The sequence below is a fragment of the Pedobacter sp. 05T44 genome, assembly GCF_056395985.1.
The window spans coordinates 115,343-172,415 of record NZ_JBFTKO010000006.1 but is presented as its reverse complement, the minus strand read 5'-3'; the positions used below and the strand labels follow the sequence as shown (position 1 = coordinate 172,415).

The window sequence follows — 57,073 nt, the reverse complement described above, 5'->3', positions numbered from 1 at the left end:
GAACAAGTTGCGTTAGCGCCTCCAATAAGTCCGGAGCAGATGAAATAAGTTTCGCGTTAGCAGCATCCTCATATGTTCCATCCAGTTCGTTAGAAACCAATGTTGCTACCCATTTCATTCCGCCATTAGCAAATACATCAGACTTTACAAAGTATCCGATTTCCCATGGCCCAGGTGTTCCTTTAAAATCCTTCATTATTTCGATCCCTCCCCTATTTCTAAAACCTTTGCCTCCATTGTTCCGCTTTCAATCATCTTAGTAGTAAGACGATTCATTGAACCACCAGCCTCGATATAATTACGAACTGCTTCCATGTTCTCGTCTGTAAATGACGGGATCAAACTAACCACCGGATAAGTTTTTGCTTCACCGGGGGTGTATGATTTTTTCATTTCAATAGTTAAGTTGAAAGGGAAACCGATGATAGATCCGGCACGCTCCATAACAAGATCAAATGATTTGGTTATGCTAGGAATGCTTACTTCTTTAGCTTTTGTCGACCATGACCAGTAACCAAGCACGCCTGTCATTTTAAGAAGTACAAAACGCAATGTCAAGGTGCGTTCCCACTTAAGTGCTTTTACGCGCTTATCGGCAGCAGGAACATTATCAATATACTTTCCTGTGGAACTATCGAATATGGTAAATAACTCTCCGTCACCATATCCGTAACGTTTGCCTTTATCCCAACTTTCAAACTGTTCATTGCATACCTCATTGATATTATTGGACACGAAAGCTACCTGCAATGAATTTGGTTTTTCACCAAATAAGGCTGTAAACTGATTTGCAAAATTTCCAGTTGGTCTGAAATAATCAATTGCTTTTGGGTATTCAACACCTTTTGCAGATGTTGCTTTAATGCCCGTTTTAATTTTACCGATTTCCGGCAGCGTGCTTGCATTATTCTGTGCCTTAGCTACCTTGATACGTCCTGAACTCATAGTGTTTATTTTTATTTAGTGATTAACAATTGTTGAATTATCCATTACCGACTGAGCCGCCTCATGATTGCCTGCCCATATCGAGGCTAACACTACTATCGCTGTGATTACCAATGCTAGAACTGCAAGTAATACAAGGATGTCTTTCGAAGCCAACTCCAACATCCGATTAACTGCTTCATGACGCTCATCATCCTGGCTTTTACGAATCATGGCTTTCCAGTTCATCATTACCTGATCTTGTTCGGTTAGATCATTGTAGGCGCTTATTACTCTTTTAGTTTGCATGACTTACCTCCTTTTCGTTTAATTTGAATACTTCGGTTTTGGTATTGGCTAATGATTGTTTTACTTGATATAATCTGTTCCAGCAATCGTCAACCGGCATTCCAGATAGAATTAAATCGTTGAACTCAGCATCTAACCTGTCTATCTCATGAAGAGAAGCAGCCATTTGTATAGCTAATGATTTGTAGTTATGCATTGGTGGCCTCCATTCTTGATTTAATCCCGATCTGCATATCATCCAACACGCTCCCTATTTGGTTAAACGAAGCAGTTTCTAACCACTTGTTATACTCATCCATGATCCTGCTTCTTTGAGCAACCGACCTTGCTGACTTCATTCTTGTCATTATTGATTTGTAGGTCATGATCTTGCCCTCCTGCTTATCCTGAAATAATCTTCTTCAATAAATTCCTCAATGGCTTTTCGCTTAAAGGTTAATTTACCTGTGCGTTTGCTGGATCCTAAATCGTCCTTATGAAGTAATACCCAATTCTCGCTAACATTCAGCATCTCACAAACCTGTTTGGTGCTTAAATAAGGTGTGGTGGTAGATTTAAGATCTTTGATGGTGGTGGTCACTGCCTGTTCCAATGAGTCCAGCTTATTAATTAACTTCTCTAATACCTGAGTATCAATCAGGGTCATGCCTGGAGCTACTTGTATAAGTCCTTCCATTACGCTGCCCTCCTTTTAGATTCAACATACGCCTGACTTTCGTCATTAAGGAACTTAAGATTTGATAAGATGAACCGATTGAAATAAAGCGCTAACACTTTATCTGTGTTCTGCTCAAAGAACTCTGCAGATGTTAGGGGGTTGTAAATCTCTGAACCATCAATATCAGCGGTGTTCAACTCATAATCCTCTACATAGGAAATGATATCTACTAATTCAACACCAACAGGTATACAATTTGGAATTATAAAGCTGATGATGAATCCTGTTTGCTCCGTAGTGAACGGATTGGCAATTTTTTTTAATAGCTTTGACATTAGTTAATTATTTAAAGTGGTTAGCTAATGGGCCCTTATTTATAACTGGGGAGTTTGATTTAGGGCCCTACTTTTATTTTATGCTGTCCTTTTTACGATTATGAACTTTGGTTCAGATTTCGTGTCAAGTGAAAACTCTGCGGTTGGCTCGGAGATTTTTACATCCCTACTTGCTATTGATGCTAATGAGCTTTTAAACTTCTTTGGAGATTTGAACTTCTCACCTACCGGAGTTTTAAGGAGTTCCTTAACCCAGGAGAACTTATCCTCAGGAGGAGCTACGATTCTAATATGTTCTTTTTGCATATCTATTAATTTATTATCCCTTTTTTCATTCCGAAGTAAACGATCTGCTTACTGTCTTGTAGTCCCGTTTTCTGTCTGATGCTTTTCAGATGAGACAGCACGGTGTAATAGCTTATGTTCAGATCCCACGCAATATTCTTATCAATCATTACTGATCTTTCAACGATTTCGATTTCTCTTTTGGTAAGGATACCAACTTCAAAATCTAAGCTCGGTATACCGTAATTGTTTGCTAGTAGGTTCATGGTAGTAGTTATTTGCTATATGCTGTTTTAATTGTTATGTTTATCTTTGTTGAGTTGAACAATACAAATGTACTGAATAAATAGAGTATACAAAATATTTCACTGTATTTTTTCAGTGTTATTTTGTAACTACCTGACAATCAATAATAAAATTTTAAGATGAGTAGTGAAATTCCGGATTTTAATGACAGATGCACATTAGTTCTGCTTCAGAAGAAGAAGGGAAAAAGCAGCAAAGAAACAAAAAAGATCAAAACTCTTATTTTCCAGTACCCTAACCATGAGATCCACGAAGACAGGGTTATTGGGTTTTTAATTAGAGAAGGATTTTTAGAAGTGAACGGACTCATGCCAAATTTGGAAGATGAGAATGGATATCCTGTACAGAATCCAGATAGCAGCCCTTATCTAGAGACTACAAAAATTGGCGAAACAGCACTTATTAATGGATACTTCCCTTCCGATTACGCTGCTAGGGTATATGATGTTAAGGCTAAGCGGTTACAAACGATGTTAGCGATCGGTGGAGTTTTATTAGGTGTCGTTGGATGGGTAATAGGATATTTAAGTAACAAATGTTAGACAATAAAACACTGAATAAATATAGCAAAAATGGAGTATCCAATAAGAAATAGGCTAAAAGAATATCTTAAGTCCATAAATATTAGTGAAGGTGCGTTTGAAACAAAATGCGGTCTTTCCTCTGGATACGTAAGCGGAATAAAAAGCGGAGTCGGATCATCAACAATTGGAAAGATTCAAAGCGCTTTTCCGGATCTTAATACATCCTGGCTTTTAACTGGACAAGGAGATAAACTAAATAGTAAAACCACATCTAATAACGCTAAACCTTTACACGAAGTGCAATACCCAATAGAACCAGGAGAATCTCCATTTATAGACATGGGCAACGGTCAGTACACTATGCTTGTACCGTTAGTTGATGAATACGCTTATGGTAGCTTCCCAGCTGGATTTAAGGACCCGGAATATGTAGAAGATCTGAAAAAAATATCAATAACTGTTGACAAACAGCACAGAGGAAAATACTTTGCGTTCGAAATAATTGGGGATAGTATGGAAAACTACGAAAGTAAAGAATCAGCAAAGAAATCAATAGCAGAAGGATCTATTGTTGTTGGCCGAGAAATACAACGGTCTCACTGGAAAAGTAGATTACATTATCATAATTGGGCCGCATTTGTAGTAATACATAAAGAATATGGTATAGTATGCAAAACTATATTGAATCAAGATGTAGAAGACGGTGTTATTCATTTAGGCTCTTTTAATTCAGATAAAACTAAACATAAAGACTTTGCGTGGAGCCTCGACGATATACAGGCAATATTTAATGTAGTAAGAATTATAAACGAACCATGAAAAAACTATTAACGCTAATATTAATTACAACATACAGCTTTGCCTTTGCTCAGAAAATTGACACGATACCATTTAAGGGCGCATATAAGATAATAATAGAAAATAATGATACAGCCGGACAAAATTTTAAAGCAGTTGGCCAAGGTTTGGTTGATCAAGATTTAGGAATAGGATCAAAAGACTCGGAGTTTGGTCAAATAATAAGCGCTCCGTTTAAAACTAAAGACATATATTATATTGGCAAAGGGCATTCAGTAATAATCGCAAAAATTAAAGACAAGCTGATCACGTTATACTCTCAATATAACCCGAACGAAACCACTAAGATAGTTTCGTTTAGTGAGAGCCAAAGCACCTATTCGCCAGTAAAATACACCAAGGGAATTTCCAGGGAGCAAATTATTTTTGAGGTTATGAATAAGTTTGCAAAATCATTACCTCATACAAAACTAACTTACTCAGAGTAATGTCAACCAAAGCTGAATTACATAATCAAGTACAGGCAGCTAAGCGAGATAAACTTTCTCGTGTAATATCAGCGGCTATGCATATAATACATGAAAGTCACTTGTCCGGTTCTAATCTATGGCCTGAGCATGGTTTTCAAATTGGCTACCACGGTTCAGAATTTCTACATGACATCGCTTATCTCAACGCTAAATACTGGAATTACCCACCTAAAGAGGAAGAAGATAAACTATTAATAATTAATATGCAGTCCCTGGACGCGAAACGACTTAAAAGTCAAGGCGCTGCTATAGATATGATTATGGAAGAGGCAACTTATGACGATGTCCTTTTTAATATATTGATATATAAAAATGATGCATTAAATGATAGGTATTTTTTAGGAGGGTATCTAATCCCTAATTCGCATTCACTTCAACTAAGATTCAAATTCACAATAAACCCGATAGACTCATCACCTATCCCACAAAATATAAGATAATGAAAGTAGCAATGGCTGTAGATAAGGCCCAATCAAAGAAACTTACTGAATTCAGAAGCAAACACATCGCAGATAGTCAAATGGCAGCAGCAAAGTTACTTGGTATATCTCAAGGTACACTTTCAAGAATGGAGGCCGGAATCATCCCAGTTAACAATACTGTTGTTAATAAGATGGTCAAAGATTTTGGATTGAGTAAAGAATGGTGGTTCCATTCATCCGGCAACATGAAAGCTGATAAGAAGTCGAACAATATGCATGATATAGCTGCCTTTCGAGAAGAAGTTGCTGCACTGCAAACTGAAGTGTTAATGCTAAACAGTACAGTGTCTCATTTCATAAAAATAATAGAAAAACAAGGAAAGGATATTGAGGACCTAAAGAACAAATTACACCATAAATAGTCTACTTCATTTACACCAAAAAACAACCACTCCACATAACCATTTGACTAACAAATACTTAACAACAACCTAATTACTCCCTTCGGGTCCACGGAATAACCTCTAATTTATTGATTAACAAATAGTTAAACAGAAATTAGAGGTTTTTTCTTTTTCAAAAAAAATAATAGATCATTTGATATCAAGCAGTTAAAGTGTTCGATTATCTAAACTACTTCCTTCCATAAAACCGTAATTAGCTAATTATTAACAGTAAACTACTTTGAAAAGTCCTTTCCTTCTTTACCACTACATCGACCAAAAATCAAAGGGATGTTTATTCAAATAACTGGCTGAAACGATGTATTTAAATTAGGCGCTAATCTTTGAACTGAATTTTACTTATTTTTGCTTATGAAAATATCTGATGCTACATCTTCTATTGACCCGGCAAATAGTACTGCTTTATCAGACACAATCCAAAATAGTCCAAATACTTTTCATATACTGGACCTGAGCATAACCGGGAATCCGATTTTTTCATTGGAATATAGCAGGAAGAAATTTTACACCGCCACTTTATTACAAGGGAACTATCGGCTTGAATTTGAAGATAAGAACATTGATGTTTCGGGCAACTCTTTACTATTCACCACCACAAAAATTCCTTTTGGGATACATTCGGCCGGTTTAGGGTACTCCGGCATCAGTTGCGTGTTTAAAGAGGAGTTTATTACTAAAGTTAACAGTGGTTATCGTCTACTTGAATTTCCGATCTATAAACCAGGCAGGCAGAACATCTATTCCCTTACAGAGGAACAGACGAAACACTTTATTGAGGTCTACAATAAAATGTTTGATGAATCACAAACCGATAGCCCTTTTAAAGAGAATCTGCTACGCACCTATTTACTTGAAATTATTTTTAATGCACAAAAACTCGCTCCGTTTAGCTCCTTCGTAAAAACAAATAATACCACCGAGGTTATCGCCTGTTCCTTTATAAGATTGTTAGAATCGCAGTTTCCCATAGAATCCCCTCAGGATACGATCAAATTTAAAACTGCAAAGGATTTCGCAGACAGTCTATCACTCCATCCCAATTATTTGAACCGCCAGGTAAAATTGTCCAAAGGAAGAACCGTAAGTGAGATCATCGCAGCAAGACTTGTTCAAGAGGCTAAGATCTTATTAAAATTAACCAACTGGAACATTGCGGAGATTTCTTCTGCACTCGGTTTCGAAGAGCCGTCACATTTCAATTTATTCTTTAAAAAGCATGCCCGCAGTTCTCCCACAGGATACAGAAAATTACATAAGGAATAGCTGCTCCTCGAAGTTTGCGCAAGAAAGTTTGATTTTAGTAAGGATCGGTTTTATTTACGCTAACATTGGCCATGTCATCCTCTCTACATTTGCATTGAAATTAAACAACTTGCAAAATGAAAAAGTTAGCATTAGTAACCGGAGCCAATAAAGGAATAGGTTTTGAAACAGCGAAACAACTAGCAGCTCATAATATTAAAGTTTTATTAGGGGCAAGAAATGAAATCGAAGGCAAAAAAGCGGAAGCGGCCTTAAGGGAAGCATCTTTAGATGTTATCTTTGTTAAACTTGACATCAGTAATCCGGCTGATATTGATAACGTTAGAAAATATATTGAAAGCGAATATGGTGTCTTGGACATTCTAATCAACAATGCAGCCGTATTTTTAGACGGCGTGTGGTTCGGAAATAACACGGAAACTGTACCCGTACAAACCCTGCGGGATACTTTTGATATTAATTATTTCGGTACCGTAGAGCTGACTCAGGCATTATTGCCCGCAATAAAAAAAAGCAAAGCGGGGCGTATTGTAAACATCAGCAGTTTGTCCGGTTCCTTTGGTGTTCATTTGGATAAAGAACATTGGTTATACGCTTTAAAACCTTATGCTTATAGTGCGTCAAAAACGGCCTTGAACCAGTTCACAGTTTTTCTGGCTAATGCCCTTGACGCTTCCAAGATTAAAGTAAATGCAGTTAGTCCAGGTTGGGTGCAAACATCCATCGGTTCAGATCAGGYACCCTTAACTCCGGAAGAAGGTGCTAAGTCTGGCGTTGCCATGGCATTAATTGATGAGAATGGTCCAACAGGAACTTTTTCACAATCAGACGAATTTTTACCCTGGTAAATAGAAGGTAAGGTAAAACAGAATTGCATAATCACCCGGGACCAAGACCAAGGGGAACTATAAAAGCTGGGATACTTTACCATCCAGATTTTCCTGTATAGCATCCGTGCGAATTATAAGGTGAGGTGTTTAAAGTTGATTCTTCAAAGAAGCGTTACTTGTACAGGTGAAATTAAGCAATATTAAACTTGTCTTAAAATCACATCACGCAAACGCTCTTCGTTTTCATCACCCCACTCCCCTAATGCTGCAATCACTGGGATTAATGTCCTACCAAATTCGGTAAGGCTGTATTCTACCTTTGGCGGTACAACAGGAAAAATTTTTCTAGTCACCAGTTCGTGCTCTTCTAACTCTTTCAACTGAATATTCAAGACCCTACGTGAAGCATCTGGGATTTTGCGTTGCAATTCGCTTGGGCGTTTATGACCCTCATTGATAAACCATAGCAAACGGATTTTCCATTTTCCGAAAAGTACTTCACCGATAAGATCAAGTCCACAATTCAAATTCGGTATTATCTTTCTTTGGTACATTTTATAAAGTTACACCTATGTTCCATTTTGTGCAATAGGGGAAAAATTTATCCCTATCCGAATCGTAATTCCGTAATTGTGTAAACTGTTTTTACTCCCCAATTTTGTCCCGTAAACAATTCTTAAATATGGAACAATTTAATTTCAACAATGAGTTATTGGGCAAGATTTCCCTGGTAACGGGAGGGACAAAAGGAGCCGGAAGGGCAATTGCAGAAAGGCTCTTGCAAGCCGGCGCAACGGTTATCATTACCGCAAGGAACGCACCCGAAAAAGAGAACAGCAACCTACATTTCATTCCTTCCGATTTAAGTAAGGCAGAAGGAGTCCGAAAAGTAACCAGCGAAGTGCTGTCGACTTATGGAAGACTAGATATTTTGGTGAACAACCTTGGTTCTTCGCAAACACCGGCCGGGGGCTTTGCCTCCTTAACCGATGAAGATTGGGAATCCACCCTACAGGCAAACTTGCTTGCGCCTGTTCGACTAGACAGGGGATTTTTACCGCAGATGATTGCACAAAAAAGTGGTGTTATTATCCACATTGCTTCAATCCAGGGCAAATTGCCTTTATATGACTCCACTTTACCTTATGCCGCTGCAAAAGCGGGACTGATCAACTATAGTAAAAGCCTATCAAATGAAGTAACGCCAAAAGGTGTACGCGTACTGACTGTTTCTCCAGGATGGATAAAAACCACTGCAGTAAAAGGTTTTTTGGAAAGGATCGCCCAAGGATCAAATATTTCCATTGAGGAGGCCCAGAAAAGCGTAATGGATGCCTTGGGTGGCATACCCTTCGGCAGACCTGCAGAGCCGGAGGAAGTAGCTGAACTGGTCGGTTTTATAGTTTCGCCAAGAGCTAGTTATCTGACAGGAACTGAATTTGTTATCGACGGAGGCACCTTACCAACAATTTAATCATCTTTAAAAATTAAAAAAAAAATGAACTTACCGAAAGTAATAACTAATCTAGTACAAGCGCAGAACAGTTTTGATAGCGTTGCTTATGCGAAATGTTTTTCAGAAACAGCACTAGTTTTTGATGAGGGCAGAACGCACAGTGGAAGAAAAGAAATAGAGCATTGGATAGCGGAGGCCAACGAGCGTTACGAAGCCACCATGAAGGCCGTTAGTTTCGAAGAGAAAGAAACTGAAAGTATTTTAAAAGCAGAAATTTCAGGAAATTTTCCAGGTAGCCCTATTTTAATGAGCTATCACCTGAAAATAGTCGATGAACTTATACAGTCATTGAAGATTATAGGATAAGTGGGAATGCCTAATTTTAGCCAAAAAAGTTCGATTGTCTCCCCCCTCAAGTCCACCGATTAAAACATAAAAGGCTACTGTAATGGTAGCCTTTTATGTTTTATCTCTAATTCAATGGAATATTAAGTTTAGTGCTTACGATCTTGACCTCACTATCATTCATTGCATAGAGATATAGTTTATAACTTGACGGATTCTCGGGAATGGTTAAGGTCATACTACTTCCCTCTCCCAGTTCTATCACATTAACAGGATTACCATAGGAATCAGTTTTCACAAGATTCCATTTAAACCTCAGGTTTGCCTCAGGCTTGGGTAAACTCCACTCGTTTGAATTAAAGACCAAAGCCCGGTATGTTACAGGCATATTCGCAAAAATGGTTACCGAAGGCAACAATACCTTTATCATTGGCATCTTTGAAGGTAATTTTGAACCGGTCCATTGATTTGACAGCTCATAAAATTCAAACTTATTCTTTCCGGAGTAATCTTTAAGACCATCAAATGTGACGAATTGATTAGTCATTTCATCTTGCCAGTTGGCTATAAACACACCTGCTTTAGTACTCTTGTTCTTTAAATAACCTGAAGTATTTACCCTGCTAAAGAAATACGGTTCTTTAAAATTCTTTATTTCAGTCATAGCAACAGAATCAGAGTACTTATCTGCAACCAAACCAAAATAGTCGATATCAGGAATCCTGCTATGAAGCATGGCGATATTCTTACCCAGATTATTGTTTGCATACAGATCTACGGTAACTGGTCTGCTCGGATCTATTTTCTTAATCTCCTTTACTAACTTATGCAACCATGAAATATATGCTTCCCGCGGGAAAAACAGATCTGGCATATAGTAATCATGTTCCAGTTTACGCAGAGGCGTATTTGCAATATTCCATAAAATGATGTCTTTTCTACCCTTTAATTCTGCTACAGTATTTAACACTTTATCCGCATAACTATCTAAAGCTTTTCTGTCGGCAATAAAGTCACTATTATCCGGCAGCCAATAACTGTAGGCTACTTTAAGTCCATTATCTTCAGCAACATTTAATACATTTCGGTCATATACACTTGGCCCAAAATACTTGATCGTATTGAAGCCTACTTTTTTCATTTCCAAAATATCAGCTACAATTTCTTTCTTCTTTAAAGCATGGTAATTGGTAGACCATATCTGACCTTTTGCATAATTAACCCCTCTTATCTCTGATAAAACCTGAGTGTTTTTTGTAGAACTTTCTGTGTTGTTTACAGCAGTTTCAATACCATTTGGATAATTTATCCAGCTTCGCTTTTTGTTGTATTTTTTTAATGCCAAACCTACTTTGGTAAAATCTTCAATTTTCCAATTCAGAGGCTTGCCAATAGCTGTGTCTATCGTGTTTCTATCTAAGCTACTATTGAAGAATACAGCTGCTTTAATTTCCGGGAATTTACGTCTAATGCTTTTAAACGCATTTTGAAACCACTGATCTTGCTTACCCTCAGCTGGCAACGATCCCATTTCCGCAAGCATAACAGGTAAATCAGTTTTGAATAAAGGATTTTTGTGGAATGGCTGATAAAGCTGTTCCATACTGTACCAACTATTGCTACCATTTCTAGTACCGTAATTTAAATTAGTAACACCTATCCAATCCACATATGGCCTTCCAGGAAAATATCCCGACACCGCATCAGACTTCCAGGGATTCCAAACCCATATCGCGTTATAGGCACCATTTTTATTAAAATAGTCGTGAACGTATTTCCAGCCATCTTTAAACTCTTCTGCACTATTCCCTCCTTTAGCAGACCACGGATATTGTGGATTGTCTGCCTCGTGGGCAAACCGAATAAAAACAGGGCGTTTAAGCGATTTTATTTGCTTAGAAAAAGCATTTAAATAATCATCGTAATCACCCTTTAGGATACGTGAGAACACCTTTTCTTCTCTCTGCCCTTCCTCAAAACTTTTTACTTTATCAAATAAACTTTGCCATGGTTCCCAACTAATCATCGGTATAGCGTTTGATTTGTAAATTGAATCTATCAGTGAGTTGGGCAGCATAGATTCAGCATGATCTCCCCATGGAATGTAAAGAGAAACTATACCAAAATGTAATTTACTCTGAATTTCGTATTGCTTAACAAGCTTTAAAGAAGTTAACCCGTTGCTTTTTTCGGGGGCAAATATCCCTGAAATAAATATGTCTTTATTATAATTATAAGGCAGTGGTTTTACCTCGTTGCCAGAGCGCGTATTTACAAAATAGATCGCCCCACAAACAATAAGTGTGGTAATCATTAATGCAGTACTCCTAACTCCACTATATATTTTTCTCCTGAGTTTCCAGAAGCGCGCTTTAAATTCCGAAACATAACTCATTGTTGAGTTTAGTACTGGTACTTTCCTCTTTAACTTCCTGAACTGGCTTTGTCTGCTTGCAACAATTGTAAACGACAATATAATGCAATTAAGTCCTGCAAACCCTGCCATAATCAAATTGTAAGGGTTCCAGTCTTTATATAATCCAAATATTATTGAAAAGAGAGAGATTGCTATTACTGCTATATTGGGAATATTTAAACTCCAGTTATTTTCATCCCTACCATCTTTCGGCGTTGGGTTATAAGGAACTTTTTTGCGTAAAATCGTGTAGAATAATCCAATAATAAATATCCACCATGTCCCTATCATTAACAACCCCCCAACTACATGGAATCCGCGCTCTTCTTCTTCCATTACCCATCGTTGTACAAAATGCCTTATCAGGATTATTGACATCACCAGCGGGAAGCTAATTGTTATGAAATTAAAGAAAACGATATTTATAGGACTGGTATTAAAAACCAAAGAAAATATTGGTATCAAAAAATTAATAAGAAAAATGACACCCGATAGGTAATGCATTGGTATAATACCATAATGCAGCTTTTGCTGCCAGGTAAAATTCTTGAATAACTGGGGATAGGAAGTAACCAATAGTTCAAAAACACCTCTCGACCACTTTAATTGCTGACTATAATATGCAGATAAAGTACTTGGCACCAAGCCCCTTGCCAATACCGCAGGAACGTAAACTGATTTCCAACCCTTTGCATGTAACTGCATCGCAGTGTGCATGTCTTCTGCCAATCCGGCCGCGTGCCCACCGATAGAATCCAATGCAGAACGTCGAAAAGTGCAGTTTGCTCCAATAGCAAGCACAGTTCCATATTTATTCATGGTCATCATTATCGGGCCATAGAATTGAAATGTCTGCTGTGCCGCTCCCTTGGCTATTAAACTCTGGTCATAATTTTTATAAGATTGTACAATTTGCACAAATCCAACCTCAGGATTATTAAAATGGCTTACTATTGGGTCCAGAAAATCCGGAAAAGGAACATGATCGGGATCCAATACCACGCAAAGTTCTGCTGATGACTGCCTTAATGCATTATTGATGTTCCCGGCCTTTGCATTGATTTTCTTTATTCTGGTAACATGAACTACACCGAGTTCCTCACATATTTTTCTTAGATAAGGATCATCGGCCTCATCGCATAAAAAGGTGTTATGGGGATATTTAATTGCTTTAATAGCGATTAATGTTTCATTAATCATTTCATAAGGCTCTCCGGCACAGAAAGTCGTAAATATATCAACGGTATATATCTTTTCCGCTTTAGGTGTATCCGGTACAGTTATATAAAAGTAATGTATCCATTCGTGCACTATTTTAAGGCACATGAAAATTAGTGTGGCCATCAACATCCAGTATAATGGAATACTTTCGGCATCAGTTAAAAACAGCTCCCTAAGAAACAAAGCCATGCAAAGCATGCCAATGACAATCATTAAGCGTAAAGTGAAAGTCTGTTTTCTCGTTGGATTAATTACTGGCTCTACTATCTTCATCTGTTTTTAATACGTAGAATGGTGTATTACATGTTGCCACATAACCTTTATCGTCATAAACTGTTGCAAATATTCTATACGGTCCCTCTTTAATTGGAGTATTAAAGATAACCTTCAAATCCTGAGTGTGCTCAATAAGCCCCTTAATAAGTAAAGGTTTTTTAGTGTTGTTTACATTGTTGATTTTATACCAATCTTCAGGATAAATTTCCCAAACAATTCTTTTAACATTGACATCACCGTTTAACATCAATACTTCTGCGGTATTTTTCTCATTTGGCTTTAGAAATATATCATCTTTTGCCCCTTTGCTGTTCAGGAGCATATAGTTTAATTTTGGTGCTGTGGTGGTCAATGGCTTGCCTTTCCAGATAGCTTCGGCAGCATCTACTACTTCCGTTTTGTTTCCTGCATCATCAAAAATACTAAACCAGGTATGTGTGGTTTCTTGTTTCTGTCCCCAGTAAAAAATAAATGAGCCCAGCAATCTTCCGTCATTTACAGGCATTTTCTCTTTATATCTGGAATAATATTGCTCAGCTTTTTTTGTACTTGTTTGCTCTATCTTAGCACCCCAGGCTGTTTCCGCAGTCCCGTCCCATGGGCCATCAATGCCCCATTCAGTTAACAGATAAGGTCCCTTCCAAAACCAGGAAAAGTCTTTTAACTCTTGACTTAAAGATTCTATTCTGCCAAAAATATTGAATGATATAATATCTACATTGGTTCGCATCTTAAGATTAAAGATCGTTTTACGCTGAAAGTTTATCATAGTAGTTGTAACCGGATGATCTGGATCATCACTATGGATCATATCAACGATATCATTAAATGCCCCGTAAAATTTATTATAAGAGGGCTTATGTGGAAAAACAAGCTCATTACCTACACACCACATTAGTACAGAAGGATTGTCTTTCACCCTGTTAACTAACTTTTTTATCGCTTTAAATTGGCTGGCGACCTTTGCATCGTCATTATAAAAGTACATGTGTTTGCTTTCAGGTATTGGTAAGCCAATGATGACAGCAATGTTTGCCTCGTTTGCCTTTTTCAGTATAGAGTCGATGTGGGTGGTATCCCATGTCTTGATGGTATTTCCCCCAAGTTCAGACAATAGGTCTAAATGTTCAGAACCGGCGGCGCCTTTAATAGCAAAGGGTTTCCCGTTTCTAAATAATTTAAAATCACCGTCCTTCTGCTCAATAAAAACTTTACCAGATCGTTTTGACCGGCTGTCTGAGCAAGCATACAGCGTACTTAAAAAGAGAAAAAAAAATAAATATTTTCTTAAAGTTAAGAGCATCCCAAGTTTATAATACGCTAAATATAACAAATCCCTGCAAACACTTAAAACTTAATTATTTTAAAGTAAAACTTTGTTTCAGTTCTGAACTGAATTTCTTTAATGAGTTTTTACTTATGCTCCAATCAGGAGCTTTTATATGGCCCCAGGCTTTCGGATTGTCGTATAAATTAAAGTAACATGCACCAAAAATCTGCTTGTCGTTTTGAATGGTTTTCGCAGCATCTATTAACCATCTATCCTGATATTTCTCCGACCCCTTTACACCGAACTCAGTTATAAATATTGGTTTATTGAAGAACCTCATTCTATAGCTTTTACGTTGAAATATGTTGCTAAAAGCCTCCTGCATATTTTCATCAGTAATGTTTTTATCCGGTAAACCATATATAGCAATACTGATATAATCAACCACATCGTTGCCAGGGTACCAATCTGCCGAGCCTCTGTCTCCAGCTGGTCCCCAAACTCTTTGAATATTTTTAGGTTTCTCTTTTAAGAAATTCATAAAATACCTGAATGAATTTATGTATACCACGGGATCCTGGCTCTGCCAGGTATAACGATGAATAGGAATTTCCATTTCATGTGCCCAGCGCAGGTATACGGTTTGTTTAACATTGGCAATTACGCTGTAAAGTTTAGAAATCTCTTTATCATATTTTCCGTTTAACGTACTTTGCAGTACATTTGGATCAGGAAGATTACTGGTACTTTTCCAAGGTTCCATCGTTAAAATAACATCATGCTTTCTCGTAATAATCTCATTAAATTTCTTTAGAAATTCCCCTCGTTGTATTTCACCCCAATCAACAAATATATGCTCTACACCTATTTCCGGCTCATCTATTAGTTTCTTCATAGGGTCAAATACACCCAAGACTAAATTCTTTCTGATTTGATTGTTAACAAATGGCTCCTTAAAGTTTTCACTCGAATAAATGGTGTTTTTATATAAGTTTCTTTCTACTTCAATCTTTTTAAGAATGGAATCTGTTTTTTGAACATTCCCCATCCCATCTGCAGACAATATAAATACGGGTTTATCCATAAATCGGAGTCTATGAAGCTTAAATCTTAATTTATCTAAATCAGTTAAATTCGAAGGATATATGTTTGATAATTTTTCTCCACCACTGCCTAGTACAATGCTAATTAAATCAACATTATTCTTTCCTGGCCAGAATTCTGAATCACCTGGATATCCTGTAGGAGCCCAAACAATTTTAACCTTAGGGGCAAGTTTTTTTAAATGAACCGAAAAGTAGTTAAATGCATCTATATAAGTTGATGGGGATTGATACTGCCAGGGATATTGTTTTACAGGCACTTCCATTTCCGGGTTCCACCGTACAAAAACAGATCCTTTACTCAGGTTCGCTACATTCGCTAATGCTTTGATCTCTTTATCATAGCTGCCTTTCAGAACCTCATCAAGAACAGAAATACTTTCAGCATTAAAACTTGGCCAGGTCTCAATAGTAATCAGAACGTTCTTATTTTCTACTATTGCATTTTGCAAAGCTTTCCTATTAGAACTTAATGCAAAAGATTTCCATTTAATCGATACGTGTTTAATATTGTTTATCACATCAGACGGAACATCTTTCTTTTCATCATATACACCAACTAATTTCTCATACGACCTATCTCTAAATTCATTAACAACCATTGTTTTGAGCACCGGTTTGAAATACAGAAAACTACCAAAAAGCACAAGTAAAATTAATATAACAAAATAGTAGAGGCGTTTTTTATGTTTCATTTTATTTAACTGTAATAGTCCCGTTGTAGTCAGAAGGTGTAAATATAATTCTTTGTAACGATTATACTTCTCAACTCTTCTACCTGAATATATTTTAATTGATATTTAGTATATTAGTTTATCAAACTTCTCAAAATGACCTACAAAAAAACCATCACATTATCTGTATTGTTAAGTACAGTCGTTATGCTAAGCGCATTTATGCCGCAGGCCGACGAAAAGCCTACAAAMCTGAAGGTTCTTCCTAAAGACATCAGTCATGATCAGCTTAAAGAAGTTATGGATGGCTTTAAAACAGCCTTAGGAGTAAAATGTAACTTCTGCCATGCAGCAAGAAAAGACGATCCTAAAAAACTAGATTTTGCCAGCGATGAAAAACCGGAAAAAGAAACTGCCAGAGATATGATGCGTATGACAATGAAGATTAATAAAAAATATTTTCACCCGATTGGCAGTAAAGACAAAGATGGAAAAGCTCTTTTAGCAATTTCCTGCATTACCTGCCACAATGGGAAGGAACATCCGGAAACAAAATAGAATGAATTAATTGTTGATTTTAGAAAGGTTTAAATTTCCTTTACGGCAATAACCTCAACCCAACCAATGTTTCCATTAGGCAACTCTACTTTAATCCAGTTGTTGTCGTTTTGCTTAATGGTAACTTTGGTTCCTTCATGAATCACAAAAAGTGTCTTTGACTTGTCATCAGGGCCACTCTTTACATTCACGGTGCCATTAAATACAATAGCCTGACTGCTACTATTAAGGTAACTGTTTTGTGTGCTTACTATAAAAATGGATAACAGTCCCAGAGCAAGTAGAATTATACCAGCGTAGAAAGCTGGTTTCTTAATTGAGATCGAAATGGCAAAAAGGTAAACAATCAATAAAGCAAAACCCAGCAGTAAAAACGCAACTGCGAACCCGGATAATGCTTGTGCAGAAAAAAACAGAAAGAAAGATTTCCACCACTTCGTCAGAAAAAATTCTGGTACTGATTCTATTTTATCGGCAATCTTTAAGTTAGCAAGCTGAAGATTTAAGCTAATTTCCTGATCTCCTGGCGTAACTTTGTATGCCTTTTCGTAATAAAGAATAGCAGGTGCCATCTCTCCCATTTTATAGTAGGCGTTACCCAGGTTAAAATATACCTCAGCTGATTTATACCCATCATTTAACACTTCCTGATAAGATTGTGCAGCCTCTTTATATTGTGCTTTCGCATACTGACTGTTACCCTTCGCAAACAGCGCCTCCGGATTCCCTTTGGCACACAAAAACAAAGGCGATATCACCAGCAGTATAAAACTGTAAAAAAAGTGGTTCAAGCGATTATGCATTGTCTTCTATATCGTTAATAATAGTTTTCGCCTTATCAAATACTTCTTGCTCAGATATACCAGAAATAGGTGCATATCTCGCCATTTCACAAAGGTCTAGCGTATCTGTTAATTGATCGATTATGGATTCATTAACAGTCCTTAACTTAAGCTGTTCCCCAATATTCTCTTTATTTAAATCCGCGGCAGAGATATTTAATTTATCGCTTAAATAACCATACAATCCTCTGTATACGTTCTCATAAAAAGCTTTTTTATCTCCGCTGATCAATTGCTTCTGGGCACTGGCCAGATGTTTAGCTGCAATTTTGTTGGCATTTCTACCCTTTACCTTTATAACATCTCTGTTGTTTTCTCTATACCATTTTCTATATCCAAATGCCGCTAAAAATAGAACAGGACCTGTACAAAGGAGCATATAATATAAAGCTGAACCATAAAAGCCTTCGCCATCTTTTGTTAAACCAGGGTTTCCTGTTTTAATATAAGCAATATCCTTTGCCAGCGTTTTAACATCCTGCTGTCCACCTGTTGCATAAGCGGTAACATTTGAACCTGGGTCGCCTTTTGCCACCTTTACGGGAAATGATCCGGATGTGAGGCTCACATATCTTCCCGTTGCTGGATTAAAATAAGAGAACTTTAACGGTTCAATTGTATAATTGCCTTCATGCCTTGGGATAAGTAAATAGCTATACTCCCTACTGCCGGAAACACCGGTCATGGTCTCTTTAATATCATCGTTTACCTTTGGATCATACTTTTCTATATCCGCCGGAAGGGTTAATTCCGGAGCCTTTAACAACTTTAAATTACCTGATCCGGTAATTTTAAGGGTATAGTTTAATGCTTCATTGGCTTTAACTGATGATTTATCTAAGTTAGCCCCAATAGAAAAGTTTCCAACGGCCCCATTAAAACCCTCTGGTTTGCCTGCTTCCGGCAAAGGTTTCACATTAATGGTAATTGGTGTACTTTTAATCTTGTATTTTGTATCCTTATAAGAACCTCCAAAAAACTGTTCAATAGGATCATTTGAAGGTGCAGCTTGCCTTACCACAAAAGTCATCGCCAAAGGATCGAGCGTGAGCTTGCCAAAACGCTCCGGAAAAAGAATAATCTGTTTCAGGGTTGCAACATGGTATTTTTCACCATTATAAGTTTCGATCTCCCACTGTACATTTTGGCTGTTATTTTTGATCTCCTGACTCCAGAAACCATTAAAATCCGGCAATTTATCAAGCGCATTGTCTACCAGATCAATATTGGTATATAATTTATAGGAAACTGAAAACTGCTCCCCGATATAAACATTGGTTTTATTTGCAACCGCTCTAAGGAATAACCGCTTTGAAATGTCTATACTATTTCCTTCCGCAACCTTATCTCCCTGAGGTACCGCATTTCGCTGATTCCCTTGAGGTACAGCCTTACCCTTTACTACTTTTATTTTAACAGAGTTTGACTTAACCTGTTTTCCATTCACAACAACAAGTGCCGGTCCTATAATATATTCACCTTCTTTAACCCCAACAAGATCATAACTAATAGACATGCTGGCTGTTGTGTTTCCATTAATAGATGAATAACTTGAGGATTGATTTGGCCCCCCAACGACCTGAAAGCCATTAAGGGCTGGTGGATTAAACGATTCTATATTGCCATTTACAGAAAAACTAATTTCAAATGCCTCTCCTGTACCCACCACACTTTTACTTACCGATGCAGTAACTTTTACATCCTGGGCACCAGATTTTATTCCATTGGCAAACAAGGCGCTTGTCCACAGCAGTAATACCGACAATATATAGTGTTTCATTTTCATTTTAGCGCAAAAATACTCAGTCTACCAGTCTTTAACAATACGGCCTTTTACACCTTTTGCTTTTTTATTTTTAAGCTTATCCTGAGTGTTCTTTTCCTCATTCTTTAAGGCTTCAAGCATTCTTTCAGCATCTTCTTTCGACAATTTATCAGGTTGCGGCTGTTGTCCGTCTTTCTGATCTTTTTTATCCTGATCCTGCTTGTCTTTATCCTTGTTCTGCTGATCCTTATTTTGCTGATCCTTATTATCCTTATTTTGATCTTTGTTCTGGTCTTTCTTATCCTGATCTTTCTTATCCTGATCCTTTTTATTTTTATCCTTGTTTTTATCCTTATTCTGTTGTTGCTGCTGTTGTTTCAGCTTTTCCTGCGCATAAGCCAGGTTATACCTAGTCTCATCATCTTTAGGATTATTGATCAATGATTTTTTATAAGCTTCGATGCTTTCTTCCAGCTTTTTCGACTCTAGTAATGAATTGCCCAGATTGTGATATGCTTTGGCCTTAACCGCTTTATTCTCAGATGATGATGCAATATCTGTAAACTTCTGAGCAGCATTATCAAATTTCTTCTGCTTATACAAAGCATCACCAAGATTAAAGTTTCCCTCCACAGAAGCCTTCGATTTATCTACCGATTCCCTGTAACTCGCCTCGGCCTCAGCATATTTCTTTTCCTGATACAGCTGATTCCCTTTATGGATATACTTCTTCTCTTTCTGAGCAAAAAGCAAAGTGCCTTGTAATAATATAAATATGATGATGATAAACTGCTTCATTATTTTCTTACTTCAAACAAATTCAACTCACTTAATTTCAGGTTCTTTTTACTTGAGATAAAGAATTCTATAACCAATAGTATTAAAGCAAACCCAAGAAAAAACTGGAACCTGTCTTCATAATTCTTAAATACTTTACTGTCAAATGTCTTTTGCTCCATTTTGCTGATCTGATTCATCACAATTCCCAATCCACTATTGGCATTCGAGGCCCTAACATAAACTCCGTTACCAGCTTCAGAGATCTCCTTACACATTTGCTCATTTAGCTTGGTGATAACCGTTTGCCCCTTTTCATCTTTTCTAAAGCCTGTTGGATTGCCATTCTGATAAATTGGAACCGGAGCTCCTTCTGCAGAACCGAGGCCAATAACATGTATTGCAACATTTTTTTCGGTTGCTCTTTTTGCAGAGGCAATAGCATCATCCTCAAAATTCTCTCCATCAGTCATCAGTACCATTGCTTTACTTGTTCCATTTACAAAATCAAAAGATTTCATACCCATATCAATTGCAGCACCAATTGCAGTTCCTTGTGTCGGAACGATATCTGTACTAATGTTATTCAGGAACAATTTAGCAGCAGAATAATCAGTTGTTATGGGCAACTGAACATAAGCCTCTCCTGCAAAAATGATAATCCCTATCCTATCGTTATGAAGGTTATCAATCAATTGTGATATTGCCCTTTTTGCATTTTCAAGTCTGTTCGGAGAAAGATCTCCTGCAAGCATACTATTGGAAACATCAAGCAGGATCATTAAATCAGCGCCGCTCTTTTTACCCTCTTCCACCTTAGTTCCAATTTGAGGATTGGCAGCACCAATAACTAATGATGCAAAAGCAACGGTAAAAAAGATAAACTTTAATCCCGGTCTGGTAAAAGAAACCTCTGGGATCATTTTCCTTACTGTAGCTTTATCGCCAAGACTGGCCAGCGCCTTTCTTTTCCACCGGCGCACCAGAAAAAAAATCAGGATAAACAATGGAATGGCAGCTAGCCCCCATAAAAGCGCTATGTGTTCAAAACGTAACATATATTAAGTTAAAGCTCCTTTAAACAATGTATTTCTTAATCCAAATTCAACCAGCAAAAGAGCCAGCGCAATCAATGCAAAAGGCAAAAAACGCTCTGTTTTCTTATGATACTGTGTAACAGCGATCTTTGCTTTTTCTAATTGATCAATTTGCTGATAAATCTCTTTTAGCTTATCGTTATTTGTAGCACGGAAGTACTTACCTCCGGTAATTTTTGCGATACTGGAAAGCGTTCCTTCATCAATGGTAACAGGAACTTGCTGATACTGTATACCAAAAGGTGTTTTTACAGGATAAGGTGCATATCCTTTAGTACCCACCCCAACTGTATAAACACGCACGTTCATTTGCTTGGCAATTTCGGCAGCAGTTACCGGAKGTATTGAACCACCCGTATTAGAGCCATCCGTAAGCAAAATAACCACCTTACTTTTTGCCTCGCTATCTTTTAAGCGATTAACAGCTGTTGCAAGGCCCATTCCTATCGCCGTACCATCTTCAATCATTCCATTATTAATTCCTTTAAATAAGTTAATTAATACATCATGATCAATGGTAAGCGGGCACTGCGTAAAACTTTCGCCGCTAAATACCACAAGACCTATCCGGTCATCGGGCCTGTCTTTTATAAAGTCTATAGCAATATTTTTTCCTGCCTCCAGCCTGTTTGGCTTTAAATCTTCAGAAAGCATACTTCCGGAAATATCAGTAGCAATAACAATATCTATTCCTTCTGTTGTTGTATTTTGCCAACTTAATGCACTCTGGGGTCTGGCCAGGCCAATAATTATTGCAATAAGGGCTAATGATTTCAATGCAATGCTATAATGCCGTAAAACACCATAGCCGCTTTTCTTTACACCCATAAAGGCCTTAACAGACGATATGCGCATTGTACCCTGAAGCTTCTTATTGCGCCAGATGTACCAGGCAATCATTAAAGGTACCAGCAGTAGTAACCAGAAAAACCCTGGATTAGCAAATTCGATTCCACTAAACAGTTTCATTTTGCGCTTTATTATCGGGTAATTGATTAATCTCTTTAGTGTTGGTCACAAAACTGATTGCATTCTCGATACTTTGCTCGTTTTCTGCGTTTAAAGGCATCCCTTTAGCAAACTTCACAAGATCGGCCAGCATTAATATCTGACGTAATTTACTCCTGTTTTGATCCGTAATTTCCATATGTCTTAAACCTGCAAAAATCTCTTCAGAGGTTTGCTCAAGTGCCTTAACATGATAGCGTTTTTCAAGATACTCTCTCAATATATCAGTAAGTTCAATATGGTATTGTTTAACCTCATCCTGCTGCCATAATTTTTTATCTCTTAAAACGGCTAGCTTATTTAATGCGGTTACATCTGCAGGTACCAATGGCTTAACCTCCACCTTAACCGGTTTGTTCTTCCTTTTCTGCCATAGGTAATAGATCACCCCTGCAATCAGTAAAATTATCACGAACGACAATAATACCCACTGCCAATGGTCCCTTAGCCAATCTAAAAAGGAATATTTTACTGCAAGGGGCTGCTTTATGTCATAAATGGCCTTTGTAGTATCAACAGCAACAGCAGTAACCTGTAAGGGCAAAGGATCGGTTTTAAAACTTTGCGTGTTTACCTGGAACAAGAAAGCCGGAACGGCCTGCAATCCGGCATCAAAAGAAGTGATTGTATATTGGCGACTAATTGTAGCCACTTTAGGATTATTCTTATCTGCTATAGTATCGGTTTTGCCAACCTCTACAATCTGTATTTTAGAAGAAATGGTATCTGCCAATGCAGGAAAACTGATTTTCTCATTTACCGGCAATCGGGCACTTAAGCGCAAAATTGTCTGGTCTCCCAAAACAATGGTCGACTTATCTAGTTTAGCCTCTACCTTTATATCCTGAGCATTACTTTTATAAGTAAAGCAAGCCAGGCATAGCATTAAACACCAGCTAAAATTAAAATATTGCTTCATATCCCCTACCTTCTGGCTTCGCGTTTTTTAAATAATGTCATTAATGGTTTAATATATGACTGATGGGTTCCAATTTTTGTAAAATCTACTCCTGATCTCTTAAAAAGATCTTCTAGTTTCCCATTTCTCTCCATTGCTGCAACTTTATAAGCCTGTCTAACACGTTTATCCCCAGTATTTACCCACTCGTACTCACCGGTTTCTTCATCCCTAACAGGGATAAGTMCCAGGTTAGGAAATTCTTCCTCATGCAAGTCATATAACCTAAGTGCGATAAGATCGTGTTTTCTGTTGGCTATTTTAAGTTCATTCTCAAAAGAATTACTCATAAAATCAGAGATCAGAAAGGAAGTGCATCTTTTGTTAATAGCGCTGGTAAAGTATCTTAAAGCTTCAGCTACATTTGTACCCCTGTTCTGAGGTTTAAAATCTATCAGTTCCCTGATGATCATCAAAATATGACTTCTTCCCTTTTTAGGAGGGATGAACTTTTCTACCTTATCGCTAAAAAACAATACACCTACCTTATCATTGTTCTGTATAGCAGAAAATGCCAGCACGGCACATACCTCGGTAGCAAGTTCTTGTTTTTGCTGGGTCTGCGTTCCGAAATTCTTAGACCCGCTAACATCAACAAGTAACATCACTGTCATCTCCCTTTCTTCGTCAAACACCTTTACATAAGGGTGATTAAAACGGGCAGTAACATTCCAGTCGATGGTACGAATCTCGTCACCCATCTGGTATTCCCTGACTTCACTAAAGGCCATACCCCGGCCTTTAAATGCCGATTGATATTCTCCCGAGAAGATCTGATTACTTAACCCACGGGTTTTAATTTCAATCTTTCTTACTTTTTTTAAGAGATCTTTGGTATCCATAAGCTATGGTACTTCTACTGCATTCAATATTCCTGTAATGATGGTTTCTGTATTAATATCTTCCGCCTCAGCCTCATAGGTCAAACCTATTCTATGTCTTAAAACATCATGGCAAACAGCTCTTACATCTTCTGGAATCACATATCCTCTTCTTTTTATAAAAGCATAGGCTTTTGAAGCCAAGGCAAGATTTATGCTTGCGCGTGGTGAGGCTCCAAAACTGATCAGGTTTTTATAATCTGCCAGTTTATATTGATCCGGGTAACGGGTAGCAAAAACGATATCGATAATATATTGCTCAATTTTTTCATCCATATATACTTCCCTTACAACCTTCCTTGCTCTGATGATATCATCAGGATGTAGGATAGCTTTTGGTTTTGGCATTCCCTGAGGGGCAATATTTGCTCTCATGATCAGCTTTTCATCTTCCTTTTTAGGATAGCCGATCACTACTTTAAGCATAAACCTATCAACCTGTGCCTCTGGCAATGGATAAGTTCCTTCTTGTTCTATTGGGTTCTGGGTTGCTAAAACCAGGAAAGGTTTAGGTAATTCAAAAGTAGTGTCTCCAATAGTCACCTGGCGCTCTTGCATAGCCTCTAATAAAGCACTCTGCACTTTTGCCGGTGCCCTGTTGATCTCATCTGCAAGGATGAAATTAGAGAACAAAGGACCTTTTCTAACAATAAATTCTTCTTTTTTCTGATTATAGATCATAGTACCTACCAAATCGGCCGGTAAAAGATCTGGTGTAAACTGGATTCTGCTGAAGCCTGCATCAATAGTTTTAGATAAGGTATTGATTGCAAGTGTTTTTGCAAGTCCGGGTACGCCCTCTAACAAAATATGTCCGTCTGCAAGCAGACCGATCATTAAGCGCTCTACCATATATCTTTGGCCAACAATCACTTTATCCATCTCCATAAAAAGCAGATCGATAAATGCGCTTTCCTTTTGTATCATTTCGTTCAGCGCACGGATATCAGTGCCATACGCCAAGCTGTCAGTGGTATTATTTACTTCTTCCATTTAGACCATTTATTTTCGCTGCGAAAATTAGACAAACCTTAACCCTTTCGCAAGCCCTTAAAACCTGTTTATTGTTAAAATATGTTAAAACTCACATTTAACGTTGTTAATTTTAGTTCATAGGCACTGTAGCGTTTCAGTATCTTATCCCGTTTCTATTGTGCACGCTAGTTAGATTTCGGGGATAGATCTTAGGACCTATCTCCGATTCTTTTTTATATTTACCGAAAAATATATCATATGCTAGCTCATCACGTATTATTCTGGCTTAAAGCCGACACTACCGAAGAACAAAAAGTTGCCTTCAGAAAAAGCCTGGAAACCCTTAAGGGTGTAGAATCTGTAAAAACATTACATATCGGTACACCTGCACCTATTGAACGCGCAGTTGTTGATACTACTTATACCTTTTCACTTAGCATCTTCTTTGAGGATCTTGCCGGACACGATGTTTATCAGGTACACCACTTACATACCGCTTTTTTAGATGAATTCCGTAGTCTTTTTGAAAAAGTAATCATATACGACGCACAATAATTCAAAGCGCATTTGTTATGCTGAATTATTAATCGTTCGTCATTCTGAATTTATTTCAGAATCCAACTCATGGTATTAACAGACCTGCTTAAACGAGATTCTGAAATAAATTCAGAATGACGAGTGTATTATCTCACTTCAACACCAATCATGTTGCTGTTTCTTCCCCCTAAAAAAGGCTCTGTCCTTAAAGAAAAGATCATTTTATATTTCCCTGCCTGAACCGGCGCTTTTATCACTCCCTCTATTTCTACAGACGCTCCTGCCCCAATCTGAATATGCTCCAAATTCGTTACAACAGGTTTAAACTCACTTAGCGTATCATCCTTTTTAAACCCGTATTCCAGGTAACATTTCCAGGTTTCCCCCTTATTGCCCAATGAAATGGGCTCATTGTAAGGATTAGTTATCTTCAATTTCAAAGTCTTAGCCTCTCCGCTCTTCCAATCTCCCGGAGCTACAACCGGATTCACAGATACCTTCTGATACATTCTTACCTTATCTATCCATGCTCCATAAAACACGCCTTTACTTGTGTTAATAGTATCTTGTTTGGCCTGATCACCATGACTATCAGGTATTACAAAATAAACCTTCTTGTTCCTAAGGCTATCTTCTAAAGGCCATATATCGTACTGGTTTTTCCTGTAATATCTTGAATCATAGCTAAAACCCTTTGTGCTGCGGTTATAATAATTATATCTCGATGGAGTTTGAAACGAGTTGTAAAATATTACCGGATAATCACCGGCCTTTTCATGGATTTGTTTAGCCCACTTCTCCGTTCCAAAATAATACGCAACAACATTTACCTTCATTAAAGCATCTATCGGGATGATCAATATCAGCCGCACCAAAACAATTAATGCAATATTAACGATAGCGAGTTTCTCAAACCATTTAGGCACAGGCTTTCTGGCCATATCAATATAAGCCAGAATAAACAGGCATAACATGGCAGGTAATGTCCAGTGGGCCTCTACTCTTCCCTTTAGGGTGCTAAACAAAAAGAATATAAATATTCCGTAAAAATTAAATTTAACTGCCCTAAGAAAGGTATCTGAGGATTTCAAACCCACTACCGATTTATATAAAAACCAACCAACAAGCGGGCCGGCAAGTGCAAGCTGTGCAAGGAAGTATTCTGAAGTAAAATTAAACTTATAAATAGCCGCAGATCGATCTATCACATGGTAATAAAATGACGGGTAATTATTATGAACCTGCCACAGTATATGCGGCAGATAAGCAACTATAGATATGACTACAATAAGCCAGAAAGATGGCCTTTTTAATAATTTAAGATTAGACAATATGGTAAAAAACAAAACCAATATGCCATGGTACTTACTGAAAAGTAAGCAGGCAATAACCAGGGCCAATAGCAAAGCCCATTTAATCTTATTCTCAGCTTCGTAACGTTGATACACATAAAAGAACAATACCGTAAAAAAGAAGAGAGGAGAATCTGGTGTGGTGATAAACCCATATACATGGAACAGTACTATTGCTGAAAACAGCAGAATAAAGAGCTTTATATTTTGGACATAACGACCTACAATTTGCCACAGCAAATAAACAGAGAGCGTGCTTGTTATAACCGTTAATATCCTCAATCCAAGGGTAGAAGGCAATAATGAATCGCCTATTTTAATAAACAGGGCAACCATTGGCGGATGATCAAAATACCCCCAGTCTAAAAATCTCGAATAAACCCAGTAATAAGCCTCATCAGCATGAACCTCTACAAAACCAGCCTGAATGATATTAAATACAGTCCATATTCCCAGAAATATAAACAATATCTGTTCAGAACTTTTTTTTGTTTGCAGCATTAGCAGTAGGGTTTATCCAGTAAATGTGTAAAGATAGTTTGCAAAAAAGTTCCACAATGAAACCAATACTATTGCACAGGCTTTGGCAACATAAAAATTCCATTTCAACTTATCATTCAGCAAATAAATAATCATATTACTAATCGCCAATCCTACCAACGAAATCACAAAGAACTTACCAAACTGAATAATGCTGGCGGGATTATGATTATCAAAAGTCCAGTATCTGTTAAGTGTGTAGTTAGACCCTGTTGCTACTATAAAACCCAATGAATTGGATATATACTTATGAATCTTTAATTTTTCTTTACAGAGATAAGTAATACCAAAATCAACAATAAGACCTGAGAAACCTACCAACCCGAATTTTAAAAACTTGAAAAAGAAAGCACTATTAAATTCAATGGCCGCTATTGGTGTCATGTTGTTACTTTTTGCAGAAACAAACATAATAATCTGTAATGGAAAAGCCTGTAATAAATGGTTAATTAAGGTTAAATTTATCATTATTGATCTTTACAACGTTCGATGTAAAGACAATTCCTACTATTAAAATACCAATAAGAATAGCTAATGCAACTTGTAAAGTCGAGTACAGTTTGCTACCTGAAACCATAAACGCTGAATCTTTAATTAGTTCCTCACCAACCTGGGTTTGTATCCTCATTAATTCAGATAATTTTTGAATCGTGCCTTTTGACGAAGCTCTTCCCTCTTGTGCATAAAGTTTCCTGGCACTGGAAATATCTCTTTTATCAGCAAAGGCCATGATTTGATCTTCAATCTTCCCTGTACTTTCAAGACCATCTTTTAAAACAATCAGCTTTTCCTTTTCCTGTTTAACCAGAAAAGTTTTCTCATACTTTTTAATTAAAGAATCTATTGCCCTGTTGTACGATGCAAGCTGGGCTTTAAAAACAGCGGGATTAAAAGATTGCTCATAAGCTGTATTCAAAAAATCCTCGATCATCGATTTCTTTGCATAAGCATTCTCAGCAACGTAAAATAAGTCTGTAGCTGGAATAAGGCGATCGTTATACATCGAAACAAATGACTCATTCATGCTTTTAACACTCTTATCTTCCAGAAACCTGATCAGTATTGTGCACGCCATTATACAGAATAACAGCACTGCAATTTTCATTTTTTGTTTAATAGAGTAAGCAAATCTCATATCAGTAAGTTCAGGTTAGCATCTAAAATTGTTCTTCAGCAGGAGAAGAGAATAGGTTTTGTGCAAAATTTACTAAAAATAATTCTTTTTTCGCTCTTGTTACCCCAGTATAAAGCCATCTTAGGAAATCCATATCGATCATCTCTTCCGTTAAATAACCTTGATCCACAAATACAGCATCCCATTGCCCGCCCTGGGCCTTATGGCAGGTTACCGCGTAAGCGAATTTAATTTGTAGTGCATTATAATATGGATCTTCTTTAATTTTATTTAAACGATCTCTTTTGTTGCTTATATGATCATAATCCAGATTAAGCCCTTCAAAAAGCTTATTGCTTTGCTCATAAGAAAGGTTTGGTGTTTCTGCAGTCAGCGTATCCAATATAACTTTGCAGGTAACCTCCCCTGCTTCCGGGAAATCAAGAAATTCTAGCTGAACTTCGCAAAACCGAAAACCATAGCGCTCTTCAATACCCCTTACCCTGCGTATCCTGGCCATGTCTCCATTTGCGATAAAAGCAGCCGACTCATTCTCCGGCAGCCAGAAATAGTTATTCCGAACTACCATGATCTGATCGCCCCCTGTCAGCTCTTCTTCACGGTACAATAGTCTGGCTCTGATCTGCTGATTATAAACATTCGCAGACTTATTAGATCTGCAAACTACAAGTGAATTCTCTATACCGAACTTGTTATAGGCGTATTCCAATCCTTCAACTAGTTTTACGCCCGTCATTCTAAAAATATCTTTATAGTTTTTAGTGATGAACTTTGGCAGCTCAACCTTTTCTGTCTCACTGTCATCATTAATCAGTTTTCTAAGCATAGTAGCATTGGCCAATATCCCCGATTTCTTTTCCTGACGCACCACCTCTTTTAGCTCCACAGCCGTTACCCTCATCCCAAAATTTGAAGCAATGTATTCTTTATTTAATGCCGGACTATCCAGACTTCCAACCGGTGGCAACTGGGCAGTATCGCCCACAAAAACAACTGCACAATTTTTTCCGTTATACACAAACTCCATCAGGTCTTTTAAAAACGACGAACCCGTTTGCGTATTCCACTCGTCGGCAATCATAGATGCCTCATCAATGATAAATAAAGTATGCTCTGCCAGGTTTGGGGCCAACTGGAATGACATATCAGTAGCTACTGCAGTTTTTTTTCTATAGATCTTTTTATGAATGGTTAATGCTTTTCTGCCGGTATAGTTGCTCATTACTTTTGCAKCCCTTCCCGTAGGAGCCAACAAAACAGCGCGTAAAGTAAACTTAGGTAAAGCCTTTACCAGCGCGGCTACCGAGGTAGTTTTACCTGTACCTGCATACCCCCTTAGTATGAAACACTGACCATCTAATTGATGTGACAAAAAAGAAGCCATTTCACTGCAAAAAGTAAACTGTTCTGCAGTAGGAGTAAATTGATAAGACTGGGCTATTAGGGTCGCTTTATCCATTTAACAAATATGCAATGGTGATGTTATAGAAAAAAGGATTAATTTTGTTCATATGAACAGCAAAAATAGCATATTATTAGTTGATCCGGAGTTTGACCCGAATACAGCGGCAGACTGCAACCTGTTAATAAAAATTACTGCCGATAGTTTTTCGTATGCCATTATAGACAAGAGCAACAATCAGTTAAAGGCAGTTTACGACCAGCAGGAATGTCAGAATGTAAGCAAAGCGCTTTCCGAAAAACTAAGGACAGACAGCTATTTAAGTTTGCCATTTAAAGAAATTAAGGCTTCGGTACATACCGAAAATTCAATAGCCATACCCAATGACTTGTTCAATGAGCAGAATTTAAACGACTTCGCAAAATTCTTTGCAGAAGAACAATCTAATAACCTTTACACCCAGCCTTTTGCCAATTTTGGTTTCACATCCATCTTTACACTAAATAAGTTCATAGAAGAAACCTTAAATGTTTCGCTGTCAAACTGCAAACTATTTGATCATGCAGCACCTGTTTTATCGCTTTCCAAAGACAATGAAAAGCTTAGCCTGGTACTTGATTTTACTGTGGGCTCATTTAATGTAATATATACCGATGGCGGTAAACTGATATTCCAAAATTATTTTCAAATCGAGAACGCTGAGGAATTTAACTACTACCTGCTTTTCATTATCAATCAGCTTAATATAGACACCTCAAAAACTGACATCTACCTTAGTGGAATCATCAACGACGGAGATAGTCAATACAAATGCATTGAAAAGTACTTCAAAACCATCAATTTCATCCCGACAACCGGTAATGAAGTTGACAAAAAAATTTTAGATGACATGCCTGCTCATTATTACAGTAGTCTATTAGCCCTTGATCAATGCGGATAATTGGTGGAAAATTAAAGGGTATTCGCTTTAATGCACCCGAAAGCTTGCCGGTAAGGCCAACAACAGATATGGCCAAAGAGGCTCTTTTCAATATCCTTTACAACACTTATGACTTTGATAGCTGTACCGTTCTTGATCTATTTTGTGGAACAGGAAACATCAGCTTTGAATTTGCATCAAGAGGCATTAAACAGGTAACAGCGGTTGATAAACACTCTGGCTGTATTTATTGGGTAAAATCTGTTATCGAAAAATATCAGTTAAATGAAATTGATGTGCAAAAAGCCGATGTATTTAAGTTTCTGCAAAGTCACACCAAATCCTATCAGATCATTTTTGCTGATCCACCTTATGATTTGTCAACCATTCCATTAATTCCGGAGCTGGTAATGAAAAATAACCTGTTAACAGATAATGGTTTGCTTATAGTAGAACACCCATCACTATTAAAATTAAACAATCAGCCCGGTTATACCGAAACCAGAAGATATGGCAACTCTTCATTTAGTTTTTTTGAAAAGCCCTCCAATTAGTATATTTAACCATGAAGATTGCACTATTTCCTGGCTCATTTGACCCGATTACCATAGCTCACGTAGATATTTTAAAGCGCGCGTTACCTTTATTTGATAAAATTGTAGTGGGTATTGGCTTAAACAGTTCCAAACAAGGATTCCTGTCGGCCGATAAACGCGAAGAAATTGTAAGAAAGGTTTTTGAACAGGAGCCAAAAGTGGAAGTTGAACTATACGAAGGGCTTACAGTTGATTTCTGCAGACTGATCAATGCCMAATACATGGTTAGAGGGGTGCGTTCGGTTTCTGATTTTGAATACGAGAAAGCAATTGCGCAGATCAATCAGACGATGATGCCTGAAGTAGAAACCATAATTATTCTGAGCAAACCAGAATATTCGGCTATAAGTTCAACCATTGTGCGCGATATTCTGCGCAACAACGGTGATGTAAGTAAGTTTTTACCGCCACAAGCTATACCTTTTTTATAGCATGTAAAACTGGTTTTACTACAATATTATCTTCTAAAAGGCCCCCAACTTCCATTACCTGAACAATTGAAGGATAGGTATTCTTTAATACCTGATTAAGTTCCAGTTTGCTTAGCCAGCTTGCTTTGGTTATTCCTTCTTCTTTTTGAGGAATCAGTTTAGGCTCTCCCTTTACTGTCATGCTGTACCAGTTGGTTTTCTTAAGCACCAATTTACTCCCAAGCGTATAAACATGATAAGTTTTACATAGCTTTTCATCGTTGGTAAAAATCTTTACTCCACACTCCTCTTCAACCTCACGAAGGGCGGCTTCCTTCATTTTCTCATCTTTTTCTACCTTACCTTTGGGCAAATCCCACTTCTTATTTCTAAAAATAAAGAGGTAATTGCCTTTCACATTTTTCACTAAACCACCAGCAGCTTTTATAAGTTCACAGCTTTTTTTAATCTTTTTAAATAATTGTTTAGGATCCGGATCAAGTAGTATATAGTCTTTTCCAGATACCTTTTCTAAATTCTTATAGAAGAGTTCAAAATCAAAATCCTGCTTATCAAGCTGTTGAACTTTCTTTATTTGTTTAGGCATCAAGTCCGCAATAAACAAAGTATTATCGTTAATATAAATTCTGTAATTCTTCATCAGAAGGTAGTCGTTTTCGTTATCATTTAGTTCTCCGCAGCAATACTATTAAAGCATTCTTTTTAATCCGGTTGTTACCGGAATAAAATCGAGGTTTAAAAATACAGAATTATAACATACTGCTCTTACATTTATAGAAAAAACAAAAAATAAATCTCAGATACTACTGATTCACAGCCGATCACAGAAAAGACTTTCAGCATTGATTTTTATTACGGATATTTGCCAGTTCTAGATTGAATTAAACAAGAGTTTTCAGCATTTTTCTAATAAGCGATAAATAAAAAGTTTATTACGCTTACAAGCAAAACGCCAGAAATTCCGTAATTTTGAGACATGTATAATAAAAGTGATATTGAATTAAAAGTAGCTGAATTTTTATTACAAATAAAAGCAATAAAATTACAACCTAACAACCCGTTTACCTGGGCTTCAGGTTGGAAATCTCCTATTTACTGTGACAATAGGATCACACTTTCCCATCCTTCTGTTAGAACTTATATCAGACAAAAGCTTACGCAATTAATACAGGAAGAATATGGTTCTGTAGATTTAATAGCTGGTGTTGCCACTGCTGGTATACCTCAAGGTGCATTGGTTGCTCAAGAGCTCGGTTTGCCTTTCGCTTATGTTAGATCGAAAGCAAAAGAGCATGGAACCGGAAGTTTAATTGAAGGAGAAATAGTTGAAGGACAACGTGTTGTTGTTATAGAAGATTTAATTTCAACAGGAAAAAGCAGTCTTCAGGCTGTTGATGCTTTAAGAAATGCAGGCCTTTCTGTAGCAGGATTAGTTGCAATCTTTACCTATGGTTTTGATCAGGCCGAAGAAAACTTCAAAGAAGCAAAATGTCGTTTCTCGACCCTTTCTAACTACAATACACTAATAGAATATGCTGCTGAGCACAGCTTCATTGCACAAAATGATGTTGATTTGCTTACTAAATGGCGTAGAAACCCAGCCGACTGGGGAAAAGAATTAGAACAATTAACTTAAAATTATAATGACAGTTATTGAAAGCTCCGTAGAGTTAAACCTACCGGTTGAAAAGGTATATTCATTTTTGGCTGATATGAACAACCATCAGCAATTAATGCCAGAAAACATTTACAACTGGTCTTCTACAACAGATGAAGCTAGCTTCACCATCCAGAACATGGCTAAACTAGCAATCAAGATATCTGATCGCGTAGAAAACAAGGAACTAACTGCTATACCAACAGAAAAACCTCCTTTTGATGTTGAATTAAAATGGACAGTGGCTGACAACGGTAACGGCGGAACTATTGCAAAACATATTATCTCTGCAGATCTTAATATGATGATGAAAATGCTGGCTGTGAAACCTTTGCAAAATCTTGCTGATCATCAAACTCAAAGATTAACAGAAATATTAAAATAATACATACCTGCACTTGTTGTGAGTAGTATACCCTTAATAATCGTCCGAAAGCTGGCCATATGGCCAGCTTTTTTTGCTTCTACCCATCCGTGTCGCCCGATATAATTTCAAAATTATGACACACAATAGTTAAATACTATACTATCTATTCCTTAACTTTATTCTAACAAAATAAAACTTATGAATAGCAAAGCCTCACTAGCCCTTGAGCTTGGTCGTGCAGTAATTGAAATGCGAAGCCGTTCGCGCCAGTTTATTCAGGCCAGAATTAAAGAAAACCAGCTAAATATTACTTACGAAATGCTCGAAGTACTAATGTGTTTATGGGAAAAGGATGGCATAAATCAACAGGAAATAGCTGATCGCATTATCAAAGAAAAAGCCAGCATGACTTATTTATTGGACAACCTGGTTAAGCGCGATCTGGTTAATAGAATGCCCGATGGAAACGATAGGCGAAACAACCTCATCCACTTAACAAAACAAGGAAAAGATCTTCAAGAAAAACTACTTCCATGGGCAATGGAGATGTATACAGCTGCATCAATAGACCTTACAGAGGAAGATATTATTGCATCTACCCTATTAATTAAGCAACTAACTAAAAACATTCAATAAATTTATTCATCATGAAAACGATACTGATACCCGTTGATTTTTCAGAACCTTCTAACAATGCAGTCAATTATGCCGTAGGCCTTAGTAACAATCAGAATCTTAGCCAGATTATCCTTTTTGCAAATTTTTACATCACGTTATTCGAGCAGATCTATCCATCTGCAGATTTTGTGCAGCTTAATGAGGATGATATCCTTAAACAAAAGGATTTACTACAAGGAAAGCTTGAAAAATTAAGGTCTCAGATACAAAAAAAACTAAACCAAGATATTTCCATTAAAGTTGCTTTAACGGAAGCACCTTTATTACGTGGTATAATTGAAATAATAGAACAGGAAAATCCTGACGCATTGTTTTTAGGTAGCAATAATCATGATGGCGAAATAAGCAATATTGGAAATAGCATGATTGAAATAGCTAAAGTAAGCCCTATACCAGTATTCATCGTTCCACCAAAGGCAACATATGAACCTGTAAAAAATGCGCTTGTTGCCTGCGATTTCAAAACACTAAATCATGTAAGTTTATTACAGCGACTACATAGTATTAAACATTGGCCTCATCCAAAACTCACCTTACTGAATGTTGATCCCGCTAATAAACATTTACTTCCTGAACATCCTGAGTTGGAAATAAAAGGGATGCTAAGCGAAATTCTACAAGGTTATGATTACGAGTTACAATATTCAACTGATAAAGACATATTAAATGGAGTGCTTACTTTTGCCGATCAGCATAAGCAACAAATGATCATTGCATTGCCAGGAGTCCATAGTTTCCTATACAGTTTAACCCACAATAGCATTACAGAGGGCTTATCTACTGATGCAAATAAGCCCGTATTGATTTTAAAATAGTGAAGTTCTTCACAGGATTGGTGGTTCTTCACATATTATTCACACCTCCTTCACACAAAACCCACAAACAGGTACCTTTTTGTGTAGAATGTATGCAGAATGTGTGAACTATGTGAGGATTTGGCATAAGCACAGGTATACTCAATTAAGCAGAATAGCCTTACAATAACTGCATTAATGCCTCTCTAGAAAACCCTTTTAACTCAGCAGTACGCTCATCACGGATTTTCTGAACCCATTTAGCATCAGCAAGTAATGGCCTGCCCACAGCAACTAAATCAAAATCTCCCCTATCCATTCTTCTTAGCAATTCTTCTAATGAACTTGGCTCAGAGCTTTCGCCTTTAAATGCCGCAAGGAATTCGCCTGATAAACCAACAGACCCCACGGTAATGGTTGCTTTTCCGGTAATTTTTTTAGCCCAGCCTGCAAAGTTAAGATCAGAATCTTCAAATTCAGGCTCCCAGAAACGGCGCTGTGAACAGTGAAAAATATCTACTCCGGCATCAACTAACGGTTGCAGCCATTGTTCCATCTCCTGTGGTGTTTTAGCCATTTGTAAAGTATAATCAGATGGTTTCCATTGTGATAACCTCAGGATTATCGTAAAATCTTCACCTACTTGTCTTCTCACTTCTTTTACTACTTCTACAGCAAATTTAGTACGTTCGTTCAGTGTTTTACCGCCATAACTATCGGTACGGTTATTAGTACCTTCCCAGAAAAACTGATCAATTAAATAACCATGAGCACCATGAAGCTCGACACAATCAAAACCTAATCTTTTAGCATCTGCCGCAGCACTGCCATAGGCTTTAATGGCCGCTTCAATATCATCCTGAGTCATGGCTACACCGTTCGAAAATCCAGGTCTGTTTAGATCAGATGGCCCTTCAAAAGGTGCCGAAGGAACCCATCCTGAATGATGGTTATCCATTATGCCCATATGCCATATTTGCGGCCCCATGCTTCCACCAGAATGGTGAACACTATTGACAACTTCTTTCCATCCTGCTAAAGCTGCATCGCCATAAAAATGTGGAATATTGGCATCATTTGATGATGAAACGCGATCAATAACCGTTCCTTCTGAAAGGATTAGGCCTACTTCTCCGGCTGCCCTTCTTGAATAGTATGCGGCAACATCGGCCGTTGGTACTCCTGCTGGCGAAAATGAACGTGTCATCGGTGCCATCACGATTCTGTTTTTTATATTTAATGATTTCAAACTAAATGGTCTGAACAAAGTTTCTGTACTCATATAATTGTATTTTAATAAATGCTATATTGCTGATTTAATGATATTGCTTAGTGCAGCAAAGGCTTCCTCATTACGCTTGTAATAAGTCCATTGCCCAAGCCTGGTTGATTCCAGCAGTCCTGATTTTTGGAGTATAGATAGGTATTCTGAAACGGTAGACTGGGTTAAACCTGCCTTTTGTTGTATTTGCCCCACACAAACCCCTACCTCATCAAACGCGGCATGCTCTTGCGGCGGAAAGTGTTTTTCCGGCTCTTTCAGCCACTGCAAAATCTGCAGTCGTGTTTTATTTGATAGTGCTTTAAAAATCTCTAACTGATCCATAGCACAAAGATATATCGACTTTTCCCGATATTCCTATTAACTAAAAAAGAATGACATTATGCTGATAACTTCATTTGTTTCATTACAAAGAAGAAACCTATCGAAGCAAGGGTTAATGCAGCTACCGTACCCCACCATAAAGTTTCGAATCCAAATTGGGCAGCAACTCTTGTACCTACCAGAGGAGAAAATATATGAGCTACAGAAAAGGATAGAGCATTAATACCCATGTATGCACCTCTCTTTTTTAATGACGATCTTTGAAGCGTAACCGTTGCCATAAAGGGCATAGCCAGGATCTCTGCCAGGCATATTATAAACATAGAAAGGTAAAGTACCGGAATACCCTTAGCAAGATTCAAAACCAGGAATGATAAGGCACACAATACAGTACCCGCTACAATTACAGTTCGGGCAGTAAATCTCTTTTCGGCAATATGAACTACCAGCATCTCTAGTGAAAACACAACTAGTCCGCTAAAGGCAAGTATTATTCCTATCTCTGCCTCTGTCATTTTGTAAACATTTCTGTAATACAAAGGGAGTGTACTTAACAACTGTAAAAAGCAAATGGCAAAAATGCAGGAAAGTACACTGAAAAGCATAAACGGTACATCCTTATAGGGCGACAAATTGGCTTGGTTTCCCTCTTCTTCTACCACTTCGTCTTTCTTCTTCTCGTTGCCTTTACGATTGCGGAAATAGATGAAAAAAAGTGTGGCCGACAAAAGGGCTGCTATTGCATTGCCATAAAATAAAAACGCGTAAGATATGGCAGCTAAAAAACCACCTAAGGCAGGGCCAATTGAAAACCCAAGGTTCATAGCCATCCTGTTTAGTGAAAATGACCTGATGATATTATCTGGTTTTGAATAGTAAGCAATAGACACAGAGTTGGCAGGTCTGAATGTTTCAGAAACAAGGCTTAAAGTGAAAACACCTGCAGCAAGCTTAACCACAGTATCTAACTGTGGTAGCAGGAAAAACATAGGCACAGTTAAAATTAAGCTAACCAGCTGAACTTTAAAATGTCCGGCTTTATCGGTAAGCCAGCCACCTAAAAAGTTTCCGGAAACAGCTCCCAGCCCAAAGCAACTTAACACCATACCGGTATCTTCTAAAGAGAAATGAAGGTGATTGATCATGTAAACTCCTAAAAAAGGAATAACCATTGCCCCACTCCTGTTTATAAGCATAACAAGGGCAAGCATCCATGCCGGGGTAGATAATCCGCGGTAAGCATCTAAGTATAATCGTATAAATTCCTTCATTTAATAGCGGGCAAGCGCTTGTTTTAATATATCGTTCATCGTTTCAATCGGTAAATCCTCATTAGGATCTATCAACATTATTTTCATTCTGGCCCTCTTTTCAATAATCAGATCAGGATGATCTATATGCTTGCTTTCTACAATACCTATATAAGGTTTAAGGTATTTTTTATGAATCCATAAATAACAAAACATTTTTCCTTTATAGTAAAAAAATGGCAGTTTATATTTCCATTCAGGGGTAATATTTTCATCAAAGGCCAATAGATAATCTTTTAACGCAAGTAAACAACCCCTTACAGGCTCTTCTTTTTGCAAATAAAAATTGTCAAGTGGAGTAAGCATTTTAGAAAAAGGTAGATATTACAAAGGACGTAAAATTAAATCAGAAATCTTATGTTCAGACATTTTTTCATCATAAACCACTATTTATCAGACAATTATGCAGTTTTAAATAAAAAGAACCGACAAAATTTCCGATTAATAACTAAAAACCAAGATGGCATTTGCTTTGTTTAATTGCTGACATGAACTTCAACAACTTTACTATAAAAGCCCAGGAAGCAATTCAACAGGCTTCTGAAATAGCCCAGGGCAATCAGCAACAGGCTATTGAAACAGCACACCTATTAAAGGGTTTGCTCACTGTTGATGAAAACGTAGTTTCGTACGTTTTAAAAAAATTAAATGTAAATCTTAATGTTCTTGGTCAGCAGCTAGATGCTCAGATCGAGAAATTTCCTAAAGTTAGTGGTAGTAATCCGTATTTAACATCAGGAACCAACTCTGCTTTGCAAAAAGCACAATCATACCTTAAAGAATTTAAAGACGAATTTGTTTCTGTAGAACATCTTTTGTTAGGCATTCTATCTGTTAACGACAATACTTCAAAACTTTTAAAAGATCAGGGTGTAAATGAAAAAGACCTTAAAAAAGCAATCATTTCTTTAAGGGGCGACAATCATGTTACCGATCAGAATGCCGAAGCAACATATAATGCACTTAATAAATATGCACGTAACCTTAATGAATATGCTGAATCAGGCAAGCTGGATCCGGTTATTGGTAGAGATGAAGAGATCCGGAGGGTAATCCAGATCCTTTCCAGACGTACCAAGAACAATCCGATATTGATTGGTGAGCCAGGTGTAGGTAAAACCGCTATTGCTGAGGGTATCGCTTTCAGGATTATTAAAGGCGATGTGCCAACAAACCTGAAAACAAAAACCGTTTACTCGCTTGATATGGGCGCATTAATTGCCGGAGCGAAGTATAAAGGTGAATTCGAGGAACGCTTAAAAGCAGTAGTTAAAGAGGTAACACACAGTGATGGCGATATCATTCTATTCATAGATGAGATCCATACCCTGGTTGGTGCAGGTGGTGGCGAAGGTGCTATGGATGCAGCAAACATCCTTAAGCCTGCGCTTGCCCGTGGGGAGTTACGTGCAATTGGTGCAACTACGTTAGACGAATATCAAAAATATCTAGAAAAGGATAAGGCACTTGAGCGCCGTTTCCAAAAGGTAATGGTTGATGAGCCCGATACCCAGGATGCAATTTCTATTCTTCGTGGATTAAAGGAAAGGTATGAAACCCACCACAAGGTAAGGATTAAAGATGAGGCCATTATTGCGGCAGTAGAATTATCACAACGTTATATTTCTGATCGGTTTTTACCAGATAAAGCCATCGACTTAATGGACGAAGCTGCCTCCAAATTACGTTTGGAAATGGATAGTGTACCAGAGGAGGTTGATGAGTTGAACAGAAAGATCATGCAGCTAGAAATAGAGCGTGAGGCGATTAAAAGAGAGAATGACAGTAAAAAAGTTAAAACTCTAGGTGAAGAAATTGCCAATATGTCGGCCGAACGTGACGAGATAAAAGCAAAATGGCAAGGCGAGAAAGATCTGGTCGACAATATTAACAATGAACTGGAACAGATAGAGAATTATAAACTGGAAGCAGATCAGGCAGAGCGTGCAGGCGATTATGGCAAAGTAGCTGAAATCCGTTACGGTAAAATAAAAGAATCGCAGGATAACGTTGAAAAGTTAAAATCTCAATTGGAAAGTATGCAAAGCGAAAGCAGAATGCTCAAAGAAGAGGTAACTGCCGATGATATTGCAGGCGTTGTGGGTAGGTGGACTGGCATTCCGGTTACTAAATTAATTTCAAGTGAGCGAGATAAGTTACTGAATCTTGAAAACGAGCTGCATAAACGTGTTGCAGGACAAGACGAGGCTATTGAGGCTATATCTGATGCGATTCGTCGTTCAAGAGCCGGTTTACAAGATAAACGCAAACCAATTGGATCGTTCATATTCCTTGGAACAACCGGTGTTGGTAAAACGGAACTAGCCAAAGCGTTGGCAGAGTTTCTGTTTAACGATGAAAATGCCATGACCAGGATAGATATGAGTGAATATCAGGAGCGCCATGCAGTTTCACGCTTAATTGGAGCGCCGCCGGGATATGTAGGATATGATGAAGGCGGTCAGCTAACTGAAGCTGTACGTAGAAAACCATATTCGGTAGTGTTGTTGGATGAGATTGAAAAAGCGCATCCTGACGTGTTTAATATACTACTGCAAGTATTGGATGATGGAAGGCTAACTGATAATAAAGGCCGTGTAGTGAACTTTAAAAACACCATTATTATTATGACTTCCAACATTGGATCTCATTTAATACAGGATAACTTTAAAAATCTTAATGATGAGAACCGTGATGAGGTGATTGCTAAAACTAAAAGCGAGTTGTTTGAGTTACTAAAACAAACAATAAGGCCAGAGTTTTTGAACCGTATAGATGAGCTGATCATGTTCACACCGCTCAACCGGAATGAACTTAGAGACATTGTTACCTTACAGTTTAAACGTGTACAAGATACGCTTGCTGAAATGGGAATCGAGATAGAGGCAACGCCTGAGGCATTGGATTGGCTTTCGGAATTAGGATATGATCCTCAGTTTGGTGCACGTCCGTTAAAACGAGTAATTCAGAAACGTATATTAAATGAATTGTCAAAAGAGATTCTTGCTGGAAAGATTGATAAAGACAGTAAAATTAAACTGGATATGTTTGACCACAAGTTTGTTTTTTTAAACAACAAATAAAAGTTTAGCAAGAAAACGAATTGTTATTAAGGCGATCGTTTTTAAAAAAAGAGAGTGAGATTAAAATAATAATCTCACTCTTTTTCTTTTATAACCGCTCAACTTTATTATTTTTCTTAAAAAAGTTAAACAATTCATTTATCCCTCATGAATTTTGTCTAACATTTATGTTATTTTCCTAAATAAAATAAAAAAACAACAGAACATTCCCGTCTAACTATTGTTATACAAGCAACAACTCTTGTGTAATTATGAAAATTGCTTATATATCTTCCTATCCACCCCGTGAATGTGGTATTGCCACTTTCAACAACAATCTACTTAAAGCGATCGGCTCCAATAAAAAAACAGTATCGGAAGACAGTTTCGTGGTAGCGATGAATGATTCAGATTCTTTAGATGAATATGAATACCCTAAAGAGGTTAAATATGTAATAAGACAAGAAAACCAGAAAGATTATATCCGTGCCGCTGATTACATAAACACCAGTATTGCTGACGTTTGTATTTTAGAGCATGAATATGGCATTTATGGCGGAGAAAGTGGAGTTTATATTCTGCCACTCATCGCAAGGCTTCAAAAACCACTTATCACTATTTTCCACACCATATTAAAAGACCCTAATTATATGCAGCTTACTGTTTTGCGCGAGATCGCAAAACACTCTTCCAGAATTATAGTAATGAGCCATAGAGCTGTAGGCTTTTTAACCAGCATTTACGGAATTCCTTTTGATAAAATTCAATTAATTGAGCATGGTGTTCCTGATTTGGAACCTAAAGATGTTAATCCTGTAAAAAACACCCTGGCATTTAAAAACAAAAAGGTCCTATTCACTTTCGGCTTGATCAGCAGAAATAAAGGTTTGGAAACGGTTATTGAAGCACTACCAAAAATAGTAGCTAAAAATCCGGATGTGATGTATGTTATTTTAGGGACAACCCATCCTGGCGTGATACGTAACTCTGGAGAAGAATATCGTGATGGGCTAAAAAAACTGGCGAGAAAGCTTAATGTTGAAGACAACCTTACCTTCATTAACAAATTTGTATCAGAAGAAGAGCTGTTCGACTATCTGACGGCCTGCGACATGTACATTACGCCCTATTTAAATGAAGCACAAATTACCAGCGGAACACTTTCATATGCTGTTGGAGCAGGTACAGCTGTACTATCAACTCCTTACTGGCATGCACAGGAATTACTTGCTGATCATCGTGGCAGATTATTCGACTTTAAAGATACCGATGGCCTTGCAGAAATTGTAAATGAATTATTTGAAAGTGATGAAAAACTCAATCAGTTAAGGGCTAATGCATATGAATACGGCTTACATCTACGCTGGCCTACGACGGGGGAAGTTTTTGTTGATGTGCTGACAGAAGCCATTTCTAAATTCCTTTCAGAGAAAGAAACTGGTAACAAACCTATTATAGACCCAGACATGATGCCTGCTTTTAGCCTGGCACATATACAACGTTTAACGGATGATACCGGAATTGTGCAGCATGCCAAATATGGAATACCAAATCTTAAGGAAGGGTATTGTTTAGACGATAACTCAAGGGCTTTAATATTAACTATCCTGGCCTATCAGCAAAACAAGAGTAAGGCTGCTTTAGATTTATTGCCTATTTATTTGAGCTACATTCAATACATGCAATGTGATGATGGAAACTTCAGAAATTTTTTAAGTTTCAAAAGAGAATATCTGGATGAGGTTGGTACGGAAGATTCGTTTGGGCGAACAATTTGGTCCTTAGGATATTTAATTAACAATGCACCTAACAATTCCTACCGTGAATTTGCGAAAGAATTATTCCTGAAATCTATTCCTCATTTTAAGAATCTGACGCATTTAAGAGGAATTGCCAACACGATGATTGGCTTAACTCATTTTATAAATGCCCATCCTTATGATGAGCACATTAAAAGTCAGTTAGATCAGCTTGCGGAACCTTTGAAAGCTGCCTACCGTGCCAATAAGGAAGGTCACTGGAATTGGTTTGAGAACAAATTAACCTACGATAATGCCATACTTCCACTTGCCTTGATGTATCATTACGAGATCAGCAAAGATCCTGAATCAAGGGAAATTGCTTTTGAAAGCTTGGAATATCTGACTCAAAAAACGCTGATAAAAGGTTATTTAAATCCGGTTGGGAACGATGGCTGGCTTTATAAGGATGGCGGAGAAATGGCCATATATGATCAGCAGGCCATCGAAACTATGGGAATGGTAATGGTATATTTTAAAGCGTACGAGATTACCCGAGACTTAACCTATATTAAACAGATGTACTTAAGTTACCAGTGGTTTTTAGGAGAAAACTCCTTACATATTCCATTGTATGATTATGAAACCAAGGGTTGTGCAGATGGGTTACAAACTTATGGGGTAAACAGGAATCAAGGTGCAGAAAGTACGTTAGCGTATTGGATTTCGCATCTTATTGTTCTTAAGGCTTTGGAATCGGAATACGAATTTATTCAAAGTAGCGACCTTACTGCAGCTCAAAAACAAACTTTTTAAGTTATGAGGATAGCGGTTCTGGCACCCGTAGCCTGGAGGACTCCGMCCAGGCACTACGGGCCATGGGAACAAATGGCATCTAATTTAACTGAAGGATTGGTAAAATCCGGCATAGAAGTAACCTTGTTTGCTACTGCCGACTCAATTACTGCCGCTAAGTTAGATGCTGTAATTAACGAAGGATATGAGGAAGATAAAACCTTAGATGCTAAGGTTACCGAGTGCCTGCATATCAGTAACCTTATGGAAAAGGCCGATCAGTTTGATCTTATTCATAATCATTTTGATTTTTTGCCCCTTACCTATTCAGGGCTCATAAAAATACCTTTAATTACGACTATTCATGGCTTCTCTTCGGAGAAGATCTTGTCTGTATATCAAAAGTACAATGCTTCTGGTCACTATGTTTCTATAAGCAACGCCAACAGGCATGCTTCTTTAAAATACCTGGCTACCGTATACAATGGCATTCAAACTGATAATTTTGATTTCAATGCCAATCCAGATGATTACTTATTGTTTTTCGKACGAATCCATTCTGACAAAGGACTCTTTGAAGCTATACAAATTGCAATAAAAACAAAGCGCAGGTTAATTATTGCAGGCATTATACAAGACCAGAATTATTACAAGGAAAAAGTTGAACCTTTTTTAAGCGATGATATTAAATTTATTGGCTCGGCCGGTCCGGAAAAAAGAAATAATTTGTTGCGGAAAGCATATGCACTTCTGCATCCAATTAGCTTTGAAGAACCTTTTGGTTTAAGTGTTGCAGAGGCAATGCTTTGTGGAACGCCAGTTATTGCTTTTCATAGAGGGGCAATGCCTGAATTGATAAAAGATCGGGAAACAGGGTTTTTGGTGAAAAATGTTGATGAAGCAATTGAAGCTGTTTCAGAATTATCCATCATTGATCGCTCAAAATGCCATAAATGGGCGTTCGAAAACTTTTCTCAGGAAAAGATGGTGGCCGATTACATCAGCCTTTACCATCAGATTTTATAGCTCTTTACTATTATTTAGAGCCCTTAAGTTTTTCGAGTAATATATCTATTTTGACGCCTGCAAATGAAGAACAATAGTCGGACAAACCATAAGGAATGATCAGCTCTCCATTATGGATGATAGAACCGCACGAATAAAGTACATTGGGCACATAGCCCTCGCGCTCATCATTATTAGGAATTACCAACGGTTCTTTCAGTCTTCCAATTTCTATAGATGGATCGTCTAAATCGAAAAGACTTGCCCCTAAGCAATACCTCCGCATCGGACCAACACCATGTGTAATGACTAACCACCCTGCCTCAGTCTCAATTGGGGAGCCGCAATTCCCTATCTGTATAAATTCCCAGGAGAATTTAGGTTCCTGAAGCTTAACCGGGTTATCCCAAACGGTGAGTCTGTCAGAATACATTAAATAGTTATTGCAACCATCAATACGCGACATCATGGCATATTTACCATTGATCTTTCTTGGAAACAAGGCAAGGTTTTTATTCTGTGCACCTATTCCGTGCAACGGGCTGATTTTAAAATCGTAAAAATCTGTAGTTTGCAGCAGCTTAGGCATAATCATAGCCCCATCAAATGCAGTATAGGTTGCGTAATATATTACTGTGCCATCGTCCTTAACAAAGCGAACAAACCTTGCATCTTCTATGCCTTTACGTTCAAATTCAGAAATCGGGAAAATTACACGATCAGAAATATCAGTATCTCTTGAAAAACTAATCTCATGATAGGTATCAGACAGCCAAAGCACCTTATCATATTCCAGTTTTTTTAAGTCGGTTTCCTGCAGGCTTTTAGAATCCAGAATAATCCTGCGCAGTGTAGCATAATCAAACTTATCCTCTAGTTTTAAACCTACCTCATCCAACACTTCAAGATCTATTTTGGAATCGGCTGCTTTTTTAAGAAAAAGCTTTTTATTATAGATGGCATTTTTTACCACTTCTGCCTCATCAATATAGTTTCCTGCCGGAATCACAGTAATGTCGTGATTGCGATCAATGAGTGCTCGTCTAAATACCACAGAGGAAATATGTCCCTCCCCTACAGCCCTAAAACTAATAATCACTCTTTTTTCACCTTCTACCAAATCAGACTGATCAGGATCTTCAATTACTGATGGATTAAAAAAAGCTGCAGACTCTATAGAATATTCATGAGTAAAATAGGAACCAATGAGTAGCTTGTGGTATTTATCAAGTTCCTCGTAATCGAAGCCAGCGCTCTCGATACAGTCTTTTACCTTTTTACAATGCCTGTTTAGAATTTTGGTAATACTTCTATGTCTCTTAGAATACTCCTGAAGCAAGGGTGATATAATATCAAAAACTTCAGTTTCAGTAAGCTCCATTACCTTTTTGATAACTTCTATTGCTCGTTCATCACCATTAAAAAAGAATCGTGCAATTACACGTTTTGGATCCGGGTATACTTTTATAGGCTTTCGTTCTATTAATAATCTCATAGTGTTATAACACTTTAGTAGGTACAATGATTTTATGAATATAATTTTTTTTAACGAAAGCGCCATTATGGTTTGGCACATTTAAAAAAAACTGATGCAAATTCTGCCAGAATGCCCTTATAATTACTGACAATTATACAATAATAGTMAAATTGACTATATATTTACATGTTAATTAAATKACAATTAATAGTTAATTGTCACCCTAAAATAATATTGAAATCCATCATTAATTTTATTTCACTATCAATTAGCGAGTTACAAAAAAATACGATTCCAGCAAAATAAGGCATATTATGTTTGGCACACCTGTTGACTATATAACGTAAATGGTCAGAATATAAAAACTAGCGAATGACCAGATTATAAATTAAAAAATAAGAAAATGAAAAAATTATTATTATCATTAGTTGCAGTTTCTGCATTAGCATTTACTACTCAAGCACAAACTGAAAAAGGAAAAATTATTGTTGGTGGTAACGTAGCATTTGACACAAAGAAATCTGATGCAGATGGTGCTAAATCAAATACAAGTTTTGCGATTGTGCCAAGCGTAGGTTACTTTGTAAGCGATAACATTGCAATTGGTACTGGCGTTGGTTATAGCTACGACAAACAAGTTAGTGAGTTCGAAAAACAAGCTTTTGTAGTTAGTCCTTTTGGTCGTTACTATGCTAACTTATCTGAGTCATTCAAATTCTTCGGTCAGTTATCTGTACCAATGGAATTCGGAACTGCTAAAGCTGTAGATGCAGCTGGTAAAGTAGGTGAGAAAGTTGGTTCTACTACAGAAATTGGTGTTGCATTATCGCCAGGTTTTGCTTTCTTTCCAACTAAAAAAATCGGTATCGAGTTTGCAGTTAACGGATTAAGCTACAACAACTATCGTGTTGAAAACGGTGACGGCGATAAAGTAAAAGGAGCTGGTTCTGATTCATTCAGCTTTGGAGCTAACTTTTTCCAACCTAAATTAGGTATCCAATTCCACTTTTAATAGACTTTACATTTGGTTAGATAAAGAGCCCTTCGCATTAGCGAGGGCTTTTTTTATGACCAGTTTTTTTATTAAAACTCGTAATGGTTTACTATTTTTGGAAAACTAGCTTAACAAAATGAAAAAAACTATATTATTTGCAATCGGGTTCGGATTTATTTTATCCGCACACGCACAGAATAGTGCGTTAAAACCCGTAAAAGAAAATGCGGCAACTTCGGTTAAAAACCAAGGTCAGTCTGGCACCTGCTGGAATTACTCTACAACTTCCCTGATTGAATCTGAAGGGTTACGCAAAGGTTTAGGGGAACTGGATCTATCAGAAATGTTTACTGCACGTAATGTGTACATAGAAAAAGCTAAGAATTACATTCTCCGCCAGGGAAAAGCGCAGTTTGGAGAGGGTGGTCTTGGGCATGATTTAGTACGCTCCATATCTCTTTATGGTGCAATGCCTCAGGAAGCTTTCCAGGGTGTTAGCGGCGAAATACCTGATCACACCGGCTTGGAAACTGCACTAAAAACATATCTTGACGGCGTACTTAAAAAACGTCCGCTAGATAATGACTGGCTAAAGGGTTATGAGCAAATTCTGGATCAGAAAATTGGGGTTCCACCAGCTAATTTTGACTACAAAGGCAAAAGCTACACTGCACAAACCTTTGCTAAAGAGGTGCTAAAATTTGACGCTAACGATTATATAAACATCACTTCTTTTACTCACCATCCTTACTATACCCAATTTATTCTGGAAGCACCAGACAATTTTGCAAACGGGTCATTTTACAACCTTCCACTGGCAGAAATGGTAACCATGACAACTACTGCAGTAAAAAATGGATATACCATTATGTGGGATGCCGATGTGAGCAGCAGAAACTTTCAACAGAAAAAAGGATATGCTATGTTATTCGCTGATACAGTGGATGCGAAACAAGCTGATTTAAACCCTGATATGAAAGAAATAGCATATACACCGGAACTGCGTCAGCAATTATACGAGAACTTAACCACTCAGGATGATCACCTGATGCATTTAATTGGTCTTGAGCAATCAGCAAACGGGAAACTGTTCTTTAAGGTAAAAAACTCATGGGGAGATGTTGGGCCTTTTAAAGGTTACATAGAAGTATCTGAACCTTATTTTGCGATTAATACAGTAAGTCTTGTAGTACCTAAAGCGGCGCTTTCAAAGGAATTAAAGAACAAACTAGGTATAAAATAAATTCAATTCATTAAATAAAAAGGGGGCTGATGCCCAGTCATGGTCGGAAGATTTTTCTTCCGACTTTTTTGCGTAAAAGAGTTTGTTTTATTTTCGTAAACACTTGACAATCAGTTGTTTATTCTTGTTTTTGTGGATTTAAATTAGTATCTTAATTGCTGATAATCAATAAGATATGGCAAAATTTAAAGATCATGCTATCAGTGCAAAACATCTATTAGGGTACATTCCTGAGGCGCTGATATCAAATTTATCCCTCACTACCAAGATCGATCATTACGCGAAGGTTCTTCATGGTAATAAGCTATTCTATCTTCTGTTGTATGGTATCTTGGATAATGAAAAACTAAGTTAACGAACTTTAGACGATACCTTCAATGATTCTGTATTCAAAGTACTTTTTAATCTGGATGAGGATGAACGGGTACGCAGAAGCTCCATTTCAGAGCGACTTTCTAAAATAGATCCAGATTATTTTAAGCAGATCTATGAATGCATTTACGATCAGTTCTCCAGTTTGTACTCCCTAACCGAAAGAGAGAAATATAACCTTATCCGTGTTGATAGCTCAATGGTTAGTGAAACGGTTGGTAAGTTAACCGAAGGGCTTGATAACAAAAGTGGTAAGAAAGCAGTGAAATATAGTATTGCCTTTGATGGAGTATTACCATGTCAATCCAATGTATTTACCTCCAAAGGCTATGCCAGTGAAGATCTTGCATTGCCTGAAGCAGTAATGGCTCATGTGAAGAAAGAAACAGATCATCAAAACATTTATGTGATGGATAGAGGTTTGCAATCAATCAGAAACATGAAAACATTTAGTTCCAATGCAATAACATTCATTTGCAGGACCAAAGAAAATAAGAAATTCGTTGAACTCGAGTCGCTTATACAGGAGAATAAAGACTTGGATCTAGGCGAATCCAATCTATTAAAGGACTCTAAAGTTCAATTGTATACTGGTGTAGCGGTAAATAACAAAAAGGGGAATAAACATTTCAGAGAAGAACTAGTAGATAGTCCCTTTCGTCTTATTATTGTGGAAAGCAAGTTGGATGGCAAGAAATATTGGTTTTTGAGCAATGATTTTGATCTGTCTGCAAAGGAAATGGCTCAAGCATATAGGAGACGCTGGGATATAGAGGTATTTTTTAGGTTTCTAAAACAGGAACTCAATATGAGCCACCTTGTGTCTTTGAATAAGAACGGAATACAGGTAATGTTGTACATGACATTAATGGCAGCCATGTTGGTGCTGATATATAAAAAAGCAAATAAATTGACTTACAAAACAGCAAAAAGACGGTTCTCCATGGAAGTAAGGGACTTAGCTATTGCCCTAATCGTTGTGCAATGCGGAGGAGACCCAGGCCTGTTTTTTAAAACATAAAAAATGGCCGGAATTTCTTCCGACCATGACTGGGCTAGCAGCTACTTTTTATTTTATTTCTTCTGTTCCACTTCCCTATCCATCTCCAGTACATTAACCTGGTCAGATTGAGAAAAGTCGCCAATCAAATATTTATTAAAGTGATCGGCCAGCTTCCAGAAAGCATATTCTGTTAAATCACCAAATGCATGGCGTTGTCCCGGTACAATAACAAATTCAAATCTTTTACCTGCTTTCATTAAAGCATTAGCTACTCTAATGGTATTTGCCGGATGTACGTTATTATCAACGTCGCCCGTCATCAACATTAAATGACCTTTCAGGTTTTTAGCAAGATCAGGATTTTTATCAATGCTATATTTAAATGTAGTATCGCCTTTTGCTGAAACAATTTCTTTTACACCATGATGCTTTTCACTCCACCATCTGTTATAAATACTGTTATCATGGTTTCCTGCATTTGATACTGCAGCTTTAAAGAAATCAGGATAAACAAGCATTGCGGCTGTAGACATAAAACCGCCACCCGAGTGGCCGGTAATACCAACTTTAGTGGCATCGATAAATGAGTACCTATCTGCCAGTTGTTCTACAGCAGCCTTCTTGTCAGCCAAGCCATAGTCGCGTAAGTTTCCATAACCATAGGTATGATACCATTTAGATCTTGCAGGGTTTCCTCCTCTATTCCCTACTGTAATTACCACATATCCAAACTGAGCCAAGCGATCAGTTCTATCCATGCTTTTACTAAAGGACTTGTTTACAGCCTCGGTTTGAGGACCGGGATATACATATTCTATGATCGGATACTTTTTGGTCGGGTCAAAATCAAAAGGTTTATACATTACCCCGTAAATATCCGTAACGCCATCATCAGCTTTTACTTTAAAAGGTTCCGGAAATTTATAACCGGTAGCCATTAATAAAGAAAGATCAGCAGTTTCAAGATCCATTACTTTTTTACCGGTGTTATCCATCAATACAGATCTAGGAACCGTATTAACTTTAGAGAAGTTATTTACAAAAAACTTATTCTCATCGTTCATATTTACTGCATGATCAAAATCTCCCGGATTTAGAAGCTTCATTCCAGACCCATCAAAATTAATGCGGTATAAATGCAGGTAGTAAGGATCTTCCTTAGCCTCTCGCCCATTTGCAGTAAAATACAACACCCTATTTTTTTCGTCGATGTTCACTATGCTTTCACAATGGAAGGCACCTTTTGTAATTTGGTTCTTTAACTTACCATTACTATCAAACAGATAAAAATGAGCCCATCCGTCTCTTTCAGACCAATGGATAATTTCTTTTCCATCGTTTACCAAACCCGGACGGTTGATTTCTACATAAGTGTTAAAACGTTCATCAATTACCGGAGTTACTACATCCGTATTGATATCAACGGTACATACATCAACTCGTTTTAAATCCCTGCTGGTACGCGAAAGATAGATCTTGCTGTTATTACCCAGCCATATAGAAGGTCTGAACTCATTATCACGATCTTTGTTTAAAGGAGGCGCCCCCCAGACAGACACACTCTGATCTTTGAAAGCAGCGATATTTAGCTTCTTAAAGGTTTTGCTGGCAAAATTGAATAAAAGGAGTTCATCAATTGGTGCATCAGGCTCACCTGGCATTTGGTATTTGTATGTTTCTAAGGTAGGCCTGCCGGCAGTAATATTGTTTACTACCCAAAGGTCTTTTACCTTACGGGAATCTGTTCTGTCGAGCACAAAATATTTTGCATTTGGCGACCATAACACGTAAGCTCTGCGTCTTTTCTTATTGTTTTTCTCTTGTTCTTCATTATTTTCGCCATCACCATCGCTGCCATATGAATAAAACTTAACTCCATCCTTTGTTAGCTGGTGCTCTACAATGGTGCTGTCCTCTTCATTTTTCACAGCCTTTTTATAGTTTTCCTTATCCATCCAGTACAAGTTGTAATTTCTACTAAAGATAATTGCCGAGGAATCAGGTGCAACCGAACCCCAAGACGGCTTTGCTTTAGGCTTGGTATAATTTGGGACTTCGGTAAGTTTTGCACTTGCAATATCATAATTAAAATAAAAAATCTTTTTCTGCATTGAATCTGCATCTTTCTTATCCTTACGATCCTTTTTCAATTCATCAATAGTACTTTTTATTTCAAAACTGATTTGTTTTTCATCACTCGAAAACTTAAGATTCTCTAAAGGCAAGTGCTGGGCATCAAAAGGATCACGAATAATTGTAGTGATTTCTGCAGCAAGCTGTGCATTGTCAAAAATCTTCTTTTTGCTTTTAGCAACCGGATCAACAAGGTACCAAAGCTTACCGTTTGGTGTTTCATACTCATACCAAAAACGATTACTTAATTTCAACCAGTGCGGATCAACAGCCGTTGAGTAAATGATCTTTTTAAGTTTGTTGGGCGAAAACCTTGAGGCAAGCTGATAATTTGCCTTCGGTGCCTGGGTTGTGGTTTCTGTTATTGTAAAAGTTTTGGTTTGCGAAACCGCATTAAAACCTGCACTAATAAGCAATAAAAATAGAATGTAAAGTTTCTTCATTTGAACTGTTAATTAAAACGGCTAAATTATTGATTAATACTAAAGAAGGATGAATCTTTATTTGTAATAAATGTGATAGTTAATGCAATAAAATAGCGGTTGATTTCATAGTTTTGCCACAAATAATCATAAATGAAACAGCATCTTCTACCTTTATTAACTGCAGCGGCAATTTTTACGGCCAGTTGCCAATCTAAATCACAAACTAACACCGATAACCCGGATGTTAAGGATACTTTAACACAAACCTCATCAAAGGAAGAAGTACAGGCCGCTAAAATTGATGTAAGCAAAATTAAAGTTGCTGATGCTAAAACCATACTTGCCCGCAAACAGGTACCTATTTTATGCTATCACCAGGTTCGTAACTGGAAACCAACAGATGGCAAAGTAGGGAAAGACTACATTGTTGAAATACAAAACTTTAAAGATCAGGTTAAAATGCTTGCCGACAGTGGTTATCACTCTATATTACCTGATCAGTTATATGCCTATTTAAATACGGGCGCTCCATTACCGAGCAAACCGATCATGTTTACTTTTGATGATACAGACATGGATCAGTTTACAATTGCTGCTCCAACACTAAAAAAATACGGTTTTAAAGCAGTCTACTTTATCATGACAGTATCCATTGGCMGTAAGGGTAAGTTTGTTGACTATATGACCAAAGAGCAGATAAAACAACTTTCTGATGATGGCAATATAATTGGCRGTCACACTTATGACCATAAGAATTTCAAGAAATACCAGGGAAAAGACTGGGAAGAACAGCTAGATAAGCCTACCAAAAAACTGGAAGAGATTACCGGCAAAAAAATGACTGAATTTGCTTATCCTTTTGGCTTATGGAATGCTGAAGGTTTCCCTGAACTAAAAAAACGTGGATTTAGGATGGCATTTTCTCTTGCTGATAAACGCGATCAGAATTATCCGTTGTACACGATAAGAAGAATTATTGCGAGTGGTTACTGGAGTCCTAAAACGCTACATAACAGCATAGTAAAAAGTTTCTAATGAAAATACTTTTAAGTCTGGGTGCTGGCTTAATGATATTAGCTTCAGCATGCACATATACCAGTCAAAGTCAAACTAGTTCCGCTTCGGGTAATCCTGATAAAGACACAGCCCAAACTAGTAAGGCACCTAAAAAGGAAGCTACCGCGGCCGAGATTTTAAGCAAAAAGGAAGTCCCTGTTCTTTGTTATCATCAAATTAGAGATTGGAAAGCAAGCGATTCGAAACGGGCGCATGATGACATTATCCCTCCTGCCAATTTCAAACAGCATATTAAAATGCTTGCAGATAGTGGCTACCATACCATTTTACCAGACCAGCTTTATGATTATTTGAATTATGGGGGCAAACTTCCAGAAAAACCGATCATCATTAGCTTTGATGATACGGATCTGGATCAGTTTACTGTTGCAGCACCCGAGTTAAAAAAATATGGTTTTAAGGGCGTATTTTTTATCATGACGGTATCTATAGGAAGACCGAGATACATGAGCAAAACCCAAATAAAAGCCCTCGCAGATGACGGTCATGTTATCGCAAGCCATACCTGGAATCACAAAAATTTCAGTGAGTTTACGAATGATGATTGGGAAGTACAAATAGATAAACCGACCAAAACATTAGAAACAATTACAGGTAAAAAGGTTGAATATTTTGCCTATCCATATGGGGTTTGGAAACCAGAAGCCTTACATAAATTAAAAGAGCACGGGTTTAAAGCGGCATTCATCTTATCAACAAAGAGAGATGAGACTAATCCGCTTTTTACCATCCGACGTATTATTGATCCAGGAACTTATACAGCGAAGAACCTTTACCATAGTATAAATAAGAGTTTTAAATAGTTTAGGCAACTGCCTCAACAACAAATTTCTTATCATTAAAACTAAACGCATCCCCTTTCTTCTTATCCAAAAGCAATTTGCCTATGGGAGATGAAGGGGAAATAGCAAAAATAGCCTTACCATCAAGCGTTAGCTGACCCGCGCTAACACTAATGTAAAAACTCCCGTTGTTGGTATACACCAAACTGCCATGTCTTACAATTTCAGACTCAGGATTTATCTCAATACTTTTTAACAATCTTAGATTATCCTGAGCATCGATTAAAAGACGCTTGTTTCGATCAATATCCTGCTGCATCATTTCTCTGCTGGTTTCATACTTATCTCCGGCGCTGCTTTTAGTATCATCATTACTAGCTTCGCGCGCCTGTTGCAATGCAACTTCAGCAGTCTGAATTCTTTGCTCTATAAAATTTAAACAAAGTCGATATAGTGTTTCTTTAATATCCTGCATAAATTACGATTCTATCCATTTAATCTTTTCTTCAATAGGAGTACGAATTGCATCTCTGGGTTCCTCGTTATGGTATCCCATATAAAAAAGCCCAAAACATTTCTCCTGTTCCCCTAAGTTAAGATAATCCTTCAGATCTGCAATCATTCCCGGTGAACTCCAGTATGCGCCAACATTTAAGGCCTCGGCAGTAAGCGCCATGTTCTGAACTGCACAGGCTAGAGCTGCAAGCTCCTCCCATTCGGGTACCTTGTCTGAATGCAATTCGACATTTAATGTAATTATGCAGCTGGCTTGTTCTGCCTTTTCAAGAATGCTATCATATTTCTTTTGCAAAAACTGATGAACTGGTGTAGTTTTTTTATACAAGCGGGCTAGCTCTTTACCAAACTTAGTTTTCCCCTCATTTCTGAAAACAATGAAACGCCAGGGTTGTGTTAATTTATGTGTAGGTGCATAGTTAGCACTTTCCAAAATTTGCTGTATAACCTTAACCGGCACCTCCTGATTAGTATAACTCACCGGAAAAATGCTCCGCCTACGTTTAATAATCCTGCTTAAAATTTCTATTTCTTGTTCCATTCCAATATCTCTTCCAAATGTTATGCTAATTTTTTAACTATAGCACATAAATGGCAAAAATAGAATTTAAGCCCAATGGAAATGTTTGCGCCGTGTAATAGTTTTAGTATTAAACTTTCTGCCGAATCTTCTTTAATTGCTTTCTAATTTGCTTGGCTCTGCCAAAAAACGCAACACTTTCGATATCAACCAGATAATCTATTGTCTCTAGCAGCTCGTCTTTAATCCAATCGTAACGAGGTGCCAGATTTGCCAGGGTTTGCATACAGTGCACTTTGGTAGCTACAAGCACCTCTGTATCTACAAGCCAGGTAAACAAAATATCAATAACAGGTTCAAAATCTGTTGTTACAGCCTTATCTTTATATACATGATGAGCCTTTCTGTCTGTCAGTAAAGCAATAATCTTAGCGTAATGCCTCATCGCCGAAGGGTTCTTCTGTTTCGCCAATAATGATATAAGCTCTGGGATATAACCCACAAACAGATCAGGCTTGTGTGTCATCAAATATTCTAACATCCAGGCGGCCCTAAAAGCAACTTCTTTTTTCMTATGAAAACTAATATCCAGTAAGTCGGTTATTTTTAGATCATTACTTTCAATAATACCAGTTAAATTAGTCACCATCTGAAACTCCATTGACGTACTAAGCCTTGCTATTAACTCTTCCTTATTCACATTAATTATTTTAAATCAGTATCTGATTTTMTAATTTAGAAATTTTGAACCTTAAACTTATATAAAACCACCAGACATCCGGCAGATCGCTAAAAGTCTTAATGATTTTATAAATAATGCCTACCTTTGCAGCTTATTTTTCAGCAATATGATTTCAGTTTCAAATTTATCACTCCGTTACGGAAAACGCACTTTATTCGAAGATGTTAACCTAAAATTTAATCATGGCAACTGCTATGGTGTAATTGGCGCCAACGGGGCTGGTAAATCAACATTTCTTAAAATTCTTTCTGGCGAAGTAAACCAAACTACCGGTAGTGTAGCTTTTACTCCTGGAGAACGAATGGCCGTTTTAAAACAAAACCACTATGAGTTTGATGAATTTAGTGTAATTGAAACTGTAATGATGGGCCACAAGGAATTGTACGAAATCATGAAGGAAAAAGATGCGATCTATTTAAAAGAGGACTTCTCTGATAAAGATGGTGAGCGTGCAGGCGAACTGGAAAATAGATTTGCCGAAATGGATGGATGGAACATGGAAAGCAATGCCGCCACCATGCTTAGTAACTTAGGTATTAAAGAAGAACACCATTACAAACAGTTAAAAGAACTTGATGGTAACCAAAAAGTGCG

Annotated in this window: 63 protein-coding genes (2 of these 63 cut by a window edge); 28 read left to right on the top strand and 35 right to left on the bottom strand. The window is 37.4% G+C overall.

The genetic code is table 11. From position 1 onward, the window contains the following. The 9 genes from AC1DDK_RS12185 to AC1DDK_RS12145 all read right to left on the bottom strand — a co-directional run. Window positions 1-196: the 5' portion of a hypothetical protein gene (locus AC1DDK_RS12185; protein ID WP_477611916.1), read on the bottom strand. It extends 122 nt beyond the left edge of the window; only the first 196 of its 318 coding nucleotides appear in the window; the start codon lies at window positions 194-196; its stop codon lies beyond the left edge, outside the window. Continuing rightward, entirely contained in the window at window positions 196-945 is a 750-nt protein-coding gene (locus AC1DDK_RS12180) for a recombination directionality factor (RefSeq protein WP_477611915.1), read from the bottom strand. Before AC1DDK_RS12180 ends, AC1DDK_RS12185 begins: the two co-directional genes overlap by 1 nt. A 15-nt stretch (window positions 946-960) precedes the next feature. Then, a complete protein-coding gene (locus AC1DDK_RS12175) occupies window positions 961-1,233 on the bottom strand; it encodes a hypothetical protein (RefSeq protein WP_477611914.1) in 273 nt (90 codons plus the stop codon). Beyond that, window positions 1,223-1,429 carry a hypothetical protein gene (locus AC1DDK_RS12170; RefSeq protein WP_477611913.1) on the bottom strand — a complete coding sequence of 69 codons (207 nt, stop codon included), beginning with the start codon at window positions 1,427-1,429 and terminating at the stop codon, window positions 1,223-1,225. Before AC1DDK_RS12170 ends, AC1DDK_RS12175 begins: the two co-directional genes overlap by 11 nt. After that, window positions 1,422-1,571, bottom strand: coding sequence for a hypothetical protein (locus tag AC1DDK_RS12165; protein ID WP_477611912.1), 150 nt, complete (start codon window positions 1,569-1,571; stop codon window positions 1,422-1,424). Before AC1DDK_RS12165 ends, AC1DDK_RS12170 begins: the two co-directional genes overlap by 8 nt. A gap of 23 nt (window positions 1,572-1,594) precedes the next feature. Further along, window positions 1,595-1,909: a helix-turn-helix domain-containing protein gene (locus tag AC1DDK_RS12160; protein ID WP_477611911.1), complete on the bottom strand. Its 315-nt coding sequence runs from the start codon at window positions 1,907-1,909 to the stop codon at window positions 1,595-1,597. Continuing rightward, window positions 1,909-2,226 carry a hypothetical protein gene (locus AC1DDK_RS12155; protein WP_477611910.1) on the bottom strand — a complete coding sequence of 106 codons (318 nt, stop codon included), beginning with the start codon at window positions 2,224-2,226 and terminating at the stop codon, window positions 1,909-1,911. Before AC1DDK_RS12155 ends, AC1DDK_RS12160 begins: the two co-directional genes overlap by 1 nt. 78 nt (window positions 2,227-2,304) lie before the next feature. Continuing rightward, entirely contained in the window at window positions 2,305-2,532 is a 228-nt protein-coding gene (locus AC1DDK_RS12150) for a hypothetical protein (protein ID WP_477611909.1), read from the bottom strand. Window positions 2,533-2,537: 5 nt separating this feature from the next. Next, window positions 2,538-2,777: a helix-turn-helix transcriptional regulator gene (locus AC1DDK_RS12145; RefSeq protein WP_477611908.1), complete on the bottom strand. Its 240-nt coding sequence runs from the start codon at window positions 2,775-2,777 to the stop codon at window positions 2,538-2,540. Window positions 2,778-2,936: 159 nt separating this feature from the next. Between AC1DDK_RS12145 and AC1DDK_RS12140 the strand changes: the two genes are divergently transcribed. The 7 genes from AC1DDK_RS12140 (at window position 2,937) to AC1DDK_RS12110 (ending at window position 7,666) form a co-directional block, all read left to right on the top strand. Continuing rightward, window positions 2,937-3,359: a hypothetical protein gene (locus tag AC1DDK_RS12140; RefSeq protein WP_477611907.1), complete on the top strand. Its 423-nt coding sequence runs from the start codon at window positions 2,937-2,939 to the stop codon at window positions 3,357-3,359. A gap of 30 nt (window positions 3,360-3,389) precedes the next feature. Beyond that, the gene (locus tag AC1DDK_RS12135; RefSeq protein ID WP_477611906.1) at window positions 3,390-4,160 is read left to right on the top strand and encodes a hypothetical protein; all 771 of its coding nucleotides are present in this window, start codon (window positions 3,390-3,392) and stop codon (window positions 4,158-4,160) included. Continuing rightward, entirely contained in the window at window positions 4,157-4,627 is a 471-nt protein-coding gene (locus AC1DDK_RS12130) for a hypothetical protein (RefSeq protein WP_477611905.1), read from the top strand. The genes AC1DDK_RS12135 and AC1DDK_RS12130 overlap by 4 nt, the downstream gene beginning before the upstream one ends. Further along, window positions 4,627-5,109, top strand: a complete 483-nt coding sequence (locus AC1DDK_RS12125; RefSeq protein WP_477611904.1) for a hypothetical protein — start codon at window positions 4,627-4,629, stop codon at window positions 5,107-5,109. The genes AC1DDK_RS12130 and AC1DDK_RS12125 overlap by 1 nt, the downstream gene beginning before the upstream one ends. After that, window positions 5,109-5,513, top strand: a complete 405-nt coding sequence (locus AC1DDK_RS12120; protein WP_477611903.1) for a helix-turn-helix domain-containing protein — start codon at window positions 5,109-5,111, stop codon at window positions 5,511-5,513. The genes AC1DDK_RS12125 and AC1DDK_RS12120 overlap by 1 nt, the downstream gene beginning before the upstream one ends. 393 nt (window positions 5,514-5,906) lie before the next feature. Further along, window positions 5,907-6,818: an AraC family transcriptional regulator gene (locus AC1DDK_RS12115; protein WP_172659736.1), complete on the top strand. Its 912-nt coding sequence runs from the start codon at window positions 5,907-5,909 to the stop codon at window positions 6,816-6,818. 116 nt (window positions 6,819-6,934) lie between these two features. Further along, the gene (locus AC1DDK_RS12110) at window positions 6,935-7,666 is read left to right on the top strand and encodes an SDR family oxidoreductase (protein WP_477633930.1); all 732 of its coding nucleotides are present in this window, start codon (window positions 6,935-6,937) and stop codon (window positions 7,664-7,666) included. Between the two features lie 182 nt (window positions 7,667-7,848). Here the strand turns inward: AC1DDK_RS12110 and AC1DDK_RS12105 are convergent, their stop codons facing one another. Further along, window positions 7,849-8,202, bottom strand: coding sequence for a winged helix-turn-helix transcriptional regulator (locus tag AC1DDK_RS12105; protein WP_288878952.1), 354 nt, complete (start codon window positions 8,200-8,202; stop codon window positions 7,849-7,851). Window positions 8,203-8,330: 128 nt separating this feature from the next. Between AC1DDK_RS12105 and AC1DDK_RS12100 the strand changes: the two genes are divergently transcribed. Then, complete coding sequence (locus tag AC1DDK_RS12100) at window positions 8,331-9,122, top strand: SDR family oxidoreductase (protein ID WP_172659733.1); 792 nt, start codon at window positions 8,331-8,333, stop codon at window positions 9,120-9,122. A 24-nt stretch (window positions 9,123-9,146) separates the two neighbouring features. Next, window positions 9,147-9,470 (top strand): nuclear transport factor 2 family protein, encoded by a 324-nt coding sequence (locus AC1DDK_RS12095; protein WP_288878951.1) that lies wholly within the window; start codon window positions 9,147-9,149, stop codon window positions 9,468-9,470. 106 nt (window positions 9,471-9,576) lie between these two features. Here AC1DDK_RS12095 and AC1DDK_RS12090 read toward each other — a convergent pair whose 3' ends face one another. From AC1DDK_RS12090 to AC1DDK_RS12080, 3 genes are read right to left on the bottom strand one after another with little or no spacing between them, the layout of a single operon-like run. Further along, window positions 9,577-13,359, bottom strand: coding sequence for a glycosyltransferase family 2 protein (locus AC1DDK_RS12090; protein WP_288878950.1), 3,783 nt, complete (start codon window positions 13,357-13,359; stop codon window positions 9,577-9,579). Beyond that, the gene (locus tag AC1DDK_RS12085; protein WP_172659730.1) at window positions 13,334-14,665 is read right to left on the bottom strand and encodes a glycoside hydrolase family 2 TIM barrel-domain containing protein; all 1,332 of its coding nucleotides are present in this window, start codon (window positions 14,663-14,665) and stop codon (window positions 13,334-13,336) included. Before AC1DDK_RS12085 ends, AC1DDK_RS12090 begins: the two co-directional genes overlap by 26 nt. Window positions 14,666-14,720: 55 nt before the next feature. Beyond that, on the bottom strand, window positions 14,721-16,430 hold the full coding sequence (locus tag AC1DDK_RS12080) for a glycoside hydrolase family 26 protein (RefSeq protein ID WP_172659729.1): 1,710 nt from the start codon (window positions 16,428-16,430) through the stop codon (window positions 14,721-14,723). A gap of 135 nt (window positions 16,431-16,565) precedes the next feature. On the opposite strand from AC1DDK_RS12080, the gene AC1DDK_RS12075 reads away from it, so the two are divergent. Beyond that, window positions 16,566-16,967: a c-type cytochrome gene (locus tag AC1DDK_RS12075; RefSeq protein WP_477633929.1), complete on the top strand. Its 402-nt coding sequence runs from the start codon at window positions 16,566-16,568 to the stop codon at window positions 16,965-16,967. A gap of 29 nt (window positions 16,968-16,996) precedes the next feature. On the opposite strand, the gene AC1DDK_RS12070 is transcribed toward AC1DDK_RS12075, so the two are convergent. The 8 genes from AC1DDK_RS12070 to AC1DDK_RS12035 are packed head-to-tail and all read right to left on the bottom strand — an operon-like array spanning window position 16,997 to window position 25,288. After that, window positions 16,997-17,758 (bottom strand): tetratricopeptide repeat protein, encoded by a 762-nt coding sequence (locus AC1DDK_RS12070; RefSeq protein WP_288878947.1) that lies wholly within the window; start codon window positions 17,756-17,758, stop codon window positions 16,997-16,999. Between the two features lie 4 nt (window positions 17,759-17,762). Then, window positions 17,763-19,589 carry a BatD family protein gene (locus AC1DDK_RS12065; RefSeq protein ID WP_246269419.1) on the bottom strand — a complete coding sequence of 609 codons (1,827 nt, stop codon included), beginning with the start codon at window positions 19,587-19,589 and terminating at the stop codon, window positions 17,763-17,765. A gap of 27 nt (window positions 19,590-19,616) precedes the next feature. Then, entirely contained in the window at window positions 19,617-20,372 is a 756-nt protein-coding gene (locus AC1DDK_RS12060) for a tetratricopeptide repeat protein (RefSeq protein ID WP_288878946.1), read from the bottom strand. Continuing rightward, window positions 20,372-21,409, bottom strand: coding sequence for a vWA domain-containing protein (locus AC1DDK_RS12055; RefSeq protein WP_172659725.1), 1,038 nt, complete (start codon window positions 21,407-21,409; stop codon window positions 20,372-20,374). Before AC1DDK_RS12055 ends, AC1DDK_RS12060 begins: the two co-directional genes overlap by 1 nt. A gap of 3 nt (window positions 21,410-21,412) precedes the next feature. Beyond that, window positions 21,413-22,417 carry a vWA domain-containing protein gene (locus tag AC1DDK_RS12050; protein WP_477633928.1) on the bottom strand — a complete coding sequence of 335 codons (1,005 nt, stop codon included), beginning with the start codon at window positions 22,415-22,417 and terminating at the stop codon, window positions 21,413-21,415. Continuing rightward, window positions 22,404-23,375 carry a hypothetical protein gene (locus AC1DDK_RS12045; protein ID WP_172659724.1) on the bottom strand — a complete coding sequence of 324 codons (972 nt, stop codon included), beginning with the start codon at window positions 23,373-23,375 and terminating at the stop codon, window positions 22,404-22,406. The genes AC1DDK_RS12050 and AC1DDK_RS12045 overlap by 14 nt, the downstream gene beginning before the upstream one ends. 5 nt (window positions 23,376-23,380) lie before the next feature. Further along, window positions 23,381-24,256, bottom strand: coding sequence for a DUF58 domain-containing protein (locus AC1DDK_RS12040; RefSeq protein WP_477633927.1), 876 nt, complete (start codon window positions 24,254-24,256; stop codon window positions 23,381-23,383). A 3-nt stretch (window positions 24,257-24,259) separates the two neighbouring features. Further along, window positions 24,260-25,288, bottom strand: a complete 1,029-nt coding sequence (locus AC1DDK_RS12035) for an AAA family ATPase (protein ID WP_172659722.1) — start codon at window positions 25,286-25,288, stop codon at window positions 24,260-24,262. Window positions 25,289-25,528: 240 nt separating this feature from the next. Here AC1DDK_RS12035 and AC1DDK_RS12030 point away from each other — a divergent pair, with 240 nt between their 5' ends. After that, window positions 25,529-25,825 carry a Dabb family protein gene (locus AC1DDK_RS12030; protein WP_172659721.1) on the top strand — a complete coding sequence of 99 codons (297 nt, stop codon included), beginning with the start codon at window positions 25,529-25,531 and terminating at the stop codon, window positions 25,823-25,825. 128 nt (window positions 25,826-25,953) lie between these two features. On the opposite strand, the gene AC1DDK_RS12025 is transcribed toward AC1DDK_RS12030, so the two are convergent. From AC1DDK_RS12025 to AC1DDK_RS12010, 4 genes are all read right to left on the bottom strand, one after another. Next, complete coding sequence (locus AC1DDK_RS12025) at window positions 25,954-27,660, bottom strand: ArnT family glycosyltransferase (protein ID WP_288878944.1); 1,707 nt, start codon at window positions 27,658-27,660, stop codon at window positions 25,954-25,956. A 12-nt stretch (window positions 27,661-27,672) separates the two neighbouring features. Continuing rightward, the gene (locus AC1DDK_RS12020; protein WP_172659719.1) at window positions 27,673-28,083 is read right to left on the bottom strand and encodes a GtrA family protein; all 411 of its coding nucleotides are present in this window, start codon (window positions 28,081-28,083) and stop codon (window positions 27,673-27,675) included. Between the two features lie 61 nt (window positions 28,084-28,144). Then, window positions 28,145-28,804: an MCP four helix bundle domain-containing protein gene (locus AC1DDK_RS12015; RefSeq protein ID WP_246269417.1), complete on the bottom strand. Its 660-nt coding sequence runs from the start codon at window positions 28,802-28,804 to the stop codon at window positions 28,145-28,147. A 52-nt stretch (window positions 28,805-28,856) separates the two neighbouring features. Further along, window positions 28,857-30,293, bottom strand: coding sequence for an ATP-dependent DNA helicase (locus tag AC1DDK_RS12010; protein WP_477633926.1), 1,437 nt, complete (start codon window positions 30,291-30,293; stop codon window positions 28,857-28,859). 52 nt (window positions 30,294-30,345) lie between these two features. On the opposite strand from AC1DDK_RS12010, the gene AC1DDK_RS12005 reads away from it, so the two are divergent. Genes AC1DDK_RS12005 through coaD form a run of 3 tightly spaced genes read left to right on the top strand, consistent with a single transcriptional unit; the run spans window position 30,346 to window position 32,182 of the window. Then, a complete protein-coding gene (locus AC1DDK_RS12005) occupies window positions 30,346-31,176 on the top strand; it encodes a DUF3822 family protein (RefSeq protein ID WP_172659716.1) in 831 nt (276 codons plus the stop codon). Continuing rightward, window positions 31,167-31,709 carry an RsmD family RNA methyltransferase gene (locus AC1DDK_RS12000; RefSeq protein ID WP_288878943.1) on the top strand — a complete coding sequence of 181 codons (543 nt, stop codon included), beginning with the start codon at window positions 31,167-31,169 and terminating at the stop codon, window positions 31,707-31,709. The genes AC1DDK_RS12005 and AC1DDK_RS12000 overlap by 10 nt, the downstream gene beginning before the upstream one ends. An 11-nt stretch (window positions 31,710-31,720) precedes the next feature. Continuing rightward, entirely contained in the window at window positions 31,721-32,182 is a 462-nt protein-coding gene (coaD, locus tag AC1DDK_RS11995; RefSeq protein WP_477633925.1) for a pantetheine-phosphate adenylyltransferase, read from the top strand. Here coaD and AC1DDK_RS11990 read toward each other — a convergent pair. Then, a complete protein-coding gene (locus AC1DDK_RS11990) occupies window positions 32,166-32,822 on the bottom strand; it encodes an NUDIX hydrolase (RefSeq protein ID WP_172659713.1) in 657 nt (218 codons plus the stop codon). The two genes, coaD and AC1DDK_RS11990, sit on opposite strands and share 17 nt — an antisense overlap. 336 nt (window positions 32,823-33,158) lie before the next feature. On the opposite strand from AC1DDK_RS11990, the gene pyrE reads away from it, so the two are divergent. From pyrE to AC1DDK_RS11970, 4 genes are all read left to right on the top strand, one after another. Further along, window positions 33,159-33,818, top strand: a complete 660-nt coding sequence (gene pyrE, locus AC1DDK_RS11985; RefSeq protein WP_048906744.1) for an orotate phosphoribosyltransferase — start codon at window positions 33,159-33,161, stop codon at window positions 33,816-33,818. A gap of 7 nt (window positions 33,819-33,825) precedes the next feature. Further along, window positions 33,826-34,224: an SRPBCC family protein gene (locus AC1DDK_RS11980; protein ID WP_172659712.1), complete on the top strand. Its 399-nt coding sequence runs from the start codon at window positions 33,826-33,828 to the stop codon at window positions 34,222-34,224. A gap of 180 nt (window positions 34,225-34,404) precedes the next feature. Next, window positions 34,405-34,842: a MarR family winged helix-turn-helix transcriptional regulator gene (locus AC1DDK_RS11975; protein ID WP_172659711.1), complete on the top strand. Its 438-nt coding sequence runs from the start codon at window positions 34,405-34,407 to the stop codon at window positions 34,840-34,842. Window positions 34,843-34,853: 11 nt separating this feature from the next. Next, window positions 34,854-35,699: a universal stress protein gene (locus AC1DDK_RS11970; protein ID WP_337716530.1), complete on the top strand. Its 846-nt coding sequence runs from the start codon at window positions 34,854-34,856 to the stop codon at window positions 35,697-35,699. A 160-nt stretch (window positions 35,700-35,859) separates the two neighbouring features. Here the strand turns inward: AC1DDK_RS11970 and AC1DDK_RS11965 are convergent, their stop codons facing one another. From AC1DDK_RS11965 to AC1DDK_RS11950, 4 genes are read right to left on the bottom strand one after another with little or no spacing between them, the layout of a single operon-like run. Next, window positions 35,860-36,960: an NADH:flavin oxidoreductase gene (locus AC1DDK_RS11965; RefSeq protein ID WP_288878940.1), complete on the bottom strand. Its 1,101-nt coding sequence runs from the start codon at window positions 36,958-36,960 to the stop codon at window positions 35,860-35,862. Window positions 36,961-36,981: 21 nt separating this feature from the next. Then, window positions 36,982-37,284, bottom strand: a complete 303-nt coding sequence (locus tag AC1DDK_RS11960; RefSeq protein ID WP_288878939.1) for an ArsR/SmtB family transcription factor — start codon at window positions 37,282-37,284, stop codon at window positions 36,982-36,984. A 56-nt stretch (window positions 37,285-37,340) separates the two neighbouring features. Continuing rightward, window positions 37,341-38,555: an MFS transporter gene (locus AC1DDK_RS11955; protein WP_172659708.1), complete on the bottom strand. Its 1,215-nt coding sequence runs from the start codon at window positions 38,553-38,555 to the stop codon at window positions 37,341-37,343. After that, window positions 38,556-38,900 (bottom strand): DUF1801 domain-containing protein, encoded by a 345-nt coding sequence (locus AC1DDK_RS11950; RefSeq protein ID WP_172659707.1) that lies wholly within the window; start codon window positions 38,898-38,900, stop codon window positions 38,556-38,558. It lies immediately after the preceding gene. Window positions 38,901-39,082: 182 nt separating this feature from the next. Between AC1DDK_RS11950 and clpB the strand changes: the two genes are divergently transcribed. From clpB to AC1DDK_RS11935, 3 genes are all read left to right on the top strand, one after another. After that, on the top strand, window positions 39,083-41,677 hold the full coding sequence (clpB, locus tag AC1DDK_RS11945) for an ATP-dependent chaperone ClpB (protein ID WP_288878937.1): 2,595 nt from the start codon (window positions 39,083-39,085) through the stop codon (window positions 41,675-41,677). A 251-nt stretch (window positions 41,678-41,928) separates the two neighbouring features. After that, window positions 41,929-44,211 carry a glycosyltransferase family 4 protein gene (locus AC1DDK_RS11940; RefSeq protein ID WP_172659705.1) on the top strand — a complete coding sequence of 761 codons (2,283 nt, stop codon included), beginning with the start codon at window positions 41,929-41,931 and terminating at the stop codon, window positions 44,209-44,211. Window positions 44,212-44,214: 3 nt separating this feature from the next. Then, window positions 44,215-45,216 (top strand): glycosyltransferase family 4 protein, encoded by a 1,002-nt coding sequence (locus tag AC1DDK_RS11935; protein WP_477633924.1) that lies wholly within the window; start codon window positions 44,215-44,217, stop codon window positions 45,214-45,216. 10 nt (window positions 45,217-45,226) lie between these two features. Here the strand turns inward: AC1DDK_RS11935 and AC1DDK_RS11930 are convergent, their stop codons facing one another. Continuing rightward, entirely contained in the window at window positions 45,227-46,690 is a 1,464-nt protein-coding gene (locus tag AC1DDK_RS11930; RefSeq protein WP_172659703.1) for a glycoside hydrolase family 130 protein, read from the bottom strand. A gap of 385 nt (window positions 46,691-47,075) precedes the next feature. Between AC1DDK_RS11930 and AC1DDK_RS11925 the strand changes: the two genes are divergently transcribed. The 4 genes from AC1DDK_RS11925 to AC1DDK_RS11910 all read left to right on the top strand — a co-directional run bounded on the left by AC1DDK_RS11925 (window position 47,076) and on the right by AC1DDK_RS11910 (window position 50,302). Next, window positions 47,076-47,684 carry an outer membrane beta-barrel protein gene (locus AC1DDK_RS11925; RefSeq protein WP_172659702.1) on the top strand — a complete coding sequence of 203 codons (609 nt, stop codon included), beginning with the start codon at window positions 47,076-47,078 and terminating at the stop codon, window positions 47,682-47,684. A 118-nt stretch (window positions 47,685-47,802) separates the two neighbouring features. After that, the gene (locus tag AC1DDK_RS11920; protein WP_288878933.1) at window positions 47,803-48,909 is read left to right on the top strand and encodes a C1 family peptidase; all 1,107 of its coding nucleotides are present in this window, start codon (window positions 47,803-47,805) and stop codon (window positions 48,907-48,909) included. Window positions 48,910-49,084: 175 nt separating this feature from the next. Continuing rightward, window positions 49,085-49,264 (top strand): hypothetical protein, encoded by a 180-nt coding sequence (locus AC1DDK_RS11915; RefSeq protein ID WP_337716529.1) that lies wholly within the window; start codon window positions 49,085-49,087, stop codon window positions 49,262-49,264. Window positions 49,265-49,315: 51 nt separating this feature from the next. Then, window positions 49,316-50,302 (top strand): IS4 family transposase, encoded by a 987-nt coding sequence (locus AC1DDK_RS11910; protein ID WP_246269462.1) that lies wholly within the window; start codon window positions 49,316-49,318, stop codon window positions 50,300-50,302. 53 nt (window positions 50,303-50,355) lie between these two features. On the opposite strand, the gene AC1DDK_RS11905 is transcribed toward AC1DDK_RS11910, so the two are convergent. After that, window positions 50,356-52,860: a S9 family peptidase gene (locus AC1DDK_RS11905; protein WP_288878932.1), complete on the bottom strand. Its 2,505-nt coding sequence runs from the start codon at window positions 52,858-52,860 to the stop codon at window positions 50,356-50,358. A gap of 132 nt (window positions 52,861-52,992) precedes the next feature. On the opposite strand from AC1DDK_RS11905, the gene AC1DDK_RS11900 reads away from it, so the two are divergent. Next, window positions 52,993-53,877, top strand: a complete 885-nt coding sequence (locus AC1DDK_RS11900; protein ID WP_477633923.1) for a polysaccharide deacetylase family protein — start codon at window positions 52,993-52,995, stop codon at window positions 53,875-53,877. Next, window positions 53,877-54,722 (top strand): polysaccharide deacetylase family protein, encoded by an 846-nt coding sequence (locus AC1DDK_RS11895; protein WP_172659698.1) that lies wholly within the window; start codon window positions 53,877-53,879, stop codon window positions 54,720-54,722. The genes AC1DDK_RS11900 and AC1DDK_RS11895 overlap by 1 nt, the downstream gene beginning before the upstream one ends. A 1-nt stretch (window position 54,723) precedes the next feature. Here AC1DDK_RS11895 and AC1DDK_RS11890 read toward each other — a convergent pair whose 3' ends face one another. From AC1DDK_RS11890 to AC1DDK_RS11880, 3 genes are all read right to left on the bottom strand, one after another. After that, the gene (locus tag AC1DDK_RS11890) at window positions 54,724-55,176 is read right to left on the bottom strand and encodes a 3-oxoacyl-ACP synthase (RefSeq protein ID WP_048906833.1); all 453 of its coding nucleotides are present in this window, start codon (window positions 55,174-55,176) and stop codon (window positions 54,724-54,726) included. 3 nt (window positions 55,177-55,179) lie between these two features. Continuing rightward, window positions 55,180-55,758 (bottom strand): nitroreductase family protein, encoded by a 579-nt coding sequence (locus AC1DDK_RS11885; protein ID WP_172659697.1) that lies wholly within the window; start codon window positions 55,756-55,758, stop codon window positions 55,180-55,182. 109 nt (window positions 55,759-55,867) lie between these two features. Then, complete coding sequence (locus tag AC1DDK_RS11880; RefSeq protein WP_477633922.1) at window positions 55,868-56,437, bottom strand: hypothetical protein; 570 nt, start codon at window positions 56,435-56,437, stop codon at window positions 55,868-55,870. Window positions 56,438-56,585: 148 nt separating this feature from the next. Here AC1DDK_RS11880 and AC1DDK_RS11875 point away from each other — a divergent pair, with 148 nt between their 5' ends. Continuing rightward, window positions 56,586-57,073: the 5' portion of an ABC-F family ATP-binding cassette domain-containing protein gene (locus AC1DDK_RS11875; RefSeq protein WP_477633921.1), read on the top strand. Its footprint extends 1,141 nt past the window's final position; the window shows 488 of its 1,629 coding nt (coding positions 1-488); the start codon lies at window positions 56,586-56,588; its stop codon lies beyond the right edge, outside the window.

Coding starts and splice junctions, on each gene's coding strand:
- AC1DDK_RS12055 (WP_172659725.1), bottom strand. CDS start 21,409: ATGTTACGTTTTGAACACATAGCGCTTTTATGGGGGCTAGCTGCCATT.
- AC1DDK_RS12175 (WP_477611914.1), bottom strand. CDS start 1,233: ATGCAAACTAAAAGAGTAATAAGCGCCTACAATGATCTAACCGAACAA.
- AC1DDK_RS11950 (WP_172659707.1), bottom strand. CDS start 38,900: ATGCTTACTCCACTTGACAATTTTTATTTGCAAAAAGAAGAGCCTGTA.
- AC1DDK_RS11975 (WP_172659711.1), top strand. CDS start 34,405: ATGAATAGCAAAGCCTCACTAGCCCTTGAGCTTGGTCGTGCAGTAATT.
- pyrE (WP_048906744.1), top strand. CDS start 33,159: ATGTATAATAAAAGTGATATTGAATTAAAAGTAGCTGAATTTTTATTA.
- AC1DDK_RS12025 (WP_288878944.1), bottom strand. CDS start 27,660: ATGCTGCAAACAAAAAAAAGTTCTGAACAGATATTGTTTATATTTCTG.
- AC1DDK_RS12125 (WP_477611904.1), top strand. CDS start 4,627: ATGTCAACCAAAGCTGAATTACATAATCAAGTACAGGCAGCTAAGCGA.
- AC1DDK_RS12180 (WP_477611915.1), bottom strand. CDS start 945: ATGAGTTCAGGACGTATCAAGGTAGCTAAGGCACAGAATAATGCAAGC.
- AC1DDK_RS12130 (WP_477611905.1), top strand. CDS start 4,157: ATGAAAAAACTATTAACGCTAATATTAATTACAACATACAGCTTTGCC.
- AC1DDK_RS12085 (WP_172659730.1), bottom strand. CDS start 14,665: ATGCTCTTAACTTTAAGAAAATATTTATTTTTTTTTCTCTTTTTAAGT.
- AC1DDK_RS12020 (WP_172659719.1), bottom strand. CDS start 28,083: ATGACACCAATAGCGGCCATTGAATTTAATAGTGCTTTCTTTTTCAAG.
- AC1DDK_RS11990 (WP_172659713.1), bottom strand. CDS start 32,822: ATGAAGAATTACAGAATTTATATTAACGATAATACTTTGTTTATTGCG.
- AC1DDK_RS11915 (WP_337716529.1), top strand. CDS start 49,085: ATGGCAAAATTTAAAGATCATGCTATCAGTGCAAAACATCTATTAGGG.
- AC1DDK_RS12140 (WP_477611907.1), top strand. CDS start 2,937: ATGAGTAGTGAAATTCCGGATTTTAATGACAGATGCACATTAGTTCTG.
- AC1DDK_RS11885 (WP_172659697.1), bottom strand. CDS start 55,758: ATGGAACAAGAAATAGAAATTTTAAGCAGGATTATTAAACGTAGGCGG.
- AC1DDK_RS12035 (WP_172659722.1), bottom strand. CDS start 25,288: ATGGAAGAAGTAAATAATACCACTGACAGCTTGGCGTATGGCACTGAT.
- AC1DDK_RS11895 (WP_172659698.1), top strand. CDS start 53,877: ATGAAAATACTTTTAAGTCTGGGTGCTGGCTTAATGATATTAGCTTCA.
- AC1DDK_RS12000 (WP_288878943.1), top strand. CDS start 31,167: ATGCGGATAATTGGTGGAAAATTAAAGGGTATTCGCTTTAATGCACCC.
- AC1DDK_RS12005 (WP_172659716.1), top strand. CDS start 30,346: ATGAACAGCAAAAATAGCATATTATTAGTTGATCCGGAGTTTGACCCG.
- AC1DDK_RS12120 (WP_477611903.1), top strand. CDS start 5,109: ATGAAAGTAGCAATGGCTGTAGATAAGGCCCAATCAAAGAAACTTACT.
- AC1DDK_RS12160 (WP_477611911.1), bottom strand. CDS start 1,909: ATGGAAGGACTTATACAAGTAGCTCCAGGCATGACCCTGATTGATACT.
- AC1DDK_RS12105 (WP_288878952.1), bottom strand. CDS start 8,202: ATGTACCAAAGAAAGATAATACCGAATTTGAATTGTGGACTTGATCTT.
- AC1DDK_RS12095 (WP_288878951.1), top strand. CDS start 9,147: ATGAACTTACCGAAAGTAATAACTAATCTAGTACAAGCGCAGAACAGT.
- AC1DDK_RS12170 (WP_477611913.1), bottom strand. CDS start 1,429: ATGCATAACTACAAATCATTAGCTATACAAATGGCTGCTTCTCTTCAT.
- AC1DDK_RS11930 (WP_172659703.1), bottom strand. CDS start 46,690: ATGAGATTATTAATAGAACGAAAGCCTATAAAAGTATACCCGGATCCA.
- AC1DDK_RS12135 (WP_477611906.1), top strand. CDS start 3,390: ATGGAGTATCCAATAAGAAATAGGCTAAAAGAATATCTTAAGTCCATA.
- AC1DDK_RS12165 (WP_477611912.1), bottom strand. CDS start 1,571: ATGAAGTCAGCAAGGTCGGTTGCTCAAAGAAGCAGGATCATGGATGAG.
- AC1DDK_RS11955 (WP_172659708.1), bottom strand. CDS start 38,555: ATGAAGGAATTTATACGATTATACTTAGATGCTTACCGCGGATTATCT.
- AC1DDK_RS11905 (WP_288878932.1), bottom strand. CDS start 52,860: ATGAAGAAACTTTACATTCTATTTTTATTGCTTATTAGTGCAGGTTTT.
- AC1DDK_RS11965 (WP_288878940.1), bottom strand. CDS start 36,960: ATGAGTACAGAAACTTTGTTCAGACCATTTAGTTTGAAATCATTAAAT.
- AC1DDK_RS12150 (WP_477611909.1), bottom strand. CDS start 2,532: ATGCAAAAAGAACATATTAGAATCGTAGCTCCTCCTGAGGATAAGTTC.
- AC1DDK_RS12115 (WP_172659736.1), top strand. CDS start 5,907: ATGAAAATATCTGATGCTACATCTTCTATTGACCCGGCAAATAGTACT.
- AC1DDK_RS12065 (WP_246269419.1), bottom strand. CDS start 19,589: ATGAAACACTATATATTGTCGGTATTACTGCTGTGGACAAGCGCCTTG.
- AC1DDK_RS11970 (WP_337716530.1), top strand. CDS start 34,854: ATGAAAACGATACTGATACCCGTTGATTTTTCAGAACCTTCTAACAAT.
- AC1DDK_RS12080 (WP_172659729.1), bottom strand. CDS start 16,430: ATGAAACATAAAAAACGCCTCTACTATTTTGTTATATTAATTTTACTT.
- AC1DDK_RS12100 (WP_172659733.1), top strand. CDS start 8,331: ATGGAACAATTTAATTTCAACAATGAGTTATTGGGCAAGATTTCCCTG.
- AC1DDK_RS11940 (WP_172659705.1), top strand. CDS start 41,929: ATGAAAATTGCTTATATATCTTCCTATCCACCCCGTGAATGTGGTATT.
- AC1DDK_RS12155 (WP_477611910.1), bottom strand. CDS start 2,226: ATGTCAAAGCTATTAAAAAAAATTGCCAATCCGTTCACTACGGAGCAA.
- AC1DDK_RS11960 (WP_288878939.1), bottom strand. CDS start 37,284: ATGGATCAGTTAGAGATTTTTAAAGCACTATCAAATAAAACACGACTG.
- clpB (WP_288878937.1), top strand. CDS start 39,083: ATGAACTTCAACAACTTTACTATAAAAGCCCAGGAAGCAATTCAACAG.
- AC1DDK_RS12145 (WP_477611908.1), bottom strand. CDS start 2,777: ATGAACCTACTAGCAAACAATTACGGTATACCGAGCTTAGATTTTGAA.
- AC1DDK_RS11980 (WP_172659712.1), top strand. CDS start 33,826: ATGACAGTTATTGAAAGCTCCGTAGAGTTAAACCTACCGGTTGAAAAG.
- AC1DDK_RS12090 (WP_288878950.1), bottom strand. CDS start 13,359: ATGAAGATAGTAGAGCCAGTAATTAATCCAACGAGAAAACAGACTTTC.
- AC1DDK_RS12060 (WP_288878946.1), bottom strand. CDS start 20,372: ATGAAGCAGTTTATCATCATCATATTTATATTATTACAAGGCACTTTG.
- AC1DDK_RS11925 (WP_172659702.1), top strand. CDS start 47,076: ATGAAAAAATTATTATTATCATTAGTTGCAGTTTCTGCATTAGCATTT.
- AC1DDK_RS12030 (WP_172659721.1), top strand. CDS start 25,529: ATGCTAGCTCATCACGTATTATTCTGGCTTAAAGCCGACACTACCGAA.
- AC1DDK_RS11920 (WP_288878933.1), top strand. CDS start 47,803: ATGAAAAAAACTATATTATTTGCAATCGGGTTCGGATTTATTTTATCC.
- AC1DDK_RS12015 (WP_246269417.1), bottom strand. CDS start 28,804: ATGAAAATTGCAGTGCTGTTATTCTGTATAATGGCGTGCACAATACTG.
- AC1DDK_RS11890 (WP_048906833.1), bottom strand. CDS start 55,176: ATGCAGGATATTAAAGAAACACTATATCGACTTTGTTTAAATTTTATA.
- AC1DDK_RS12045 (WP_172659724.1), bottom strand. CDS start 23,375: ATGAAGCAATATTTTAATTTTAGCTGGTGTTTAATGCTATGCCTGGCT.